Origin of the sequence: Diplocloster hominis (assembly GCF_032380655.1) — a bacterium.
GTDB classification, from domain to species: Bacteria; Bacillota; Clostridia; order Lachnospirales; family Lachnospiraceae; genus Diplocloster; species Diplocloster hominis.
On the sequence record NZ_JAWDIY010000006.1, the window covers coordinates 115,343 to 172,569 of the forward strand.

A 57,227-nucleotide genomic window follows, 5' to 3' on the forward strand; every position below is an offset into this window, starting at 1 on the left:
TATGGGAATACCGGACTCAGTAATGAAGATCGGTTTTGCCAAGGAGGAGAATCGGGATATCATACTGGAAATGATCGAGTATGTGAAACCCAGTCAACCTCCAATGGTAAATAACTTGAGAACCATCGGTGCGTCTATGATATCATTTCTGGTTCCCTCGATTTCAGAGATCCTTAAGAAGTGCGTGGGAGAGAAAGAAAAAATAGTCCTGGAGGAATCGGAATACACAGGAGGGCCGTTTCCTGGATGCCGGCACGCCATCCTGTTGTATGATAATTTCTTGTATTTTGAACTTGTGGAAGCAGTTGAAAATCGCTCGAACAGAACACGTGTGTGCAAGATCAGTTATCTGGTGAGAGAAATAGAGCCTCATGTCGAGTTTTATAAGCAATTCGGACTGGAAGATGCGGGCAGTTACAGAAAGGATCTCGGCGGCGGTAGAGCATTAGAGGGCACTGTACTAAAAAATCAGGAGAGCGATTTTTATGTGGAATTGCTGAAAAACCGGACGGATGACCTGCAGCAGATTGAATTCACTACCGGGTCCCTGGGATTAGCCCATGTGTGTTACCACGTAGAAGGTATTTCTGATTTTTATCAGGAGCTAATCGGAAGGGACGTGGAATTCACGGATGCACCGGTTACCCTGCGGGCAGGGCTGAATACCGGGGCGAAGGCAACTTATATGACCGCCCCGGATAATATTAAAATCGAGATATATGAAGGCAGGCTGCTGGAGATTGCATAACTTAGCGTTCGCCGTCGATTTTTTTACGGATGTTCTCTCTTATGACGATCTCACAGGGAACTTCTTTTACCAGGTCAGGATTGATTTGTCCGGCCAGAAGCGAATCAAAGATCGTTTTAATGGTTAAATAGCCTTGTCGGAACGGCTCCTGGCTTAAGGTGACAGAGATATAGCCTTCCTCAAGCCCTTTGGTGATAAAGGATTGGATGTCCAGGGTGATAATATTGATCTTATGGAGCAGCCCTAGTTCTTCCAACGCCCGGATACCACCGTCACTAATAGAGGTGGAATACCACAGGGAGGTTATACCCGGATTTTCCTGAAAGTATTTTTTGACCGTTTTGTAGATCATGATCTCATCGTTCGTGATTTCGCAGATATCGGCAAGTTCAATGTCAGGATAATTCTGCATAATCGAATCTTTTAGACCCAGGATCCTTTGCACATGCCCTGACATCTTCAGAGAGGGTGTGATGACTGCGAGCCTTTGGGGGACTTTAGGGGAGATCAGATGGAACATACCTGCGGCGATGCAGCCGGTCTCATACGCGTTGGTTCCGATAAAAGGATGCCTGTGCCTGGTTTCGATATCATTGATGAAACAAAAAATAGGAAAGCCGGAAGCGATCAGCGCATCCATTTTATCGATTATTCTCTGGTCATTAATAGGGGTGACAGCAATGGCCTTGACGTCCATCGCCAAAAGCTCATCAAAGATCCGGAGTTGGTCATCTACATTAAAATTATTACAGGCACGGATAATGACTTGAACACCGAAATCGATAATTTCCTGCTGTGCCTGCTGAATCCCTTTCATTACCTCGTCGTTGAAGCCTGCGGTTTTCATATGGAATATAACTCCAATCTTAGGCGGATTTTTTTTCATAACTAAGGATTTTGCCATCAAATTCGGAGTATAGTTCATTTCCTTTATGATCAGCCGGATCCGGCTTTCCACTTCAGGACTGACTCTGCCCCGGTTATTGATGACCCGGTCAACCGTACCTATGGAAACACCTGCCATCTCAGCGATTTTTTTTATTGTTACTGCCATATGAAGCCTCCATCTGATTTTCAGCTTGTTATATTTTTAGGTGAAACTCTATGGAATAATTATGGTACATTTGGAGACAATTGTCAATAATGCGTTAACGATATCATTTGGAAAATATGGAGGAAAAAGAAAGAAAAATGGGGCAATATATACTAAAATAATAACTAATTATTTAAAAATAATGTATAATTTATATTAAAATCGGTTCTTTTTGATTGATACAGTGGTTTGGAATTCTGATTAGTGTGTTAACGTACACACGGAAAAGGAGAATGTATATGAAAAAGTCGATAAGTGTAGCTGTTTGTGTGTTGTGTGTTGCTTTCATCGTCTGTTCCATGGGGGGATGTGCTGGGAAATCAAGTAAGATCAAAGTCGCAACAAAAGCGACGACAGAGGGGGTCGCAGTACAATATGCATATGATAAGGGCTATTTTAAGGATGAGGGGCTCGATGTTGAAGTCATGATGTTTGCTACCGGAGCCCCGATTAATGAGGCAATGGCGGCAAAAGAGGCTGATATCGCAGCCAGCGGAAATGCGACGATCTTTTCCCTGGCTACAGGGGAGACTACTCTGCTGGCAGAGCTTACATCGGCAGCCGGAGGGATGGGTCTGTTTGCCAGGCCGGATTCCGATATCCTGACCCAAAAGGGGCTTGTGGAAGAGCTGCCTGACATGTATGGGTCTGCGGATACCGTTAAGGGGAAAACATTTCTCGCGGCGCTGGGAACCTCCACACAGCTCAATGTACAGAAATATGCGAACAGATTTGGGTTAAATAAGGAAGATGTGGAAATCATACATATGGACTTTGGACCGGCTTACCAGGCGTTCGTCAACGGGGAAGGCGATGTGATCGCCACGATTCCGCCCTATTCCTTTGACCTGATGCGGGATGGAAATGTGCAGATCGCTTCCTATGTGGATGCCACAGGTTTCGACGCCTGCGATGCCCTATTTGTGAGAAATGAGTTCCTGGCCGGTAACCGGGAGGATGTGGTGAAATTCGTAAAGGCCATGATGCGGGCAAATTCTGATCTGCAGGATGATAAGCTGCGTGCGGAATATTCGATCGATTTCTTCAATAATAATGGCAAGAGTTATGACAACGAAATGATGCAACAGGAAATAAAAGTCCGGAGCTACCTTGCAAAAGACCAATATACCGCCGGAGATTACGTGTTTGGCAAGAGTTTTTATGAGCAGGGGGATTTCTTTGTAGAAAACGGCAACATTGAACAGGACAAAGTGCCAAATATTAAAAAAGCCTGTGATCCGGCCGTGTTAAATGAGGCGCTGGGAATCTCAGTTGAAAAGCCGGAATAAGGGGAAAGCAATTAAGGAGCTAATGACAATATTCAAATAGGTTAAGTGCCGTTGCAAAGCGGCAGAATGGAGCCATCCATGAAGAAAAGAAAATTTACGAAGTATACCATTATTTCTGCGGCGGCAGTGATTCTGTTTTTGCTTCTGTGGCATCTGTGTACGGATGGAGCGGGGGCCGGAAATAGAAATATGCTCTTGCCAAGCCCTACTGCCGTGGTCAAGGCACTGGTTGAAAAATGTTATGACCCCAATCCGGAAGGGGCCACCCTGCTTGTACATATCGCCGCCTCTTTGAAAGTGGCACTGAGCGGCTATCTGATCGGTCTGCTGATCGGAATCCCATTGGGAATCTGTATGGCCTGGTATAAGGGGATCGACTATTTTGTGAGACCCGTATTTGATCTCATCCGTCCGGTACCGGGGATTGCGTGGATCCCGCTTATGATTATCTTCTTCGGTATCGGTCTGTTATCCAAAGCCATGGTTATCTTCCTGTCGTCCTTCACAGCCTGCGTGATCAACTCTTATTCAGGTATTAAACAGACCAGGACGGTCCACCTGTGGGTGGGGAAGACTTTTGGATTCAGCAATACGAGGCTATTATTCAAAGTGGCGATTCCAACTTCGATGCCAATGATACTGACGGGGATGAAGGGGGCGCTGGCTACCTCCTGGGGTGCCCTGATCGCTGCAGAGCTGTTGGCTTCCACAGCCGGGGTAGGTTTCATGATCCAGCAGGCCAGGGCAGTGATCCGGCCGGATATTATTATCGCAGGTATGGTAGTGATCGGAGCCATTGGAGCCTTATTGTCCATGCTGTTAACGCAACTTGAGAAACAGCTGCTGAAAGGGGGAAGATGGTGATGAAAAAAAGCTGGAATAAAGAGGGGATAGGAAAGACACTGGCAGCAATTGTCTCCATCACCTGCTTTTTGTTGATCTGGCATGCGGTGACCAGCCTGACGGCGTTGGGGAATATCCTGCCGGGGCCTATCGCCACCCTGGAGGCATTTTTCCGTTCCTTCGTTCAGCCGATCGGACGGTATACCATCTGGGGGCATATCTTTTGGAGCCTGTCCCGGGTTCTGGTGGGATTTTTGGCTGCGGCTGTATGTGGGATTATTCTTGGTATCGCTATGTCGCGTTACCGCCTGGTGGAAGCAATTGCCTCCCCCTTTTATGAAATGATCCGGCCGATACCGCCGATTGCCTGGATTTCCCTTGCTATTTTATGGTTTGGGTTGGGTGAGCCAATGAAATATTTTATCATTTTTATCGGTGCGTTTAACAATATCACCATTAACGTCTATATGGGAGGTAAATCCGTGGATCAGGAGTTGGTCGGGGTGGCCAGGATGCTGGGCGCCAATGAAAAACAAGTCTTTACCACGGTGGTTATACCGGCGACAGTCCCTTATATCTTTGCCGGCCTCCATATTGGTCTGTCTATCAGCTGGGCGACCGTGGTCGCGGCAGAGATGGTGAGGTCCTCAGAAGGCCTGGGATGGATTGTGGTGAGCGGGATGGATTTTAATGATATCGGACAGATACTGGTAGGGATTATGGCGATCGGGATTATGGGCTTTCTTTTGATTACAGCGATGCGTGCTCTGGAAGCAAAAATCTGTGAATGGAATGTGAGGGGAGTATGATGGAGGACAACATTGTAAGCTGCAAAAATATCTGTATGACCTATCCATCTGCAGATGGTGGAGCAAACGTCCTGAAAGATATCAATTTTGAAGTCAGGGAAAATGAATTCGTGGTACTGTTTGGACCGGGCCAATGTGGGAAAACGACCATGGTAAATATTATTGCTGGCCTTCTTGCGCCAACTTCCGGTACGACCACTGTGGATGGAAAGGAAGTGGAGGGACCGGGGGCGGACCGGGGCGTCGTATTTCAGACGATCGCGTTGTTCCCCTGGCTTACCGTTATGCAGAATGTGGAGTATGGGCCCAAAGTGCGCGGGATCGATCGGGAGGAGCGCAGGAAACGCGCACAGTATTTTATCGATCTGGTAGGGCTGTCCGGCTTTGAGAATACTTATCCGGTAAAATTGTCGGGAGGTATGAAGCAGCGTGTTGGTATCGCCAGGGCATACTGCAACGACCCAAGGGTCCTTCTGATGGATGAACCTTTTGGCGCACTGGATGCCCAGACCCGGTACCTCATGGAGGAAGAATTGGAAAAAATATGGGAAAAGGAGAAAAAAACGATAATATTTATCACCAATAACATTGAGGAGGCCCTTTATCTGGCGGACAAGGTTGTGGTGTTCAGCAATTGCCCCGCCCATATCAAAAAAGAATATCTGGTGGATATGCCCCGTCCTAGGGACTATGTCTCTGCGCGTTTTCTTGAACTACGGAAAGAGATCAACAGTGTTGTTGATATTACGAGGTGATGCTATGCAGGAGAACGGAAAGGCAAAAGTGAAAGTAAATAATTTAACAAAACGTTTTGGGGATCTGCTGGTATTGGATGATATATCCTTTGAAGTGCCAGAGGAAGAGTTCCTGTGTATCGTGGGACCGACAGGATGTGGGAAAACGACGTTTCTGAATAGTCTTACGAACCTATATCAGGCCACATCAGGCGAAATATTGGTAGACGGGGAACCGGTGAACCCGAAAAAACATAGTATCGCTTATATTTTCCAGGAAAATTCTGTAATGCAGTGGCTGACAGTTGAAAAGAATATCGCCTTTGGACTGCAGACAAAAAAGATCTCAGCTGCAGACAAAAAAGTCAACGTGGAAGAATTTATGGAAATTGTAGGGTTGACGCCATACCGGAATTATTATCCGAACCAGTTGTCTGCCAGCATGCTTCAAAGGGTGTCCATCGCACGGGCCTTTGCATCGAAACCGGAGCTTCTGTTGATGGATGAGCCCTATGGGCAGTTAGACCTGATTTTGAAATACAAACTGGAAGATGAATTGATCAAGCTGTGGAAGAGGACGAAGACTACGGTATTATTCATTACACATAATATTGAGGAAGCGGTTTATCTGGGCCAGAAGATATTGGTACTAACGAATAAGCCGACAAAAGTCAAGAAGTTTATCGATGTCGATTTGCCTTATCCCAGAGATATCAGCTGCGAGAAATTTGTCCATTTGAGAAATAAAGTTACAGACTTAATAAAATGGTGGTAAAGGATGATAAAATATGAGTGGATTTCCAAATGTTCTATTATTGTATAGTGACCAGCACAGTGCCAGAGCGCTTGGCTGTTATGGAAACAAAGAAGTGAGAACGCCGAACCTGGACCGCCTCTCCAGAGAAGGGGTGACGTTTGACAACGCGTTCTGTAACAATCCGTTGTGTACTCCCAGCAGGATGTGTATGCTCAGCGGCCAGTATGCCCATAATTTCGGATACTATGGGTTAATGGGGAAAAAACCAGAGCATCTTCCGAATCTGTTTGGGTACATGAAACGTTTTGGCTACCAGACGGCGGCTATCGGTAAACTCCACACACCTGCTGGATGGGTATCGGAACAATGTGATTTTGTGGCGGACGGATACGGTTTTGAAACACCTGTCACAAAAGAAAATGTTTCAATGGAAGAAGGCTGCCAAGGCTTAAAGCAGGATGCCTATTCCCGATATCTAGAAACAGTGGGGCTGGCTGGTCAAAGGGATGACAAGATTTTTCAAGAATGGTATGAGGCCCATGGCTACGCGCAGGGGCAGTGTGTGGACGCTAGAGTCTCCAGAATCCCGAAAGAACATTCCTTCGAGGCGTGGTGCGGAAAAAATGCAAAAGAATTTATCGGTAAGACCAATCAATCAGGGAATCCTTTTTGCCTATGGCTGTCTATGCCCAGACCCCATCAGACCTACGGACCATCCAGGGAATTCTGGGACCTCTATGAGGGCGAGGAATTAGAGTTTCCGCCTAACAGCGGAGACGATATGTCGGGGAGAAGCATTGCCGCCCGGGATACGCAGAAGAGCTTTCAGGTAGACAAGGACTGGATCGCATTTGGCCCTAAAGATTTCGAATCGGCTAAAAAGCGAGTGCTCCACGGCTATTATGCATGTGTGACACAGATGGATTCCGTTGTGGGGGAGATACTGGATTATCTGGACGACCTGAAGCTGACGGACGAAACCATCATTGTTTACATGACTGACCATGGTGAATTTGCGGGAGAGCACGGAATGATTGAGAAAGCCCCCGGTATTGGGTTTTCCTGTGTGACCAAAATCCCTATGATTTGGAAATATAAAGGTTGTCACGCCGGGGAGAGGCGGGAATCTATTATTGAGAGTGTGGATGTGTTCCCCACGATCTGTGAGTTGGCCGGAATAAAACTACCAAACTGGCTGGATGGAAAAAGTGCTGTCAGCATTCTGAAGAACGACACCCCTATAAAAGGAATGGCCGTCACAGAAAATGCTACGACAAAGACCATCACGACCTCCCGCTATAAGCTGACCCAGTATCTTCCGGCATTTCATAAAGGTGAGGATTTTGGTGAACTTTTTGACAGGGAAAAGGACCCATGGGAATTACATAACCTGTATTTTGAAAAGGAGTACCGGAAGGTAGTAGAGGAATTGCGTTTCCAGCTGTACAGCTGGCTTGTCCTTACCACCAGAAATGTAACAGTTCATCCCAAGATCCCGGTGATGGACAAAGGGATGGATGTGGCTTCAGGCGTCTCCTGGGACCTGGCGGAAGCTACCGGGATCTGTGGGGAAGATGGGAAGATCGGAGCCTCCTTTTACGAGGGGATGATAGACTCTGGACATTTGAACTACTTATAGATTCTGCAGCAGATAGATAAAAGGTTGGAATCCATTGAATTTATGTATTCCAGCCTTTTTGTGACTAGTCTGCTACAAGTTTCTTTTCAGGTTTTGAAAGACGTTTGGAAATTAACGCGCAGATGAAATTTAGGCCCGGAATAGAAAAGGAATCTTGACTTTTGGGTTGGAAAAGTATATATTTAAGATAAATGAAAACGTTTTAATAAAGGCCGGACCGGGGCTTTCATTTAGCTGGGGTTCGTCCGGGGATAACGGATCAGATGACGCGCACAGGGGATACGGAAAAGATGGCTAAGACAGGGAGACGGACTACAATTAAAGAAGTGGCTGTGAGGGCAGGCGTTACGATCGGGACGGTATCCCATGTGATAAACGGTACGGCACCCATATCACCGGAGACTACGGAACGGGTGCGGGAGGCTGTACGGGAGCTGGATTATAAACCAAATCCGATGGCCAGATATATGAGATCCAAGAAGAGCAGGATGATTGGGCTGATGATACCGAACCTGAATAACAGCTTTTATTCGCAGGTGGCCAGTACTTTTATGGAGATGGCGGATGCGGATGGCTATACGGTTCTGATTCTGGGCTATGAATACTCTACGGAACGGGAGAAAAAAGAGCTGGAGAGCCTGGTGCAGAATAATGTGGACGCCGTAGTGGTTGTGAATGGGCACGATGATGAAGAGGCGATCGGCAGACTGACCCGGCAGGGAATATCTGTGATTCTGGCGGACCGGCGGATGGAGGAGTGTAAGATTCCTTATATTCAGTATGATAACAGAGAGATATTAGATCAGGTTATAGCGATGCTGAAGGAGAAGGGATACCGGTCGATAGGTTTTATTTCGGAAAAACTGGATTTGACGAACCTGCAGGACCGCTTTGAAGGATACAAAGAAGCGCTGGGGACTCATGGATATGAATTCCGGCAGGAGCACGTATTTATATCGGAAAAGCTTTGCCTGGACAATATGCGGGCCGGATATCAGTTTACAAAAGATTTACTGCAGGAATACAAGAAAGAGGAACTGCCGGAGGTTTTCCTGGCTTCCTCTGATCTGCTGGCGATCGGGATGCTGCGAGCATTTTTGGATGCAGGTTATCAGGTGCCGGGAGACTTTGGGGTGGTGGGCTATGATAATCTGCCGATAGCGGGTTTTGTGCGTCCCAGACTGACGACCGTGAATCAGGACAGAGAGCTGCTGGGGAAAGAACTTTGGCGGATGACCAGAGCCCGGATCGAGGACGGCATTGTGGAGAATGTTACTCTGCAGCAGGAGCTTATTATCAGGGAATCCTGCTAGAGTTATTATAATAGGCATTAAAACGTTTGAACGATGAGAAAAGTATAAAGGATTGGAGGGAAAAGGGAAGAGAAGGTATCCTGGTCGTTAAAACGTTTGAATGAGAGCTAAATAAATGTAAAAAGGAGAGAATGAGAATGAAAACAGTAAAAGACAAGTATGTATTGGTAGGCGCGGATTTTGCAGGATTTCCCCTGAAAGAGGCGGTCGTGGAGTATTTAAAAAGCAAAGGCTGGAAAGTCACTGATATCGGCGTAAAATCGGCGGACGAGGAGGACCCGGAAATGTTCCACCGGATCGGTCTCAAAGTCGGAGCTAAGATTACGGAGGGTGAATATGAGCGTGCGCTGCTCTTCTGCGGTACGGGTATGGGGATTCATATCGCAGCCAGCAAATGCCCGGGTGTATTCTCCGGTGTGGTGGAGAGCGTACCGGCCGCTTTGCGGGCGATTACCGGTAACGGTGTCAATGTCCTGGCTATGGGAGCCTTTTACGTGGCACCTCAGATGGGGAAAGAGATCGCGGAGGCATTTTTGACCCATAATCTGGGGGACGGCTATGAGTGGTGGCCGAATTTCTATGAATTCCATAAACTGGCTTGTGATGAACTGGATGCGTTCGATTATGAAGAGTTTAAGAAAAATGGTTTCGAAGTGAAGAGAATGGGGGATGTGGAGCTCTCTTTGATGGATAAACCGGAATAAAGGCAGCGGGCCGGGCCTATACAGACCGGCAGTGATCGCTCCGTTTTAAGATCAGGTGACAGTCAGGAATCAGGCCGGATCATAGGTTTTGACGAGATTAGATATAGAAGGTTAAAAAAGAATACAGCGGCGTCGCCAGGATATGAGATATACGAAAAACTCATACCCGGCGGCCCGCTGTTTTTTTGTTTCATAGGAAAGTGCTCCTATGAAATAAAAAACGCTCCGCGGGGATCGCACTACGGCGGAAAGGAAGATGCCGCTTACGCGGCCCGCCGTAGGCGGAGAGTTTCGCAAGCGAAACTCTTTTTCATTTTATAAGCTGAGGATTATGCAGGCGAAGCTCTTTTTCCATTGGTATTGTGTCTGCACAGCGAAGCGTCCGCTTAATTATCAAAGCCTCTTTTTTTATAAATAAAGCGGAATAATAAGGAACCGCCTATCACCCAGACCACGATGATACACAGCCGGACCGCTGATTTTCCGGAAAACAGCTCACCTTTCACCGCGTTATAGTAGAGCTGCAGCGAAGCGTCTATTGGCGATATGTAAGAAATGTAGCGGAACAGTTTGAACGCCCCGGAGAACATGGAGGGAATCAGCAGAATCAGCATAAGAGGTACCTGTAGAATACTGGTACTCATCTGGTCCCTGCATACAGATCCGATGACCGCGCTTAGCATGACCAGACAAAGGGTCCCCAGGAAGGTGAACAGCAGATAAGCCGGCAGATATACAAGCTCTGTTTTGGATAACAGGAAAACCAGGAGGTTCCCCGCCATCGTAATGACGATTCCCATGCAGATCTTCGATAAGAAGAACTCGGCTGCGCTTACATTGGAGAGAATCAGGGTGCGCAGTGTAAATTTTTCCTTTTCCTCCGCAATCGACGTGGAGGGGACCACGATGGCGCACATACAGGAATTCAGCAGCATACCGATGGCCAATAAGAATATGGACTTGTCCCCGCTGATATCAAGGGGCAGGAAATTATACAATACGACGAACATTAACGGGATCAGGTTACAGATAAACATCGCCGGGTTTTTCAGGTAATCACAGAGATCCTTTTTAAATAAAGCTTTCCATTTGCGTAGTGAGATATTCATCAGAGTCCCCTCCCTGTCAATTGTAAAAAGATTTCTTCCAGATTCGGCTCCTGGGAATGGATCGTCAGGCATTGGCCGGATGAAATAATTTCCATAATTTTTTGGGCTCCTTCCCTGTCCTTGGAAAAGGTAAGCCGTTCTTTCTCTTTCGTGAGAACCTGGATTTGATCCTGGGCGAACTTAAGCTTCAGTTCTTCGGGTGAGCCGGTGAGGATCAATCGGCCTTCATTCAGGATACCGATCCGATTACAGAGTTTGTCAGCTTCTTCCATATTATGGGTAGTCAAAAAGATAGTGGTACCGCTTTTATTCAACTCCTGAAGCATCATATGAACCTCATGTATATTGGCCGGGTCCAGACCGTTAGTGGGCTCATCCAGGAACAGCAGCGTGGGCTTATGTATAATGGCGGCAGCCAGGACAGTCCGCTGACGCATCCCTTTGGAACATTTCTTGATCAGGGTCTTTCGGGTTTCGGACAGATTCATCCTTTTTAAGATGGTCTCCACATCCTGTCTGGAGATATTTCGGATTCTGGCAAAAAACAGCAGATTTTCTTCAATCGACATCCGCTCGTAGAGCCCGTTGGTATCGGACAGGATACCGATCCGGTCATAATCATCCCGGGTAACCGAGCTGATGTCTTTGCCCAGGACGCGGATCGTGCCTTCCTCTTTCTGCAGTTGCCGTGTCAATAATTTGATGGTGGTAGTTTTTCCGGCGCCGCTTGGACCAAGGAATCCGAACACCTCACCGGGCTTCACACAGAAGCTGATATGATCCAGAGAAAATGTGGTGCCAAAATGAAGACTGACATTTTCCAGAAAAATCATTTCTTCCATAACTTCAGGTCTCCTTTGTTGAGTTTTTTACCATTATGTCATATCCGAAAATGATTTCAAGTATTTCAGACCGGTCAGCGCTTTTATTAGACCGAAAGAGCCTGCAACCCGACGAATGGAGCATGCAAATGGATGAATGGAGAAGAAATGGGACAGACAGCTACCATTGGAAGGTTTCTTTTAATTCGGCCAACCGGCCTTTGGATAGCGGGATCTGGCTTTTGTCCTGATTGTTTAAAACCAGGACATAACTGTTCTTTGTCCATTTCTCAAACCGTTCCACCTTCTGCAGATTTACCAGATATGAACGATGACAGCGGAAAAAACCGGATTTTTTCAGATTTTCCTCCAGCTGGTCCATCGTGCTCTGCACCGGGAAAAGCTCTCCCCGGACAGATATGTAATTATTTTTATTCGAACTTTCCACATAATCAATGTCTTTTGGATCAAATAACAGAACACGGCTCCCGGATTTTGCCGGAATTTTTAATATTTCGAAGGTGTCCTCCTCACAGTTACTGGAATCCTCCTCCTCGTGCTCTGCCCGGTGAAATGTTCCGTTTTCGTAATAATAAGCGGTTCCTGGCATCAGAAGGGTATGACGAAGAGAGGAATGCACGGTAATAAAATGAACGCCATTGTCACACTGTTCATCCACCCAGTGCAGAACTTTCTTCGTTCCGTCCTCGTCCAGATTCAGCAGCGGCTCTTCCAGAAAACAAAACTCAGCCCGCTGCATACTGATACGGGCCAGGTGGGTCTTCATACATTCCCCCGGCTTTAAGTCCCTCATCCGCCGGCGGGATAAGCCCAGCAGGCCGAAGTCTGCCATCACCGCATCCAGATCCCGGGTTTCTCCGAAAAGCTCATGAAAAAAACGCAGATAACTGCGAACCGTATCCCTTTCATATCCCTTCTCCTGAAGAGTGATGTAAGCCGCGTTTTTGCCGCGCATGTGTTCCTTTATATATAGAAATAATTCATTCATAATCTCCTGGTTACATTCTATATGCAGACAGCCGCAGGTGTCCGAATGGTTCAGGAGATCTTCGATCGCTTCCTGTATAGCAGGGGTCATTCTGATACCTTCTTTATCATTTGATTAAGAGAAGCAATCCCTATGTAGCAGCGAAATGCTGCGATTCTGTCCGCAGGACATGTATTAAGGGATGCTGTAAAGTATACCTTATGGAGCAGCGAATGCTGCGACCCAGTCCGCAGGACATGTATTATGGGATGCTGTAAAGTATACTATAAGATGCAGGCCTTGTACAGAGCGGAACAAAGATTTTATTTGACAGTAAGTGGAAAAATAGTTCCTTTCATGGCCGGATGGGAGGGGACTGGCACGTTCCGTCAGAAGGGCCGGCCAGTTGGTTACGGATGGCGGAAGGGGCCTGTCCCAGTATGCCGGTCTATTAGAAGAAAACTAAGCCTGCCTTTACTTATCTGGAACTACTCCAGCCGGCATCCTGGGACAGGCCCCTTTCTCCACGCAGTTACTGGAAGATCCATCTCTACTGCCGAAAGGTGCCAGTCCCCTCCCATCCGGCCGAAAAAATGTGATAGGAGGGTTGACAAATAAATAGTTCGGGCGTAGAATTAAAATAGTTCGAATAAAGAAGTAAATGGTGGCGGCGATGGGAAAGAATGAGACAGAACTGGAAATAGAACAGAATATAGCGGCATTCGTGGATGAGGTGAAGGATCTGCTGTCCCCGGAGATCTGGCAGAATATCCTGATGGATTGTTCCAAAAATGAGCTGTTTCTGCTGTGGCTGCTGTATCGGGAGAAGGAAGTGAACATGACCAGGGCGGCGGAGTATATGAATGTACCGCTGAACACCGCTACGGGCATCGTGGGCAGGATGGAGAAACGGGGAATCGTTCTGCGGGTCCGCAGTGAGGAAGATAAAAGGGTAGTGACGATTCGGCTGAGCGCAAAAGGGATGGAGCAGATACTGGCCATCATAAACGAGCTTATGTATTATGGTACAAAAGTGCTGGAAAACTTCAGCCAGGAAGAGCTGAAACTTTTTTTCCGCATGATGGATAAGTTAAAGATGGTTATGAGGGAAGAAAAAGAAAAACAGACACAAAAACGTAAAGTGAGGAAAATACCAATCAGTTAAAGGGTCTATGAATCAGGACCCTTTTGCTGGAACATATACTTCGAGAACCGAAATATTCAATTGCAGAACTAGTTAGTTAGAGCACAACGACGAACGGAATCTGAATTTTTCTTTCAATGATATCAGGAGGTGCAGGATGAGCAGAATTTATATTTTTACAGGAAAGGGCGGCGTAGGAAAAACCAGTGTGGCGGCTGCCCACGCGGTGTTAAGCGCGCAGGAGGGAAAGCGCACGCTGCTGGTCAGTACGGATATGGCGCATAATCTGGGAGATGTATTTGAGAGGAAGCTGGGCAAAGAACCGGTATGCCAGACAAAGAACCTGGATCTCTATGAGATTGATCCGAATTATGTAATGGAACAGGATTTCCGGGATATCTTGGAATGCATCGGTAAAATGCTGCCGGACAGCAGCGGCAAGAGTATGGAAGACTTCGGAATGCTTCCCGGAATGGAAGAACTGTTTTCCCTTTTAAAGATCGCGGATATCCGGGATACAGGTGCCTATGAGCGGATTATAGTAGACTGTGCACCGACCGGAGAGACCTTGTCGCTGCTAAAATTTCCCGAGCTGCTTTCCTGGTACATGGAGAAACTGTTTCCGATCGGGAAAGTGGCGGTGCGGGTATTGTCGCCGGTCTCAAAGCGGCTGTTTGAGCTGGAGCTTCCGAACCGGCAGGCGATGACCGATATCGAACGCATGTATCTCAAATTGATCCGGCTCCAGGAACTCTTAAAAGACCGGAATACGACAAGCATACGGCTGGTGGCCATGCCCGAAAAAATGGTAGTGGAGGAGACAGAGCGAAACTATATGTATATGAACCTGTATAATTTTAACGTGGATGGGCTGTATATCAACCGGGTTATTCCGGCGGACATCGGCAATCCGTTCTTTGACGAATGGCTGGAAATCCAGACAAAATATATCACCCGGCTGGAAGAGAGCTTTAAAGAGCTGCCCCTGTGTTACATTCCATGGTATGAAGAGGAAGTAAGGGGGACGAAGGCGGTGGAGAGGATCTGCAAAGACGTGCTGTCAGGAAAGGAAGTGTTTGAATCTTCCGTACAGGTTAAACGGGAACAGTTCGAGCAGGTGGACGACGGATATATTCTGACCGTTTTCATACCGAATGCCCGGAAAGAAGACCTGGATGTCTATCAGACAGAGACGGAAGCCGTGATACGTCTGGGAAACTATAAGAGGAACATTCCTCTGCCAAACGCGCTAAAGACCTATCAGATCACCTCGGCCAAGCTGGAAAACGGGAAGCTCCGGCTTAGATTTCAACTGGAATGCGCACATTAACGCGCGTCATGGAGGGAAATTATGAATAAAAGCAGATCCGATCGTATAAAAGAAGCAAAACACTATGAATGGCTGGCAATTAAGGCGCTCTTGCCGGAAGAGGTATCTCCCCGCCTGGAAACCATAGGAAAAGAACTGGAAGCGCTGGTGTCCGAAGGTCTGGCCTCATGCAAGACAGAGCTTATGAACATCATTATAAAAGAAACGAACGGACAGGGGGAAGGGGAGCCGCTATCTGGTGTAAGGAAGATCCATATAGAAGAATAGCCGGTCAATGACTAAAACGAATAGAGAACGAGGAGGTTCCGGAGATGAGGATTATCATCTATACAGGAAAAGGCGGAGTTGGAAAGACCACAGTGGCCGCCGCCACAGCACTGAGGCTTTCAGAGTCGGGGAAAAGGGTACTGATCATGAGTACGGACCAGGCGCATAGTCTGGGAGACGCATTTGACAAAAAAGTAGGCAGAGAAATAATCAAAATACAGGAAAATCTGGATGCCCTGGAAATCGACACCCTGTTCGAAAACGAAAAAAGCTGGGGGCATCTGAGAAGCTACCTGAAGAGGATGCTGACCATAAAAGGGGAAGGAGGGATCGAGGTAGAAGAACTGTTGGTATTTCCGGGGCTGGAAGAGCTGTTGTCCATGTTCCGCATCCTGGATATTTATGAAGAAAATACCTACGATGTCCTGATCGTAGATTGCGCGCCCACCGGAGAGACACTTTCCCTTCTGAAATATCCGGAGATGCTGTCCGGTTTTATGGAAAAAATTCTTCCCTTTAAGCGCAAGAGCGCCAAAATCGCAGGGCCGGCCATAGAAAAAATCACAAAAATACCAATGCCTGAGGACAGCGTATTCGATGACATTGAGTACCTGATGGACAAAATGCAGCGTCTTCAAACGCTGCTGCTGGACAAAGAAACGCTGAGCATCCGCCTGGTAACCACTCCTGAAAAAATAGTTATTCAGGAGACCAGGCGGACCTTCACCTGTCTGTACCTGTTCAACTATAATGTTGATGCCATCGTGATTAACAGAATCTATCCCGCGCAGGCCATGGAAGGCTACTTCAGCAAGTGGATCGAACACCAGGAAGAAGGCCTCCGGGAAATCCGGCAAAGCTTCTCGGAAATTCCCCGTTTCCAACTGGAGCTTAAGCCAAAGGAGGCGCGCACCATTCCGGAACTTCTGGTACTTGGCCGCCAGTTATTCCAGGATGCCGATCCCTCGGCCATTTTTTTCCGGAAAGAGATCTTTCACCTTCAAAAAGAACCTGGCTGTATAACCATAAGGATCTTCCTGCCTTTTGCGGACAAAGGGGACCTGGATCTGAAACAAAACGAGGAAGAACTTATCTTAAGCGTAAGGAACGAGACCCGAAGATTTCCGCTTCCGTTGGAGTGCCGGAATCAGCCGATCCATTCTGCCCGGTATAGAGAAGAGTATCTGGTGATAAAATTTGAGGCTGTTTGTTCATAAGCTTGCCGGCAGGGCCGTTAGGAAGGGATGGGAGGAAGGACTGGGAGAGGCCTGGGATTATTTTTTTGGTGCGTTTTATAGGAGAATGATGTATAATGTTAAATGGTTGTGGAGCCGGAATGGCTTTCCACCCTGCTTTTTGGAAAATAAACGTTTTTTAACGTGTTGAAGGAGGATATGTTTTTATGGTAAAACTTTATGACAGCGGTGTTTATCTGGTAAATGGGACCGAACTGGTTGAGGATGGCCCGCAGGCCGCAGCGGTTTTGCAGAATAAGTATGGACACTCAGTGACCAGGGAAGAGGCGGCTGCCGGAACGATGGCTTATGGGATTCTGAAGGATCATAATACTTCGGGAAATATGGAAAAGCTGCAGGTTAAGTTTGACAAGCTGACTTCGCATGATATTACTTTTGTGGGAATCATCCAGACGGCGAGAGCTTCCGGGCTTGAGAAATTTCCGGTGCCTTATGTGCTGACCAACTGCCATAACAGCCTGTGCGCGGTGGGCGGTACGATTAATGAGGATGACCACATGTTTGGTCTGACCTGCGCTAAGAAATATGGCGGCGTTTATGTACCCCCTCACCAGGCGGTTATCCATCAGTATGCCCGGGAGATGCTTTCCGGCGGCGGAAAGATGATTCTGGGGTCCGACAGCCATACCCGTTATGGGGCCCTTGGCACCATGGCTATGGGAGAAGGCGGACCGGAGCTGGTGAAACAGCTTTTGAATAAGACTTATGATATTAATATGCCGGGAGTCGTAGCGGTGTATCTGACGGGGACACCGAATAAAGGGGTTGGCCCCCAGGATGTGGCGCTGGCTATTATCGGAGAAGTGTTCGGCAACGGCTATGTGAATAACAAGGTTATGGAATTCGTAGGACCCGGCGTGGATCAGCTGAGTGTGGATTTCCGGATCGGTATCGATGTTATGACGACGGAAACTACCTGCCTGTCCTCGATCTGGAAGACGGATGAGAAGGTAAAAGAGTATTATGATATCCATGGACGGGTGGAGGAATATAAGGAGCTGAATCCCGGAGCCGTGACTTACTATGATGGGTGCGTCTATGTGGATCTGAGCCAGGTGAAGCCCATGATCGCCATGCCGTTCCATCCCAGCAATACCTACACGATAGAGGAATTAAATGCCAACCTGCTGGACATCCTGGAAGAATGCGAGAAGAAGGCGCTGGTAAGTCTGGACGGAGCCGTGGAGTTTAAATTAAGAGATAAAGTACGGAACGGAAAGTTATATGTGGATCAGGGAATCATTGCGGGATGCGCCGGCGGCGGCTTTGAAAATATCTGTGACGCGGCGGATATTGTCCGCGGCAGAAGCACCGGGGCCGATGAATTCACCCTGAGCGTATATCCGGCCAGCACGCCGATCTATATGGAGCTGGTTCGCAACGGCTGCATTGCCGACCTGATGGAGACCGGCGCCATTGTGAAAACCGCGTTCTGCGGTCCCTGCTTCGGAGCGGGTGACACGCCCTGCAACAACGGATTTTCCATTCGTCATACCACCCGTAATTTCCCTAACAGGGAGGGGTCCAAGCTGCAGAGCGGACAGATCTCTTCCGTAGCGTTGATGGATGCCCGTTCCATCGCGGCGACGGCGGCCAATCAGGGATACCTGACGGCAGCCACAGATCTGGATGTGGAATACCGCGGCCCGAAATATCATTTTGACAAGACGATCTATAAAAACAGAATCTTTGACAGCCATGGAGTGGCAGATCCTTCCGTCGAGATCAAGTTCGGCCCTAACATCAAGGACTGGCCGGCCATGTCCGCGCTTCCTGAGAATATGGTGTTAAAAGTGGTTTCCGAAATCCATGATCCGGTCACTACCACCGATGAACTGATCCCCTCCGGAGAGACCTCATCCTACCGTTCCAACCCTCTGGGCCTGGCTGAGTTTACCCTTTCCAGAAAAGATCCCGCCTATGTGGGGCGCGCCAAGGAAGTCCAGAAGGCGCAAAAAGCCATCGAAGCCGGTACCTGCCCGCTGGACGCGCTGGAGGAACTAAAACCCGTATTCGAAGCGATCCACACCCGGTATCCTGAAGTGGGCGAGGGAAATGTCGGTGTGGGAAGTACTATCTTTGCCGTAAAACCCGGTGACGGCTCCGCCAGAGAGCAGGCGGCATCCTGCCAGAAAGTACTGGGCGGCTGGGCCAATATCGCCAATGAATACGCCACCAAGAGATACCGTTCCAACCTGATCAACTGGGGCATGCTGCCCTTCCTGATCGAAAAAGGGGATCTCCCCTTCAAGAACGGAGACTATCTCTTCATCCCTGGTATCCGTGAAGTGATAGAGCAGAAGAAAGGTCAGTTAAAAGCCTACGTGGTAAGCGACGGCCTGAAAGAATTCGAATTAAAGTTAGGTGAGCTTACCGACGACGAGAGGAGCATCATTCTCAAAGGCTGCCTGATCAATTATTACAGGGGCTGACTATTTATCATACATCGCACGTAAGCGGCTAAAAAAATTATTTGTCAAATTAATCTACTAGAAAAGAGCTGGTAAAACAGCCCGGGAGAGTAAAAAAAGATGACTGAAAAGGGACAGGCACAAATCGATGCAAAGCTGCGGAAACCCCGTAATCTATAGGGATTTTATAAATGGGGAATTGAATTTGCCTGTCCCTGCTGTTGGTAAAAAGAAAATCAGGAATAATTCCTGAGATTCCTGCGTATAATAAGATATAATCCGTCAATAAGATATAAACTTGACATTACCAATGAAACGTACTATACTAATAAAGCATCAAGTGACGCGGGGTGGAGCAGTCTGGAAGCTCGTCGGGCTCATAACCCGAAGGTCGTAGGTTCAAATCCTACCCCCGCTACTTAAAACAGCCTATCCACGGGCTGTTTTTTATTTTTTCATAGGAAAGTGCTCCTATGAAATAAAAAACGCTCCGCGGGGATCGCACTACGGCGGAAAGGAAGATGCCGCTTACGCGGCCCGCCGTAGGCGGAGAGTTTCGCAAGCGAAACTCTTTTTCATCATAAGAAAGTGTTCCTATGAAATAAAAACGCTTTGCAGGAGGAGAGTTTTGCCCATATCCCGGCCTTTTTTGCATCCTCCGCCTAAGATTCCTTCCCTCTGGAAAATTCTAGATTGTAGTCCATAACCTATTTTAATATGGAAGAAGATGTGGTATATTTGATAAGAAATGATTTACCATGGCTGCATAGAAACTAATGAGTAACGGCAGGAAAGGAGAGCCTTATGGACATTCTGGATCTTGATGATGATATAAAGGAAGAAAAAGAAAAACGCGAAGAGGAGCATAAATCTCAAAAACCTTCTCCCAAAAAGAAGGGAGGCAAAGGGTGGTCGGCCGCCAGCAAGGTAGTGCTTGCGATCTCTGTGCTGGTATTTTTGTTTGCCGCCTGGCAGCTGGTCTCCATATTTGTAGGGTACAAACAGGGCAGCGACGAGTACAAAGACCTGGAGCAGTTTGTTGCGGAGGAAGAACCAGAACCCAAACCCATTGAAGCTTCCGGGGGAATCGCCGCGGATGTGGAGGAAGAGAAGCCTCTGACCGAGACTATTTCAAGAGCCAGCTTTGACGAGCTGAAGGCCATCAATTCAGACATCGTGGGCTGGATTGAATTTGAAAATATTGATATTAATTATCCGGTGGTCCAGACCGGAGACAATGATTATTACCTGACCCATACGGTGAAAAACACCAGGAACAGTGTGGGCGCCATTTTTGTGGAATACACAAATAACGCGGATTTCCAGGATGATAACACCTTTATCTATGGACATAACATGAAGAACGGTTCCATGTTCGGGCTGCTGAAAAAATATAAGGACCCGTCATACTATCAGGCGAACCAATTCTTCTGGATCTACACGCCGCAGGGGGATTACATGTATCAGATCTTCTCCTGCCATGAGGCGGAGCCGGAGTCTGAGACCTACACCAACGGGTTTGGTTCCAAAGAAAGCTACGCTTCGTACCTTCAGACGATCAAAGATTTATCCCTGTATGATACCGGTGTGGCTGTGACTTCCGATGACAAAATTGTCAGCCTGTCCACCTGTACAAAAGACAAGGGTGTACGTTTTGTGGTTCACGCCAAAAGGCTGTAGCAGGGATACCTGTTTGTGCGGAAAAACCGCAGGTGGGAGGGAATCATGGATACTATCGAAACATTGCAGAAGTGGATCGACAGCAGTGACAATATCGTATTTTTCGGAGGTGCCGGTGTCTCAACCGAAAGCGGTATTCCCGACTTCAGGAGTGTGGACGGACTGTATCATCAGGAGTATGATTATCCGCCTGAGACGATGTTAAGCCGCACCTTTTATGAGAGAAAGCCGGAAGAATTCTATCGTTTCTACCGGAACAAGATGCTCTATCTGGATGCCATGCCAAATGAGGCCCACAGGAAGCTGGCCGAACTGGAGCAGGCGGGCAGATTACGGGCGGTGATTACCCAGAATATAGACGGCCTTCACCAGAAGGCCGGCAGCAAAGAGGTACTGGAGCTGCACGGCAGTGTGCTGCGCAATTACTGTTCCCGCTGCAAACGGTTCTATCCGGTGGAGGCGGTTACGCGGTCTTCGGGGGTACCTCATTGCGAGTGCGGCGGTAAGATTAAGCCGGATGTTGTATTATATGAAGAGGGTCTGGATCAGAAGATCCTTTCGAAAGCAGTGAAATATATAGAAAATGCGGATATTCTGATCATCGGCGGTACGTCTCTGGTCGTATACCCGGCGGCCGGACTGATCGATTATTACAGAGGCGATAAGCTGGTCCTGATCAACAAAGCGCCCACCGGTATGGACTACAAGGCAGATCTGCTGGTACAGGGCAGCATCGGAGAGATTTTGGGTCAGATACAGGTGCATGGAGGCAGATAGATGGACTATGAAGTGGGAGATATCGTAAAACTGAAAAAGCAGCATCCCTGCGGCAGCCAGGAGTGGGAAATACTCCGGGTAGGTGCGGATTTCAGGCTGAAATGTATGGGATGCGGACATCAGATCATGATTGCCAGGAAAATGGTGGAAAAAAACACGAAAGATCTTCGCAAAAAACCTTGAAATCACGGACAATCTGTGCTATTATAGTAGCTCGTGATATATTATTCGTTCCGTAAGGAACTGATGATTTAATCCTTGTTCCCTGCGCTGACAGGGGGCCAAAGACCATAAGGAGGTGTAAGAACACATGAACAAGTACGAATTGGCAGTCGTCTTAACTGCAAAGATTGAAGACGAAGAGAGAGTCGCTACCATCGAAAAGATCAAAGGTTACGTGGAACGCTTCGGCGGCACCATCACCAAAGTGGATGAATGGGGCAAAAAGAGACTGGCCTATGAGATCCAGAAGATGAGAGAAGGCTTTTATTACTTTATCCAGTTTGAGGCGGATTCAGATGCTCCGGCAGAGATCGAGAGACGTATCCGGATCATGGAAAATGTAATCCGCTATTTGTGCGTAAAACAGGGTGAGTAAGACGACTGTGCACATATAGGAGGAGTCAGTATGAACAAAGTTATTTTAATGGGGAATTTGACCAGAGATCCTGAAGTCCGGTATTCCGGCGGAGAAAACTCCATGGCGATCGCCAGATTTTCACTGGCTGTCAGCCGCCGGTTCAGCCGTAACAGCGATACCGATACGGATTTCTTTAACTGTACTGCATTCGGCAAACAGGCCGAGTTTGTTGAGCGTTATTTCCACAAAGGAATGCGTATGCTGTTAAGCGGCCGGGTTCAGAATGACAATTATACGAACAGAAACGGTGAAAAAGTCTACTCCGTGCAGATCATTGCGGATGACATTGAATTCGCCGAGAGCAAAAACTCCAGTGCGGGTAATGCAGGGGGCTTTAATGCAGGTGGATTTCAGGATGCGGGCAGACCCGAACCCAGCCAGGCGGTTGGTGACGGCTTCATGAACATTCCGGATGGAATTGATGAAGAGCTGCCGTTTAACTGATGATATTGAGCGGTTTTTAATCTGATAGGAGGTAATGAACAATGGCATATAACAGACCTGATGGCCAGGGTGGTCCGATGAAGAGACGCGGCGGCCGCAGAAGAAAAAAAGTCTGTGTGTTCTGTGGTAAAGAGAACAACGAGATCGATTACAAGGATGTAAACAAATTAAAAAGATATGTCTCTGAAAGAGGTAAAATTCTTCCCAGAAGAATTACCGGCAACTGTGCAAAACATCAGCGTGCGCTGACAGTTGCGATTAAGAGAGCGAGACATATCGCTCTGATGCCGTATACGGTTGATTAAAAATAAAGGGCTGCCCGCTGGGCGGCCCTTTTTTGAGCCGGCCTTATGGAAGGGGACTGGCACTTTTCGGAAGCAAGCCGAAGCCTTCAGGCGACTACGTGGAGAAAAGGGCCTGTCCCCTCTTAACCTTAAGGCGGCTAAAGAAAATCTTAAGGGTTCCATAATCTTTCAAAAAATGATATAATACAATTTATCAGAATTCGCATTGTGCAGACTGATGAATATTATATATATGGATGGCGGGGGTTATTCGAAGATCCGCCTGTGGTTTATAGGAGAAACAGCATGAACGAGAAAATCCGATTAAAGGGACAATTGAAATCCTATATGCGATGGCCGTTACTGCTGACGATTCTGCTTGTACTGATGAATATATGGATCTATGTGATCGATCTGCGGGCCGGCGCGTTGATGACGGCTTTTGTTATCGTCTATGTTCTGGTCGTATTCATCCTTTATATATACAACAAGCCGCTGATCGTCAATGAACTTATTTCATTTGCCACCCAGTACGGACAGGTTCAGAAGAAACTATTGAAAGAGCTGGCGATTCCCTATGCGCTTCTGGATGAGAAGGGTAAGGTCATCTGGATGAATCACGCCTTCAGCGAAGTGACAGAGAGGGAGCGGACCTACCGGCGGTCTGTGACGAATATTTTTTCGGAGATTACCCAGCAGCAGCTTCCGTTGCAGGATGAGATGAAAACCATGCACGTGCACCTGGAAGAAAGGGATTTCCGGGCGGATTTGAAATACGTGGGAATGGAAGAGATGGCGGAGTCCAATACGCTGGTGGATGCGCCGGATTATGAGGGCTACCTGGTCGCCCTGTATCTCTATGACGAGACCGAGATCAACCGCTATATTCAGGAAAATGAGGAACAGAGGCTGGTGTGCGGCCTGATTTACATTGATAATTTTGAGGAAGCGCTGGAGAGCGTGGAGGAAGTCAGAAGATCCTTGCTGATCGCGTTGGTGGACCGGCGGGTGAATAAATATTTCTCCGGCTATGACGGACTGGTGAAAAAGCTGGAAAAGGATAAATATTTCGTGGTTTTCAAACACAAATATGTGGCCCAGCTCCAGGAGAATAAGTTTGATCTGCTGGATGAAGTGAAGACGGTAAATATAGGAAATGAAATGGCCATTACGCTGAGTATCGGTCTTGGTATGGATGGCGAGAGCTACAATAAAAATTATGAGTATGCCCGTATTGCCATAGATCTGGCCCTGGGCCGCGGCGGAGATCAGGCCGTGGTGAAAAAGGGCGAGAAGTTAGAGTACTACGGAGGAAAGACCAAGCAGGTGGAGAAGAGCACCCGCGTCAAGGCCAGAGTGAAAGCCCATGCCCTCCGGGAGGTTATGGAGAGCAAGGATAAGGTGGTCATTATGGGCCATCAGATCACGGATGTGGATTCCTTCGGCGCCGCTGTGGGCATCTATCGCGCGGCCAGGGTGCTGAACAAGCGAGCTTACATTGTCATCAATGAAGTGACCACTTCCATCCGTCCCATGATGGAAGGATTCATTGTAAATCCCACGGAGTATGAAGAGGATATGTTCATCCCCGGCGAGCGAGCCGAGGAACTGGTTGACAATAATACGGTGTTAGTGGTGGTGGACACGAATAAACCCAGCTTTACGGAATGCCCGCGCCTGCTGAATATGACCAAGACCATAGCCGTACTGGATCACCACCGGCAGGGGGCTGAGGTGATATCCAATGCAATCTTATCGTACATCGAACCGTATGCTTCCTCTACCTGTGAGATGGTAGCTGAGATTCTTCAGTATTTTGAAGAGGGAATTAAGATTAAGAACCTGGAAGCGGACTGCATATATGCGGGTATTATCATAGATACGAATAATTTTATGAGCAAGACCGGAGTGCGTACCTTTGAGGCGGCAGCCTTCTTAAGGCGCTGCGGCGCGGATGTCACCAGAGTGCGTAAGCTGTTCCGGAATGATATGGGAGCTTATAAGGCCCGGGCGGAAGCGGTGCGTCATTCCCAGGTTTACCGGGATGCCTTTGCCATCGCCGTATGCCCCAATGAAAACATAGAAAGCCCTACCATCGTGGGAGCCCAGGCGGCCAATGAGCTGCTGAACATTATAGGAATCAAGGCGTCCTTTGTGCTGACGGAATATAACAACAAGATTTACTTAAGTGCCCGGTCCATAGATGAAGTGAATGTCCAGCTGATCATGGAGAGGCTTGGCGGCGGCGGACATATGAACATCGCAGGCGCACAGCTTACGGGCTATACGATGGAGCAGGCCATCGAATATCTGAAAAATACACTGGATCAAATGATAGAAGAAGGAGCGTTATAGATGAAAGTAATTTTATTGCAGGATGTAAAGTCACTGGGAAAGAAAGGCGACACGGTCAATGTCAATGACGGTTACGCCCGGAATTTTATTCTGCCGAAGAAACTGGGTGTGGAAGCCACTACTAAAAATATGAATGATCTGAAGTTACAGAAAGCCCACGAGGAGAAACAGGCGCAGGAGATATATGACGAAGCGCTGCTGCTGAAGGCTCAGATCGAAAAAGCACAGATAAAGCTCTCCGTTAAGACAGGAGAAGGCGGAAAGACTTTTGGAAGCGTCTCCTCCAAAGAGATCGCGCAGGCCGCCAAAGAACAGATCGGACTGGATATCGACAAGAAAAAGATGCAGCTGCCGAATCCGATCAAGACCATCGGCACCCATGGAGTGCCCGTCAAGCTGCATCCGAAAGTAACCGCTGAGTTGAAAGTGATCGTGGAAGAAGCTTAGGAGGAATCCTTTTATGGATGAAGCGCTCATAAAAAGAGTACCGCCCCACAGCATCGAGGCAGAGCAGTCGGTTATCGGCTCTATGATTATGGACAAAGAAGCTATCGTCATCGCATCGGAATTGATATGCGGTGACGATTTCTATCAGAGCCAATACGGAATCCTCTTTGAGACGATGGTGGAGCTGTACAATGAGGGAAAACCGGTGGACCTGGTCACCTTACAGGACCGCTTAAAAGCCAAGGATGTGCCGCCGGAGGTCAGCAGCCTGGAATTTGTCAGGGATCTGATCACGGCAGTGCCCACTTCGGCCAATGTGAAATACTATGCCAATATCGTCAGTGAAAAATCTCTGCTCCGCCGGATGATCAAGACCACGGAAGAGATCACCAATGCCTGTTTCCTGGCCAAAGATAAAGTGGAAGACATTATGGAGGACACGGAAAAGAAGATCTTTGAGCTTCTTCAGACCCGGAATTCCGGAGATTTTGTCCCGATCCGCCAGGTGGTACTGGACGCGCTGGAGAAGATCAATCTGGCCTCCAAGACAAAGGGAACCGTAACCGGTATTCCCACCGGATTCCTGGATCTGGATTACAAGATGTCCGGCCTTCAGAACTCCGACCTGATTCTGGTGGCGGCCCGTCCCTCCATGGGAAAGACCGCCTTCGTCCTGAACATTGCCCAGCACGTGGCTTTCCGGGCCAACGTACCCACTGCGATCTTCAGCCTGGAGATGTCCCGGGAACAGCTGGTGAACCGTCTGTTCGCCCTGGAATCCAGGGTGGATTCCCAGTCGATCCGTACCGGTAATCTGTCCGACGCGGACTGGGAAAAATTAATCGAAGGCGTGGATGTGATCGGAAAGTCAAAACTGATGATCGATGACACCCCCGGTATCACAATCGCCGAGCTGCGAAGCAAATGCCGGAAATTTAAACTGGAACAGGACTTAGGACTGATAATCATCGATTACCTGCAGTTGATGTCCGGAAGCGGCCGCGGCACCGATTCCCGCCAGCAGGAGATCTCCGATATTTCCCGTTCCTTAAAGAAACTGGCCAGGGAACTGAACGTTCCTCTCATCGCCCTTTCCCAGTTAAGCCGTGCCGTAGAACAGCGGCCCGACCACAGGCCGATGCTCTCCGACCTGCGTGAGTCCGGAGCCATCGAGCAGGACGCCGACGTCGTCATGTTCATCTACCGCGATGACTACTATAACAAAGACACCGAAACTCCCAATATGGCGGAGATTATCATAGCCAAACAAAGAAACGGCCCCATCGGCACGGTAAATCTGGCCTGGCTGCCCCAGTACACGAAGTTTGCGAATATGGCCAAGTAACAGCCCCAATATCCGCCGGATAAAAGGGGACTGGCTCCTTTCGGCTGTAACGTCAGAGCGTAAGAAACTGCGTAGAGAAAGGTGCCTGTCCCCGGAAGTTGACTCGTAAAGGTCCGCATCCGGGTACCGTTATAACAAAACCCAAAAAAAACCAAAAAAATTATTTTTTTTAAAAAAAGGGCTTGAAATTCAAAAAAGGATCATGTATAATACACGTTGTTGAGCATTAATGGGCTATCGCCAAATGGTAAGGCAACGGACTCTGACTCCGTCATTTCAAGGTTCGAATCCTTGTAGCCCAGGTTAAGAAAAGGTTGTCTTAATCAATTAGGACAATCTTTTTTCTATATTGAAAAACTTTCGCGGACAGATTTTTTGCAAAAGTATCAAAGCCCAATCAATAAGAACCCTGCCTGTTTAAGGGACTAACAGACTGAAAGATTAACAGGCGGAAAGATTAACAAGCGGAAAGATTAACAAGCGGAATGATTAACAAGCGGAACGCTTAACAGGCTGAATGACCATAGGAATTAGATGAAAAGAGGGCGTGAGAATGTATCAGTTTGAGAGCAGAGTGCGTTACAGCGAAGTAGGAGCCGACGGGCTGCTGACATTAAATGGAGTACTGAACTATTTTCAGGACTGCAGTACCTTTCACTCCGAAGATGTAGGGCTTGGAGTGGAGCACTTGAAGGAAAAGCACAGGGCGTGGCTGCTGAGCTCCTGGCAGGTGGTAGTTGACCGGTATCCGGGCCTGGGAGAAAAGATCGTGGTGGCGACCTGGCCTTATGATTTTAAGTTATTCTATGGGTATCGTAATTTCGCGCTGTTCGGCCAGGATGGGGAGAGGCTTGCGTATGCCAATTCGATCTGGGCGTTTATCGATACGCTGACCGGGCACCCCACGAAGATCAAAGAGGCAGATGTGGCGGCCTACGGAGAGGACCCGAAGCTTGAGATGGATTATGCTCCGAGGAAGGTGGCCGTGCCGGAGGAATGTGTGCCGGCAGCGGAATTCCCGGTGCGCAAGTACCATATCGATACCAACCAGCATGTAAATAACGCGCAGTACATCCAGATGGCCAGAGAGTGCATTCCGCAGATCTATCCGATTCATGAAATGCGCGCGGAGTACCGCAGAGCTGCGGTCCTGGGTGATATGATATTCCCGGAGATCCACAGGGGGGACGGAAGCGATACGGTCCTGCTGTGTGATGGACAGAAGAACCCGTATGCGGTGGTTCAGCTGATGAGATAGACAAGGAACGTGATGTGGCCGCGATGTGCCAATGGGCCCATGGGCGGATAGTTTTGTGCATAAGATGCACTGGACGGAGGAAGACGATGTTTGAATTGGGTAAGAGGCAGACACTGAAGATGGTGAAAAGAGTGGAGTTCGGTGCCTACCTGGGAGAACAGGAAAATGCGGAAGACCGGGTGCTGCTGCCGATACGTCAGGTGCCGGAAGGCCTGGAACATGGGGATGCGATTGAAGTATTTCTCTATAAGGATTCCAAGGACAGGCTGATCGCAACCACCAGCCGGCCATTGCTGCAGATCGGAGAGATAGCCAGGCTTAAGGTGGCTGAGACCGGTAAGATCGGCGCTTTTTTGGACTGGGGGCTGGAAAAGGATCTGCTGCTGCCGTTTAAGGAGCAGACAGCGAAGGTCGGCGAGGGTGACGAGGTGCTGGTTTCCCTGTATGAGGATAAGAGCAGTCGTCTGTGCGCCACGATGAAAATCTATGAATATTTGTCCAAGCAGACGCCCTATACGATCGGGGATAAGGTGGAGGGAACGGTCTATGAGCTCAGCGACAGGTTTGGCGCATTTGTGGCTGTGGACGATCATTATTCCGCGCTGATACCGGCGAAAGAATGCTTTGGGGAATTTCATGTGGGTGACCGGGTCAGCGCCCGTGTGACCGCGGTGAAGGAAGACGGTAAGATGGACTTAAGCGTGCGCCGGAAGGCTTATCTGCAGATGGACGCGGATGTGGAAGCCGTTCTGAAAGTGATGGAGAGTTACGGCGGAAAGCTCCCGTTTAATGACAAAGTGTCGCCGGAAGTCATCAAAAAAGAATTCCATTTAAGTAAAAATGCCTTTAAACGGGCAGTGGGCAGACTTTTAAAAGCCGGGAAAGTAGAAATAACCGATAACGGGATTCTGTTAAAGTAACAAATATCAACAAAGATTCACAAAGTTTCAAAAAATAGTTGCATTCCGACGGATTTCAGCTATACTGTAGGTAGAATATAAAGAGAGGAGGAGAATTGAATGAAAGTCCAAAACATAACAGATATTGATAAATTCTTCCAGGTAGTGGATGGCTGTAAAGGTAAAGTGGAGTTAGTAACAGGCGAAGGTGACAGACTGAACCTGAAATCCAAGCTTTCCCAGTATGTATCGATGGCGAATATTTTTTCTAACGGAGAGATCCCTGAGTTAGAGATCATCGCTTACGAAAAGGAAGACATTGATAAATTGGTAGCATTCATGATCAATGGTTGATAAAATGCCGTGACCCCATATGCAGAAATAGGGATCACGGCATTTTTTATTCAAAAAAGAGTTTCGCTTGCGAAACTCTTTTTCATTTATAATTTAGTTTCGGCCAAAATCAGTTCGATTTCGTCTAAATGGGAATTTAATCCATCCGGCAGAGTACCCAGCCGGATCTTCTCTCGGTGCTGAATAAAATACAGCAGCGCATCACTGACCGCGATCTCACAAAGCGGGGAATCCGGCCCCTTAGAACCAAACAGGCTGTTTTCCGCCGTGGAAAGCAGGACATAATCAGCATCCTTTGACAACAGGGAATGTTCTTCCGCTGTTATGGCGATGATCTTCATTCCCATCTTTGTAGCCACATTCACTGCCTGCAGAACCTGCTTCGATATCCCTGACCGGGATATGGCGATCAACACGTCATCAGGCTTTCCCAGGCTGATGTGGTTTAGAAAATGTTCCGCTATTGAGGTGCAGTAGGAAGCGATTCCAAAACGCTCCAGCCGGAAGCTCAGATCCAGGGCGATCGGGATCGTATTGCCGACAGCTACCACATAGACGAGCCTGCTTTGGCTGATGATGGATGCGCACTCTAATAATAATCCGGACTCCAGCCGGGGGATCATGGCACTGATATTACGGGAGCTCTGTTCAAATACCTGCTTGACCGAATCCATATCAGGATTCGAACTGCTGGCTTCGAACCGGCCGTCCCGCCCCAGATCACCAGACAGGATCAGACGCATCTGGTAATATCCCTGATAGCCGATATGTTTACACATCCGGATAACAGTCGCCTCGCTGGCGCCGCTTTCATTGGCCATGCCGGTTACATTCAGCATAACAGCCTTCTGCGGATTCTTTCGGATACAGTCTGCCACTTTTTTTTCTGCAATAAAAAGCTGGTCATAGTAGAGATCGATATTCTCCAGTACTGTTTTATGTTCTTCCATGCAGCCTCCATCGGCCCGGTATCCGCAGTTATCTGTACAGCTAAACCTACAGCGTATAATACTTCATCTTATCATCATCGTTAAATAGTTCGATTTTCTGATAAATGATTTTCTCCATAGCGGCAACACTATCCGGATAAAGTTCAAAAGGCTCTCTGATTTTTTCGTCATTGTTAAGTGTTATCCTAAGCTGCTGATAGAAAGCATCTTTTATGTCGGAAGATATGTTGATTTTGTTTATTCCGCGTTTTACCGACTCTGCGATTTCAGAATCTTTATTTGCGGAGCCGCCGTGAAGAACGAGCGGTACCGAAACCTTACTCTTTATTTCGGATAATAATTCCTGTTTTAGTTCAGGCTTGAAGCCAGGAGGGTAGATGCCATGGGCTGTTCCGATCGCAACAGCTAATGTATCACATCCTGTCCTCTCCACGAATTGCACCGCGTCAGCCGGATTGGTGTAGATAATATGGTCCGTACCGCCTTCTGTATCACCCAGGGTGGTGCCGATGGTCCCTAATTCAGCTTCCACAGATACGCCGAGAGGATGTGCGATAGCAACCACTTTTTTGGTGATTTCGATATTTTCTTCAAAAGGCAAGTGGGAAGCATCTATCATAACAGAAGTAAATCCATCCCGAATCGCGCGTTGAATCTGTTCGATCGTGCTCCCGTGGTCCAGATGGATCACCATGGGGACATGGGATTTGTTGGCCCGGTCGATACACATCGCAAGAAAGCTGTCGCCCTGAAAGGACAGCTCGTCGGGATGTATGGCTAATATTACAGGTGCTTTCTTCTTCTCACAACATTCTACAACAGCATTTAGTATTTGTCCAGTACCGATATTAAAGGCCGGAACTGCAAAGTTATGCTGGTTTGCCACTGCTAAAAGCTCTTTCATGTTCATTAACATAGTTACTTCTTCCTCCTGAAATAAATTTTCAATGAAATATTTTTTCTTAGAAATCCCCATTTCTAAATATAAGTGACCTTTTGCTGCGCTTATAGCTATATATTAGCGGATATTCTCTGGTCTTGTCAATGTTTTCGTGAAAAAAATTTTTATATTTATTTACTTTTACTACATATCATGCTAATATCAAAGCAGAAATCCCTATTTCATGAAATTTTATTTTTTCTATCACAAGAAAACACAAGAGAAAAAAATGAGAGCAGGATATTACGCTATTTTAATTAGGAGGGAATTTGAAATGTCCGATATCAGAACGGTATTTAATAACGGCGGTGGAATATTACAATTGACACCTACCTGGGTGCCCAGGGGATTCAATGAGCCGGGCCACCGGCTTAGGCTGCATCCGGATGACTGCTATGCATTTGGAATGGACCGGGGGGGAATCTGTGAACGCTGGCTGGGAAGCGTTACCGTAGCGCTGAACGGCCCCAAGACCGGGCCTACGGAAGGGATGAGCTTTGTGCTGGCGGATAAAGCTTCCGGATCAAAGATATTGTTCGCCGACTGTGTCAGTGAGCTGGGAGCCGATCTGATCGGAGCAGATCTCCAGAAGGAATACGGAACGTGGCCTACTTTTGCGAAGCTTTACGATTATGATAAGCCTCTGTTCCACCACCTTCATCTGAAAGAAGAGCAGGCCAACCGGATCGGTATGCACGGAAAACCGGAGGCTTATTATTTCCCGGTGCAGTATAACGCCTATCTGGGCCGGTTCCCGCTGACCTATTTCGGATTCGATCCTTCTACCACAAAGGAGGAGGTTATGGAATGCCTGAGAAACTATGATATCTGCGACAACCGGATCACAGAGTTATCCAGAGCTTACCGTATCCAGCTGGGAACCGGGTGGTATACACCGGCAGGCGTAATTCATGCACCGGCATCTCTGGTCACCTATGAACCCCAGTGGAACAGTGATGTGAATACGATCATGGAAAATGTGACCATGGGGGAGGTGAATCCCCATAACCTTCTGACAGACTGCGCGCCGGAGGAAGAAAAAGATGACCTTGACGCGATCTTCGGACAGATCGACTGGGAAGAAAGTACCCGGCCGGATTATAAAGAAACGTATTTCCGGGCTCCAAAGGTAAAATGCGAATCTGCCGCAGGGGCGGAAAAATGGGTCGCATACGCCAATGAGTGGATAGCGGCAAAGGAAACCACGGTGCTCCCAGGACAGACCTATACGCTTAGGGACAAGGCATGTTACTGCGCGCTGGTCGCCCAGGGACATGGCACCTTTGGAAGCTTCGAGTGCGAGGCGCCCGGGCTTCTTCGCTTCGGGGATATCTCGGGGGATGAATTTTTTGTGTCGGCCCAGACGGCAGAAAAAGGGGTTGTAATTGTCAACACCAGCAGTTATGAACCTTTGGTGATCCTGCAGAATTTCGCAAATAATAATCCCGAGGTTCCCGCTTGCGTTTAATCCGGGGCAGGCGTTTGTGAAGATAACGCGGGTGTTATTTCCTATTATATAAAGAGGCGTAAAAAGAACGGAGGATCTGTTATGTATTTTAAATTTGGTGTAGACAGCTTTATATGGGCCGAGAACTTCAGCGAAAAAGATCTGTGGATCATCCGGAAGGCAAAGGAACTGGGCTTCGAGGTGGTTGATTTTGCGATTGCTGATCCCTTTGCCTTTCCGGTTGATGCCGTAGAAAAAGAATTAAAGCGGGTTGGGATCGACTGCGTATGCACCACGACCCTGACTCTGGGGACCAATCCGATCTCGCCGGACCAGACGGTCAGGGAGAAGGCGCTGGAAGCGATGAAGAAGGCGGTGGATATCTGTAACCAGCTGTCCGCCCCGATCCTTGGAGGCGTCAACTATGCCGGATGGGGATATCTGACGAAGAAGCCCCGGACACAGCAGGAATGGGACTGGGGTGTGGAAAATATGCGTCAGGCAGCCGCCTACGCGAAGGAAACCGGGAATGTGACGATCTGTGTAGAGTGCGTGAACCGGTTTGAAACCCATTTCCTCAACATCGCAAAGGATGCTGTGCGCTTCTGCAAAGAGGTGGGGACAGGCAATGTCAAAGTCCATCTGGACTGCTTCCATATGATCCGGGAGGAGAAAAGCTTTGCCGGCGCCGTGCGCACATGCGGGAAGGAGTATCTCGGTTATATCCATGTAAATGAAAATGACCGGGGGATTCCCGGAACCGGTTTGGTACCCTTCCGGGAATTCTTCCTGGCCTTGAAAGAGACAGGGTATGAGGGGCCGCTGGTCATCGAATCCTTTGATCCAAGCTTCGAGGAACTGGCTGGCAACTGCGCGATCTGGCGGAAATTCGCGGATACCGGTGAGGAGCTTGCCGTGAAAGGCCTTTCCAATTTAAAAGCCATTGCCGCTGAGCTGTAGGCGCTGTATAAAGAATATTTGTATTACATAGTCAGGAGGCTGTCATGAATATTGCAATCGGCTGCGATGAAGCGGCCTATCAGTTAAAGATGGTGATGATCCGCCATTTAAAAGCACAACCCGGAGTAGATGTGACGGATTTTGGAGCGCAGGCAGGGGAAACCGTACTCTATCCGGATGTGGCTAAAGCGGTGGCAGAGGCGGTAGCCCGGGGGGATTATGACCGGGGTATCCTGTTCTGCGGCACAGGCATCGGTATGTGTATTACCGCGAATAAGGTTCCGGGAATCCGGGCGGCTGTCTGCCATGACCCTTTCAGCACGGAGCGCGCGAGAAAAAGCAACGATGCTCAGATCCTCTGCATGGGGGAACGGGTGATCGGCCAGGAGCTGGCCGAATACCTGGTGGATATCTGGCTTCAATGCGATTTTTCAGGGGGAGGCAGTGCCCCAAAGGTAGAACGGATTAAGGAGATTGAACGCTCCTATTATGAAAAAATATAAATGTTTAAAGGATGTGATGACTCGAATGAATCGGATATTTAACAAGGCTGATTATATGGTGGAGGACATGCTGAAAGGGTTCCGGGAGGCGAATAAGGATATCGTGGCTCCCACAGAGAATCCCAGGGTACTCAAATATAAGCAGGCGCCAATTCCGGGCAAAACCGGCATCGTTACCGGCGGGGGCTCCGGCCACAAGCCGGCCTTCATCGGATATATCGGCATGAACCTCTGTGACGCGGCTGCCGCAGGGGAAATTTTCTCTTCCCCCACAGCAGCAGCTTTTTTGGATGCCTTCAAAGCGGCAGACGGGGGGAAAGGAGTCGCCTGCCTGTATGGGAATTATGCCGGTGATAATATGAACGTCAGGATGGCTGTCCGTAAAGCAAAAGCACTTGGTATTACAGTGAAAACGGTAGTGGCAAACGACGACTGCGCATCGGCTCCCAAAGACCAGCCGGAGAAGCGCCGCGGTGTCGCAGGGGAAATCCTGATGTGGAAGGTGGGAGGCGCCAAAGCCGCTATGGGGGCAGACCTGGATCAGGTCATAGCCGCTGCCCAAAAAGCCATGGACAACACCCGCTCTGTGGGGATCGGAACCGCTCCCTGTACGATTCCTGCTGTAGGACATCCGAATTTTATCATTGAGGAAGGAACTATGGAAGTGGGGATCGGACATCACGGGGAACCCGGTATCAGGATAGAACCGCTCAAATCCGCTGACGGGATCGCGGCGGAGATGCTGGATCTGATTCTGCCCGACCTTCCGTATGCCGCGGGGGACGAAGTGGCAGTGCTGCTGTCGGGTTTGGGCGCGACTCCGGTTATGGAACAGTATATAGTATATAAGAAGGTGGCGGAGATTCTGGCCGACCGGGGCATCACGGTCTACAAATCGTATGTGGGGAATTATTTTACCTCTCTGGACATGATGGGGGTTACGTTGACCCTGATGAAGCTGGATGAAGAATTAAAGGAATGTATTGATCTGCCGGTAAACTCGGTCGGTTTGAAACAACTTTAGAGGAGGTGTGACATGGCATTTCGCAATGAGACTGCAGGGACTGTCATCCTGGACCTGATCTCCACCATACAGTCCAATAAGGATTATTTAAGCGAGGTTGACGGGAAGATCGGTGATGGCGATCACGGCATTAATATGAACAAAGGGTTTAGCATCACCGAAGAGAAGCTGGCGGGACGTGACTTCTCCATGTCAGAAGGCTTCCAGGTGCTGGGGGAGACCCTGATGGAGGAGATCGGCGGGTCGATGGGCCCGCTCTACGGCGTATTTTTTGAAACGCTTTCACAGACCTGCGCTGGTATGGAAAAGATCGATGAAAAGGTCTTTGGTGATATGCTTCAGAATGCTGCAGAGGCCGTCCAGGAGATCGGTGATGCCCATGTGGGGGATAAAACCCTGATGGATACTTTGCTGCCTGCCCTTGACGCTTATAACGCGGCCTGCGCGGAAGGGAAGAGCTTCACGGAAGCGCTGGATGATATGCAGCAGGCGGCAGCGGACGGCTGGAGGTCCACAGAGGATATGGTTGCCCGAATCGGGCGTGCCAGCCGGTTGGGGGAGCGCAGCCGCGGGGTTCTGGACGCCGGGGCTACCAGCTGCTATCTGATCCTGGATTCCATGGCCCGGTCTATAAAAATGTTATTTCTGAATTAGGAGGGGCCTGTCCCCTCTCAGCGTATGCAGAACAGCCGTAAGTGCGTATAACACTTACGGCTGTTTTCAGATATACTTTTGATTGATATGGACTGGAATTTACTTCTTTCCTATTTCAGATATTGGTCTACATTGTCCTTGGTTACCAGTACGAACGGAACGATATTTTCTTTCTCGAAGGGCTGACCTGCGATGATCGCATCGATAACGCTGACTGCCGCTTTTACCTGTCCGACGCCATCCTGGAGAACGGTTGCGCCCATTTCACCGGCTTTTACCATTTCCAAAGGTTTCTGGTTGCCGTCGACGCCAACGCATACGATATCTTTTCTGCCGGCATCGTTGCAGGCTCTTTGAGCTGCGGAGGACATATCATCATTGTCACAGATGATGGCTTTGAGGTCGTCGCCGTATTTGTTCATCATATCTGTAGCCACGTTGGCCGCTTTGTCAGCTGCCCAGTCACAGGGGAAATCACCGACGGATTCGAATTCCGGATGATCTTTCATCGTATTGGCAAGGCCCTCTCCACGCTGGATCTGTGCGGAGTTGCCGATGATACCCTGGCAGTGTGCATATTTTCCGCCGTCGGGAACCTGCTCGATTACCCATTTCGCCAGAAGCTCGCCTGCATATACGTCGTCGGAACCGCAGTAGGATACCGCAGCTTTATCCGTGCTGTCTGTCTTGGAGTTTACAACGATTACATGGATGCCTGCATCCGCCATCTTGGTTACGGCCGGATCGGAAGCGGTTGCTTCTGCCGGAAGAATAATGACCATATCACAGTTCTTCGTGATACATTCATCGGCACGGTCGATCTGCTTGTTGGGATCGGTCTCGCCGTCCAGGATGCCTGTCCAGTCGTCGATCTTGCCGTCTTTTTTCATCTGGTCAAAGATTTCCTGAGCTGCGGCATTGATGGGGGCATGGAACGGGTCAACCAGGTTCTTGGAGATGTAGCCGATGGTTATTTTGCCGTCCCCGTTGACATCTGCCACAACGTCTGATGACGAGTCGGCGGGTGCCGCTGCGTCGGTTGCTGCAGGTGCGGGTGTCTCCGCTTTGGCCGGAGCCTCTGTCTTAGCCGGTTCCGGTGCGGCAGCGTCTGCCGGGGCCTCTTCCTTCGCGCCGCAAGCAGTCATACCAAGTACCATAACGCCTGCTAACAACAGTGCCAAACCCTTTTTCATGTTTTTCATTTCTTTTCCTCCTTTTGGAATGGTTTTATCGTAAATCCCCGATCCCGGGGCCTTTACTTCTCATATCTGACGGTCATCTTAACGGTCATCTAAATGGTCATCTAACCCTTTTTCCGGTTCAGAACCATATCCAGTAATACCGCGCCGATAATAACCGCGCCTTTGGTCATGGACTGGTAATAGGACTCGATGCCGATCAGGTTCATGCCGTTGTAAATAAAGCCGATGATAAAAATACCCATGACAACGCCGGGGATAGTGGCAACACCGCCGGCAAAGGATGTACCGCCCAACACGCAGGCTGCAACCGCATCTGTCTCATAGCCGATACCGATGTTGGACTGGGCGGATGACGTTTTGGCGGTAAAGATAATGCCTGCGATACCGGCCAGCAGGCCGCTTATGGTGTAGGCTCCAACCTTTGTCCAGAATTCGCTGACACCGGATGCGATAGCCGCGTGGACATTTCCGCCCACCGCGAATATATAGCGGCCGAACTTGGTCCAGTGAAGCATAATATATACCACGACGGTTACGACAAATAAAATTACAATGGGCAGCGGTATCGGTCCCACTTTGGACGAATAAATATGCTGAAAGGTCTCGCTGGTCAGCGGTATTGCATTACCGCCGCTGATTACCTGCGCCAGGCCCCGGATAATCAACTGGGTGGACAGCGTAACCACGAACGGGAACATATTAAACCTGGCTACAAAAAAGCCATTCAGGAATCCAAATGCGGTCGAAGCCAGCAGGGCGATCAGACAGGCCAGGAACGGATTTACGCCGAAGTTCGTAATAAACTGGCCGAGAATACAGCTGACCAGAGCTAACTGAGCGCCTACGGACAAATCGATCCCTCCTGTGGTGATGACCAGACACATACCATAGGAGATCATACCGTTGATGGATACCTGAGTAGCCACGTTGATAAAGTTCTTCGCGCTGCGGAAGGCCGGCTCCATAATTGAAATAACGATAATCATAATGAACAGGACTACGCCGATTCCGTATTTCCCCATAAACATACGGAACTTATCCCTGTCGATACCCAACACTTTCTTTTCTTCTTTAACCGCCATTATTTTCTCCTCCTATTTACCGCCAAACTCCTTGGCCAGAATTTTTTCCTGTCCCATGACACCGCTTACGATCTCCTGCCTTAAAACTTCCCCGTTTAATTTACCCTCATGATAAATGAGGATCCGGTCACTCATTCCCATAACTTCGGGAAGCTCTGAAGAAATCATGATTACCGCCATGCCCTTTGCCGCGAATTCGCACATGAGGGAGTGGATCTCTGCTTTCGCTCCCACATCCACGCCCCGGGTCGGCTCATCCAGGATCAGAACCTTGGGATTTGCCATAAACCATTTGGCAATGACTACCTTCTGCTGGTTCCCGCCGCTTAAGGAAAAACCGTCATGCTCGATACTGGCGGCCTTGACCGTAAGCATTTTTGCCACATCATTGCACTCTTTTTTTTCGCGCTTCTGATTGATCAGAAGACCTCTCTGCCTGGCCGGCAGATTGGGCAGGGAGATATTTTCCCGTATAGACCGGAACAGGCAGAGGCCATATTCCTTTCTGTCCTCGTTCACCATACAGATCCCTTTTTTGATAGCCGCCCTGGGACTTTTGTTAACGATTTTTCTGCCCTCTAAATACATCGAGCCGCTCTTGATCTTATCAAGCCCGAAGATAGCCCGCATAGTCTCGCTCCGACCGGAACCGACCAGGCCGGAGATGCCCAGGATCTCCCCTTTATGTACCTCAAAACTGATGTTTTCAAAACCATTTCCGGTCAGATTTTCAACCTTGAACACCGTCTCCCCTATTTCGCAGTCCGTTTTCGGAAATACGTTTGCCACATTGCGGCCGACCATCATGGAGATCAGTTCATCTTTTGTCACGTCTCCCAGGTCGCAGCTGTTTACATAGGTACCGTCCCGGAATACGGACACCCGGTCGCAGATCTCAAAGATCTCATCCATCCGGTGGGAGATATAGATAACGGCCACCCCTTTGTCTTTTAATTCCCGAATGGTCCGGAAGAGATGTTCCGTCTCTTCACTGTCCAGGGAGGAGGTGGGCTCATCCATTATGATCAGTTTCGCATCGCAGGAAACTGCCTTGATAATCTCGATCATCTGTACCTGGGCCAGGGTCAATTCCTGCATAAGAGTTTTGGGACCGAAGGGGAAATCAAATTTCTCCAGGATTTCCGCGGCTCTGCGGTTCTGCTCCTTTTTGTTCAGGAGGATACCGCCCAAGGTATTTTCCCTTTTCAGGAAGATGCTTTCGGCAATGCTGAGATATGGTTCAGGATTCAGTTCCTGATGGATCATTGATATGCCTGCCGCAATCGCTTCCACGGGCCCTTTTACCGAATAGGGCTGGCCCTCAAACGTAATGGAACCGGAATCTGCTTTATACAGGCCGATAATTGTTTTCATCAGTGTGGATTTACCCGCCCCGTTTTCGCCCAGGAGCGCGTGGACCTCGCCCCTGCGTACGTGCAGCTGTACGTTGGAAAGTGCCTGGGTACCGCCGAATGCCTTCGATATTCCCTCACATTCCAGAATGTAGTCCTCTTTTTTCTCCATACCTGCTCACTCCTATATATTATTCGCTAATTCGGGTTCCTTCCTAATAACGTCACTTGTTCGATCGTGCTCCTGCTATCCCGGTAGGCTTCTTTGAACAGCCGGTAATAATCCTCATAGATGCGGTGATTCCTTTCGCTGGGAGTGACCGTCAGATCCCGGTACCTTACGGCCTGCCTGCAGCCTTCTTCTATGCTTTGATATATCCCGGCCCCTGTTCCCGCCGCGATTGCCGCGCCCAGACATGCCTGTTCTTCCGTGTCCGCGACCTTCAGGGGTACCCCGTAGATATCAGACTGTATCTGAAGCCATGGAAGGCTTCTGGCCCCTCCGCCGGATGCGATCACACGATCCGCCTGAAGCCCCAGCCCCCGGCAGACCTCCATGCATTCCCGAAGGGCAAATGCCACCCCTTCCATAACGGCTCTGGTCATCTCGGCCCTTCCGGTGTTCAGGCTTAACCCAACGAACATCCCGGTCAGATTAGGGTTGATATGAGGGGTCCTCTCGCCGGTCAGATAAGGGAGGAACAACAGCCCGCCGCTCCCCGGGGGAGCCGAAGCTGCCTCTTTGTTAACCTGACGGTAATCCGCCTGCCGGAGCACTCCGTTGATCCATTTCAGGGACAGACCTGCGCTCATGATTGCGCCCATGGTGATCCAACGGTCCCTGGAGTAGCCGCAGAAGGTATTTGTATTTAATGCAGGATTGGCTACCGGTGAAGCGCTCTGGAAGCAGACCTGTCCGCTGCTTCCCACATTTACCGTGGCAGAACCCGGTTGTATGCTTCCATTTCCGATCGCCTGCATGACCTGGTCGCCGCCTCCGGCGATGACGCATGTGCCGGCCCGCAGACCGGTCTCTTTGGCCGCCTGTTCTGTTACTGCTCCTGCGATATCCGCCGTACCACAGCATTTGGGAAAATAGTCAGCCGGGATACCCAGGGTTTCCAGGATCTTCCCGGACCAGCAGCCCCTTTTGATGTCAAAGGCCAGGGTCGCGGAGGCGTCGGAATAATCGGAGGCGATGGTCCCTGTCATCCGGAACCGGATATAGTCCTTTGGAAGCATGACATAGCGGATTTTTTCATAATTATATGGCTCTTCCTCTCTTACCCACATCAGAGAGGGGAGCAGGAATCCCGTATAGACCGGATTCATGAAATATTCCCGGATCATCTCGATTCCCAGTTGAGCTTTTATGTATTCCACCTGCCTGGAGGACCGGGCATCACAGTGGAGGATCGCCGGCCGTACCGGCCGGTAAGAGCTGTCAAGCATGACAGCGCCGTGCATCTGGCCGGAAAAACTGATTCCCCGGATCTCATGTGAAGGGATTCCGGCTGTTCTAAGCGCCTCGGCCGTGGTTTCGCAGCAGGCCTGCCACCATTGGCCGGGTTCCTGTTCTGCGTATCCGTTCAGGGGAGAATCAAACTGATAGGACCTGGCGCTGATAGATTTTACATGACCTGTTTCATCCATGATGAGTGTCTTTAAGCTGGATGTTCCAAGATCGATTCCCATTAGATAAGACATGGAAGGCACCTCCTTTGTTTATTTCAGAAAGCTGGTATGTACCCCTGCTACAAAGGTATCCCCCAACCCTATCGTATACTTCGGCTTTTCCAGATACCGTGACGGCACGAGACAGATATACTCATCGGCCTGCGTCTGTGCCAGCTCTTCGAAGAACCGGAGGCCTGTCGGGCTTAAATCCATCTTCAGGCTTTCCGTACACATCTCAATGGTTCCGTATCTTCCAAGACGCGCCCTGGTCGCCGACATCAGGTTCCCAATGGTCAACCCTTTTTCTATATCGACACCCGGTAGCCGGGCACCGAAATACATGGCGTAATCTTTGGTATGGAGGACGATTCCGCGTACCGGAAAGCTCTGCAGCATCACCCGGAGCCCATCCAGTACGTTTGGCAGGCTCCCCTTGTCCAGGTCCTTCCCGAACCTCTTAAGCTGGGTGCCAAGCTCTTCTTCGTTCATTCCCAGGATGTCCGCATATCTGCTGACCGAACGGTACAGCAGTTCCTTCACGTCTAAGTTGATATAATCCGCGCCTTCGAAATAGAGAATGAAGCCGGGGTTGGCTTTTTTAAGTCTCTCGTAATGGGGGCACAATATGTCCAGCCGTTCCTGCATAATCTGTTTGTCAACTACCGCGTCAAAACCGGCAATCAGATAAGCGCTGATATCACAGGGATGTCTTTCCCAATAGCTGAGAAAAGGATCGGGGATCGGAACTGCTTTATGTACCGAATCACAGAAGAGGATCAGCCGGTTTGAGACCGGAATGTCATATTCCTTTCCGCGGATCTGTAATTTGTCGCCTTTGGTAAACTGGAGAATCATATGGTATAGCGGCGGTTCCTTCCGCGCATGTCCTTTCATGGGTACCAGGTGTCCCTCTTCATCCACGAACCGGATATCTCCATGTTCCAGTTTTTTACAAACTTCAGGGGAATGGTCTGTCATCTGGACGACTACCGGAATCCCCAGTGTCCCCAGGGCTGCCGCTCCCTGCGCCCCGTTGCCTCCCAGGCCGTATTCCAGGTCAAAGGTCTTCTCCAGATATTCGCAGACGCCGATATCGGCAACCTCGACGCTTCCGCCCATCCCTTTTATCAGAAATTCACTGGTAATGCGCGCGAAGTCTTCCATATTGCGGATGACTTCTTCGCTTTCCCATGAGGGTTCCTCCAGCAGAAATTCGTCTAAGATCCGGTTAAATTTATGGATATCCCATTTAAAAATCACATCCAGATTGCTGGTGTAACCGAATACCAGATGCTTTTGCAGATTTTTGGCATTGGCAATGTCATCTTTGAGTTGTCCCAGATACTTTTCATATGCATCAAGATAAGCCATTTTCTTCTCCGTTTTTGCTTATTTAATTCATTTCTGAATTTATTGTATATAAAAAGTATATTCACGCAAAAGCCATCTGTCAACAAAATTATGAAATATTTTTTTTATAGCAACTCTGGATTTCGTTAAATTAAATAGTATATTTCTATATTTGCAAAGCGATTTTTGTCTAATTTACCCATTAAATATAAAATTTTATTTCTTACAGACGTTTTCACGCACTAATTCATGAAACTATTAGGGACATGGTGACGGACCTTGGAAGGAGGATTAACGGGGGAGCCGGTACTATGAGGTTCTAAGATTATTACAGTGGACTATAAGGTAAAAAAGGAATACAATAAACTTATAAATATAAAAAAGGGGGGGAATCTTATGTATTGTGTGAAGTGCGGCGCTGAGATTTCGGAGGGCAGCGGTGTCTGTACAAATTGTGGCGCAGACACACCCTATGCAAGTTCGGAGGCTGGTCAGGAAGTACCTCTGCAGGATGTTCGGGAACCGGAAGGTTTAGCGGGTGGAAATCCGGGACCGGTCCCGTCTAAAAATAAGAAGAAGCTGGGTCTTATATTGGGAGCGGCGGGAGTTGCGGCTGTTATTCTGATCATCCTAGTAATTTCGTTGATATCCGGAAATAAAAGTGACGGATATTATAATGGAGTTAAATGGGGAACATCCATGGATGATGTTATGGATAAAATAGAAGGGAAATATGAGATCGGTAAAGACGGCACTACCGTAGTTGAATATTTTACAGGATTTGGAGAATTGAAAACAATGGAAGGCGGCGCGCAATACATTTTTCAAAATGACAGGCTCGTTGCAGTTTATGTTCTTCTAAATGTCGGCGGTTCTGATGTGGATTATGATGATGCCATGCGTATCACGCGCCAGGATTTGGAAAAATTGTATGGAGATTCAACTCTGGATGATGAATATAGCGCCATCGATGTGGAATTATACCAATGGAAGACCAAAAAGAGCGATATTGCTCTAACGGGAATGGAGAATGAAATATTGGCTGTTATGTATAAAGACATTCGTGTAGAGAATGTGGATATGTAATAATAGTCCGTTTGCCTTGCTGGATTAAAGCCGCTTCATGGGACCTGAAAAGGTGTTATTATGAAGCGGCATTTTTGATTTTCTGGCTCTACACTAATTAGGATTCTGGTTTTGGGATTCTGGTTTTAGGATTCTGGTTTTGGGTTTTTGGTTTAGGGTTTCTGGTTTTGTTTTTGGTTTTGTTTTCTCCCTTTGTTTTCAGCTTTGTTTTCAGCCTTACACTCCCTTTGTTTTCAGCCTTGCGATAGCGATTGCATTTTTATAACAGGCTTGTTATAATAATTCTATCTAAGTATTTTCTGTTATAGCATATAAAGGAAGGGTGTAGGAGATTACATTGGATTCAATTGATTATTACAATAAGTACGCTGCGGCCTATTACGAAAGTACGGTTGATCTTGACATGTCGGAGGCGCTGGAACGTTTCGTCAAGTATCTCCCTGAAAACGCGGAAGTGATGGATCTGGGATGCGGATCGGGAAGGGACTCTTTGTATCTGGAGGAAGCAGGCTTTTACGTAACCGCGGTCGACGGATCGGAAGAAATGTGCAAGCTGGCGGAGATCAATCTTGGTAAAGAAGTCCTGAATATACGGTTTGAGGAACTGGATTTTGACGGTGTATTTGACGGGATCTGGGCTTGTGCTTCCCTGGTGCATGTGGAAAAGGACAAAATGGAGGGCGTGCTGAACCGGGTGTTCCGGGCGCTGAAGCCGGATGGGGTATTATATATGTCCTTCCGCTTCGGGGATTCCCATGGGTTTGACAACGGCAGATATTATTATGACTATACGATCGCCTCACTGGCGAAGGTGCTTCAGAAATCCGACGATGTGGAGACGCTGGAGATCTGGAAGTCCAATGATGTACGCAGCGAGAGAAATACAAAGTGGGTAAATGTAATCGTAAAAAGGATTATAGAATAAAAGCGGAAAGGGGACATGTCCAAATCGATTTGGGACATGTCCCTTTTGTGTTCTTTTTGATTGATTGAAATGGACATGTCCCAAACCGAAATGGACATGTCCCCCGCTGTCTGTCCCCCGCTGTCCCCCGCCATATCTGCTAGAAGAAGGAGAGGAAGGTTTCGTAAAAGGCTTCCGGGCCTGGCTGTTCCCTCAATTCATTCATCATATCATCTTCATTGGTGATGTCTACAAAAATCGAAAAAAAATCATCCATCTTAATATTATTTCTTTCTAAATCCTCTAAATTAAAGGCATAGACAAAGATCAGATCAACTTCTGCGTCGTCCCAGGAAATCGGGGAAGCGAGCCGGGCGATGGATAACGCGGACCTGTGGACCTGCTCACTGTCTCCGTGGGTGAATACCAGGCCATTTCCGATGTAGGTGCTGCATATGGATTCCCGGGAGAGTACCGTATCATAAAAAGCTTCCGTGACTTTTCCGGATGTTTCCAGAAGAGTGCAGAGCTTTTTCAGTATTTCATTTTTGTGACTGGGGTGTACACCTGTAAGAATGCCGGAAGGATGCAGCAGGTAATGCATAGCCGCTCTGGTTCTGGTGTTCTGATTCTCGCGTTCTGTAATTTCCAGCATGACCTTCTGGACGGTGTCGATGTCGTCGGGGGTCAGGATAGAATTCACCTGTATCACGGTTTTACCGGAATGGGTAACCGGGCAATTGGAGATGACAAAGTCATAAGCGCTGCGGTGGTAAGGCTTCATGTCCAGCTGGTGAAGGGGCAGGACATCGATCAGGGAGAGATTCGGTATATTCTTTTCGATGACAGCGTTTAAGAGTGCGATTTCGCCCAGGCCGGTATCGCTTTTCCATGCGGCTATGGCCCTGAGGTGGTTGGCGGTCCGTTCAAGAGCGGCGGCGAAAAATAGGACCAGGCAGCAGCTCTCTTCCTTGTTCAATTCCACGTGAAAGTAGTGGTTGAACAGAAGGTTCGTGGACCAGATAATGGCGAACAGTCTGGAATACTGCTTTCTAATGGTATCATAAGGACCTTTGCAGGAGCTGAATCTGTACCGCAGACGGCCTACTGCAGAGGGGATGTAGTGTACCAGGTCGTCGTACAGTTTCCGGTCACTGGCGATACGCCTGTTCAGCATATTGCTGGTCCTCTCCAGCAGCTCATCCAGAAAATCCCGCAGCAATGGAGTGACGATGCTGTAACGGTAATCTGCATTCAGATATTCCAGGTTGCTGCACAAAAATAAGGATGAGATAAAGTGGGATTCCTGAGGCGGTAGTTTTATATGGAAATTGTCCTCCAGAAGTTCGATAAATTCCTGGCTCAATGCATAAGCCGGAGTGGGTTCGAAACCGGACTCAGAAAAAGACTCCGGGTATTCCACAAGGTGATGCTGCCGTACCCGGTACATGGATATGGCCAGGTAGACACACACTCGTTCAAAGGAATAATCGATAAGGCGGACTCCCTGCTCTTTCTCAAAACGAAGAAGCATATTTTTAATTTTGCAGATGTCTAGACCCGGGAACAGTCCCTCCAGGATCTCGACGGAGACTACATCCATAGAAGACACGGGACTGGCTTTGATCCGGGAAGAGCTGATCTGGTATCCGTGCTTTTTTAATTGCTGATATAAAGTGGCCGCTGCGGTTCTCCACGCGTACTCCCTGCAGGTCAGAGCAAGACCGTTGGGCGATCCTTTCTGAATCGTTATCTGATATTCTGCCAGTACATTTTCCGCCGTATTTAACAGATGATAGGCGGTGGGACGGCTGATAAAAAGAAGATCCGCCAGTCTCTGCATGCTTAAGGTCTGCGGGGGAGAAAAGAGCAGATGGTAAATGAGCAGGAGAAGGCGGGACTTTATATTGGGATCTGTGGATAAACTGAAGGGCAGATGCGCTTTCAATAATGTGCGGATGTCCTCTTTTTCCAGAAAAAACCGGTTGGAGGAGTCCCTGTGAAAGCTGATCTGATACTGATCGTCCAGATAATTGCTGATAAAACGCATATCATTGCGCGCAGTACTGATAGAGATACTGTAGGCGTTGGCGATTTCCGGATAGGATAAAGCTGTTTGCCGGGAAACGAAATGTTTTAAAAGCCTCTGTTGGCGTGTTGTCAGATTCATGAGCAAAAGCCCCCATTTCTGTTCAGACTGTTTCTATTATGCGGGTTACAGGCGTGCAGATTCTATGGATAGGGTAGTTGATAATCCAATCATAACCTGTTTATATCAGGAATTCAATCGTCTGGCTGCATGGAAAATTGAAAAAAACACGGAAAAGCATACGCAAATTGAGAATTTTGACGTCAAAATGCTCGATATGAATGCTGAAATTACAGGAATGAAAGAAGTAATGTAAATATATTTGAAAAATATTGCATTATATTTAGAAACTATGCACAATCCCAGATGATATGATCTTAATGCAACCGCAAAACAGAACCACTCTGAAAGGAGGATGCTACATGAAACATATTAAAATTTCAGCCGGTATCGCCCATTTTGACTACTCAAGACTAGGGGCAAATATGAAGGAAGCTATGGATGCCGGCGCGGACATTGTCCACGCCGATGCGGCCGATATGGTGGAGCTCCCCATTAATCTTCAACTGATGGGCGGTCCTCAGATCATTGAGGGATTCCGCAAGGTGACGGATAAACCCATCGAATGTCACTTCTACACTTCGGAATGTGATAAGATATTCATAGACAGAATCGCGGAAGTGGGATGTAATATGCTGATTCTTCCGGCGGAGCGGTTTATCGGAGCCACCCTGGCTTATCGGATGGAATGGTGCAAACGGCTGGGAATGAAGATCGGCCTTACCATCGGCTGTTATACTCCTCTTTGTTTTCTGGATGAAGCCATCTATGATATTGACCGTCTTCATATCGTCACGCATGGGACATCGAATACCGACGGGAAAGATAACTGGTACTGGAGAGAATCCGTACTGGATCTGGTACAGCGGGCGAGAAAGATGATCGATGAGAAAAATCCGAAGTGTGAACTGGCGATAGACGGCGGTATCCGAACGGATAATGTGGAACCTCTGATCGAGTGTAACCCGGACGTGGTGATACTATCCACTGCGATTTTCAGAAATGACAAGGGAATCACCTATGCAGTGAAGGAATTCCGGGATATCCTGGACCGTCTCTCTGAAAAATATAACCTGCAATAAAGGCAGGGCCGGCTGAACCGAAGCACATAAGGAGGACTTCTATGAAAATTCGTGAGGTGATCAATAAAAACACGGTAAATCTGGAACTGGAAGCCGGTGACAGAGACAGTGTAATCCGGGAGCTGGCTAAAATGCTCTATGATAACGGATTGGTTCAAGACCTGGAATGCTTTATACAAAGTGTGCTGGAACGGGAAAAGATCTGTTCCACCTACAGCACGTCGGAGCTGGCGGTGCCTCACGGGATCAGTACATCGGTAACTAAGGCCGGACTGTGCTTCGGCCGCTTGACTTCTGCTATCGACTGGGACGGGGATCAGGAGACACCGGTAAGGTTTGTCTTTCTGATAGCTATACCAAAAGTGGAAGAGGAAGCGGTTATTAACCGGCATCTGGAAATGATTTCCTCCATAGCGGTCTCGGCATTGCGGGAAGATAATTTGGAAATATGGGGTAAAGTGAAGGACACAGAAGAGTTTCTGGCCACGCTGGAAACAGCGGATGGGAGGGAAAATCAGTATGGCAGGCAATGATCTTACGTTTGAATTTGAAAATGTGGAAAAAACGAAAAAGCAGATTGTGAAAGATATATTTTCCAAGCCTTTTGACCATTTGCGCTCCGGGATATCGTATATGCTCCCGTTTATACTGATCGGAGGAATTATTACCGCGGTCAGCTCGATCAGCAATATCTCAGATGCTCCTATATGGCTGACGGTTGCGTCGGTCGGACAGGTGGGCATGACCTTTTTTATACCAATCTTTGGAGCTTACATAGCATTTTCCATTGCGGATAAGGCGGGTATCGCGCCCGGATTTATCTGCGCTTATTTGGCCAATACCAACGGATCGGGTTACTTAGGAGCGCTGCTGGCCGGATTCCTGGTGGGATATGTGGTGGCGTTACTGAAAAAGCTGATCAAACCCAATAAGATTCTGCAGGGGGTATGGGATTATTTTGTCCCTGCGTTCTCGACCCTGGTCGTGGGCCTGTTCATTGTTTATGTCATTAACACGCCGGTGGCCCGTTTTACGGACTATATGGTAGCGAAGCTCTCCGGTATGGATGCCGCGCAGGGAGGGATAGCCGGACTGGTTCTGGGCGCGCTGGGCGGAGTGGATTATGGCGGCCCCATCAGTAAGATCGGGACAGCGATCATGTTCGCGGGATTTGACAAGGGAATCTATCTGTTCGTAGGCATTGCGATCGCCATCGCCATGGTGCCGCCGTTTGGTTTTACGGTGGCGGCGTTCATCGCTCCGAAACTATTTACCAAGTCTGAGAGGAGATATGCCAGAACATCCTGGCCCATCGTTTTGATCGGTGGTTTTACGGAACTGGCGCTTCCGCTGGTGATCAATGATATTATCCGGTGCACCATTGCCAGCTTCCTGGGCTGCCTGGCCAGCGGTTTTCTGGCCGGCTTCTTGGGCCTGGAATTAAGCGTCCCGGCACTGGGACTGGCTTCCTGGTTCTTTATCAGCTCGGTCCCGGTATATGCACTCTGCGTGGCGGCCGGCGCTGCGGTGACGGCGGGATCGCTGATCTTTCTTCGGAAAATCTGGCCCAGGAAGAATTTCGATCCGGACAGCGACGATGAGGTTATGAGCCTGTAGTTTCGGTGCTTTGCCAGCAGGGCTGTAGGGAAATAAATAAGTTATACCGGAAATTCTATTTCCCGGAAGCCCCAAAAGGAGGTAGTATGTATGAAACTGGTTATTATCACTTCCTGCGTGGCAGGAGTAGCACACAGCGAAATGTGTGCAGCTGCGTTGAAGAAAGAAGCGATCGCCCGCGGTCATTCGGTACGTGTGGAAATGCAGGGAGGGTCTAATCTCTCGGATATGCTTCCAAAGGAGATCTGTCAGTCGGCAGATGTGATCCTGATCGCTTATGCCATAGCTGTGGCTAAGAAAGAACGGTTTGAAGGGAAACCGGTGGTAAAGGTTCCGATCGGTCAGGCCATTCGGCATATTAAGCAGGTTATGGATAAAGCGGAAGAAGTGTATGAGCAGACCATAGAAAAAGATATGGGTGATTGAACTTGGAGGTAAATATGGTTAGCGCAACGATTGAAGTTAAAAATAAATCAGGTCTGCATATGAGGCCGGCTTCGGAACTGTCTAAGATAGCGAGAAAGTGCGGGTCCAATATTATTATCCGGTCTGGGGAAAAGCTGGTGAATCCCAAAAGCATCCTGGTTCTGATGAGCGCGGCAATCAAAAAGGGTACGGTTGTGACCGTGGAGTGTACCGGCGAGACAGAGGAGCAGGATTTGGAGATAATACTTCGGGCCATTGCTTCCGGCCTGGGCGAAGGGATGGATGAGACGGCGTGAAGATATGGAATTGCGGTAAAATCGCTTCAGAAGGTTATGCGTTGGGACCAGCATTCCTCGTTCGCCGGGAAGAGAGGGCGGTTCGAAAGGATAAGATCAGGGCAGATGAGATCGAGGGTGAAATCCGGTGTTTTGAACAGGCGGTGGAAACGGGCAGGGAGCAGCTGCAGAAACTGCTGGAAGAAGCGCAAAATGCGGTCTCTGATCAGGCAGGCAATTCTGATATTTTTGCCGGACATCTGGATATACTGACGGATTGTGCACTCTATGAAGAAGTTACGGGAAGAATTCGTCAGGATCTGGAAAATGCCCAGAGAGCGCTGCAGCTTTCAGCAGACCACTACGCGGGCTTATTTGAAACAATGGATGATGCGTATATGCGGGAACGGGCGGATGACGTCAGGGATGTGACACGCCGACTGATGCTGATACTTCAGGGAACGGAAGAAACCGCCTTTGATGCCTTGCGGGAGATATCCGTGGTGGTGGCCAAAGACCTGACACCGTCGGATACCATTCGGATGAACCTGGAGCTGGTGGCCGGCATCATAACTGAAAACGGCGGTATCACAAGCCATGTGGGGATCATAGCCAGGAACAGAGGAATTCCTTGTCTGGTATGTGCCGGACCTGACATCCGGGAAATCAGAGATCGGGATCTGATCCTTTTAGACGCGCAGCGGGGAAGGATCATAACCTCGCCGGATCAGAAGGAGAAGGAGGTGTTCCTGCAAAACGAGGCCGAATACCGGGAAATGCGTAAGAAAGCAGAAGAAAATGCAGCGCTGCCCTGTATTACCATGGATGGAAGAATAATCTCCATCTGCGCGAATGTCGGCAGCCGGGAAGAAGCCGAGCAGGCAGCGGCTTACGATGTGGATGGGATCGGCTTGTTCCGCAGTGAATTTCTCTATATGCGGCAAAGACGATTTCCAACCGAAGACGAGCAGTTTGAAGCCTATCAAAGCGCGGTACACTGCATGAAAGGCAGAGAAGTAACGATACGGACGCTGGATATCGGTGGAGATAAAGAAGTCGATTATTTTCAGATACCGGAGGAAGATAACCCATATCTTGGCTGCCGCGCTATCCGGATCTGTTTAAACAGGCCGGATATCTTTAAAACACAGCTTCGGGCCATACTAAGGGCCAGCGCATATGGACGGGTAAGAATCCTGTTCCCGATGATCACATCGCTGGAAGAGCTGGAAAAAGCCCAGGCAATCCTGGGCGACTGTAAAGCTGAATTGACAAAGGAGGGGCAGCCTTTTGATGAAGGGCTGGAGACAGGAATTATGATTGAGACGCCCGCGGCCGTATTGCTGGCCCAGGAGCTGGCCTCGCGGGTGGACTTTTTCAGTATCGGTACCAATGATCTGACTCAGTATATGCTGGCCGCAGACCGAGGTAACCCGGCGGTGGCTGCACTATATAACCCCTTTCACCCTGCTGTGCTTAGAAGTATACAGCATGTAATCCGTGCAGGCCATGCGCAACATATTCCGGTGGGCATGTGCGGCGAGCTGGCCGGCAATGCTGGGGCGGTCCGCTTATTGTTGGGGATGGGGCTGGATGAATTCAGCATGTCGGCTTCCGGCTCACCCCGCATCAAGCAGGAACTCCGGGCGGCCAGTTACGAGAGCGCGAAGGCTGAGGCTGCGGAAGTGCTGGAAAGTCCTTACACTATATCAGGCTGAGTTGGACTGATATAGTGTAAGGACTGATAGGGACATGTCCAAATCGGAAGGGGACATGTCCAGATCGGAAATTGACATGTCCAAATCATAAGAGAAATGTCCAGATCAGAAGGGGACATATGCAGATCAGAATGGACATATCTAAATCAGAATGGACATATCTAAATCAGAATGGACATGTCCCAAATCAGAATGGACATGTCCCAGATCGGAATGGACATGTCCCAAATCAAAATGGACATGTCCCCGTTAATGTCCCCCTTAATATCAAGGCGTCTTAAATCCTTTTACAAAATCCATAAGCTCCCCTTTTTCTATAGCCGAACTCTCAATATAATAAGACAGCTGGTTATATGTCTCCTCAAAGGGTTCCCGGCTATCCTTAATCCCTGCCGCCGCATTGCGCTCCGACCGGCCCAGATCCATGAGGTTCACTGCGGTGACAACTGGAATGTCCCTGGTCATCCCCAGAGAATAATAAGAACCATTCTTCCGGCTTTCGTCACAGATTAACAGGGCCTGATTATAGCCGTCCAATTTCAGCTTTTCGCTGTAGGCAGTGTCGGGAGCTCCAAAAGAAACATTCCAATCGGCAGCGGCCAGACTAATTGTCATTCGTATAAATTCCCCGGAGCTGTTGACATAACCAACATAGATATCCTGAATATTTTTCTGGTATCCGTCCGGCAGCTTCAGTGTCTGACGGATGGTTTTATCGTGTTCCCCTTCTATGGACAGACTTTCAGAGGGAATATCCAGCATGCCCGGATCCACATAGAACTGGATGACAGCCTCTTCAAACTGATAACCGTCCGGCAGCCGGGTGGGAATGGAGTAGGGAATAGCGCATGGAAGCAGCAGATCCAGAAGCGTCTGTTCGCTATCCGTTCGAAATACACCACAGGCCGCATTGGAGCTGCTCTGTCCATCCTGCAGATGGGTAACAATACTCACTTCCCCCGGGGCCAGCGCAGACGGCGTAAGAGACATTTCCTGGGAGACAACGCTGCTGAATTCCGAATCTTCGCCGTCCGCGGTACTCTCAAGTGAGGAAGAAGCTCCATCATTCACGGAACCATCGAACCGGAAAGACTTCCATTCGTAATAAGTCCCGGCGCCAATCAGACCGAATAATCCAAGCAGGACAGCCGCCAGGATAATAAATGACTTTCCGGCAAAGCGGCGGGGGGGTCGGATGCGATCCGCCAGGGCAAGTGAAAGATCATACTCCGGAGTGCATACCTTACTTAACTGTTCTTTTATCAATCGTTCATCCTGATCAAATTTCATGTTGACTCCTCCAATCTGCGATACTGCTTTCTTCCTGCCGGTTATCCTTCCTGAGCAGTCCGGCCAGCTTTTTCCTGGCGCGTTCATACCGTTTTCGGGCAGCGGACTCTGTTATTTGATGGATTTTGGCCAGCTCCCGGTAACTTCTCTCTTCCATAACCCGCCCATAGATCAGAGAACGCTCCATGGCCGATAACCGGCTGAGCGCTTCGAACAGCTCGTCGCTGATCCCGGTATGCGGTTTATGCGAATCGGCAGCGGGGGTAAAGAAAAATAGTGTTTTCCGGCGGATAGTATCGATACAGGTGTGATATGCGATCCGATACAGCCATGCCGACAGCGATGTACCGTTCCTGTACTTCCGGCGGTTTTCATATGCTTTAAGAAAGGTTATCTGCACAGTGTCCTGCGCCTCGTGATAATCACACAGGATATTGTGGCAGTAGCGTAAAAGCGCCTGACCATAGACTTCTATAGCGAGACTTAATTCCGCTTCGCCGCCGTCGGCAAACGTTTGATCCAATAAATCTTTTTCCTGCAGTAATTCCATAGTTACACATCCTTTATTTGCGGTACCGCTGATTCGTTACACCTTAATAACGCAGAGAAAACGGAATTTGTGACATAAGAAATGAAAAGTAAGAGAGATTTCCGCCTATTTCAAAATTCCAATTCCGCCGCTGCGCACCCGCCTGGAGGTTTTTTATTAAATAGGAGCGATTCCCATTGTATAAAAAAATCCGTCTATTCCCTATGTAATAAACGGATTTTAAAATCGCAGCAGTCAGCCATTCCAATTCCCTTATGGCCAGCCGGCTCACGCTGTCTTTACTTCAAAAACTGATAAGTCAGTGTTGGATCAAAAATATAATCATCGATCGTTTCCTTTAAAACAATACGTGGCTGAAGCATCAGGTGCTTTTTGCCGGGCAGGATACCCTGCAGCAGATAATCCGCCAGCAGCATCAGACTGTGGTAGGCCTGGGCGGAAGGATTCTGATATATAACAAAGGTACACAGATCTTTTTTTGTCAGTGTACTAAGCTGCGGGGTCACGTCAAAACCGCTGACGACGGGCCGCGGGATATCCGGATGTTTGTCCAGATACCAACCCACTCCGATCGCACCGGGAGAACTGGTTGTATAGACACCGCTGATTTCCGGATTCTCACGGAACATTTTTTCTGAAATCTCCTCTGCCAGCTGGTCGCTGTCCAGATACTCAAATTCCCCTGCAACCGTAATTCCAGGATAATCTTCTGAGATTTTATCAATAAATCCCCGCATACGTTCTGTGTGGGCATCCACCGAATGAAAGCCAGACAGACAGCATACCGATCCCTTATCTCCCATGATTTTCCCCATCAATTCGCCGGAAATCCTGCCGGCCAGATAAGGGTCCACCCCAACATGAAATAGCCTTTTGCTCCCTCTTACATCAGAATTGAAAGTGGCCACGGTTACACCGGCATCCGCCAGACGATTGATATATGGAATCAGAGCACTGCCCCCGGCATTTAAAACAAACCCGTCATAGTCCTCGGGTTTTAATTCATCCAAAAGCGGCAGCTGACTCTCTGGATTCAAATAATCACATCGAAAGGCCCGGATATCCACATTATAATCTGTCAGAGCATGAGTAGCCTGTTCCACACCTGCCGTCATCTCATCGAAAAAATAGGTTGGATATTTTGGATACAAGATTCCCAAATGGAGCTGTTTGTTCCTGCTCAGATTACTGGCCAGTTTATTGGGCCGATAACCCAGCTCATCTGCGATCTGCAGGATCTTCTGCTTTGTCACCTCGTTAATTCTGCCCCGGCCATTCAACGCACGGTCCACCGTGCCGATCGAAGTGTCTGCCAATTCCGCAATCTGTTTTAAAGTTACTTTTTTCATAACCCAATTCCTCTGCTCGTTTCTCTATAGATTGTAATATGCCCCGGGAGGGTTGGCAAGCGGTAAATTTGGAGAAATTTCAACGGGGCAGCGGGATGGGGGGCTGGGGGAAGGGCCGGGATGCCAGGGGAGGCAGGCAGACTTTTAGAACCGGGGGATAATCTCGCGGGGACAAATCACTTCGGCCAGACCTAAGAACCGTTCCAGGCCCTGCGGGGTTCTCCCGCCTTCTGCGTAAGCCGTTCTAAGGTCTGGTCTCAAGTGATTTGTCCCCGTGAGATTATCCCCCGGTTCTAAAAGTCTGCCTGTCTCCCCTGGCATCCCGGCTTTGCTGCAGGCCCCATGGGGGTTAAGGGAGGTCTACAGTGTCTTGAGAAGGGAGAACATAGCCTCTGTAGCGGCGGCGGGATCATTCAGGTAACTGTACTTCTGAGGATTTTTGAGGAAGGAACGGTAGATGGGGACGTTCTTTTCCAGGCCGCATACCGCGGAATCCGTGGGTACTGTCAGGCGGGGTTCACAGACAAATTCATAGCGGGGATTTTTCTCGATCCGGAATCCGCCGTCGGGAGTCCGAAAGGCGTAACAGCACATGCCCGCGTGGCGTTTTACACTGTCGTAGTAGTTGGTGCTGTGACAGGATACCAGGTTTATGAATACCATGGTTTCTGCTCCTATGTTAATCGTGCAGTGTCCGTAATCAGGGGGGATTACTACGGACTCGCCGGCCTCGACTTTGGTCAGGATGACATCCTGTACCTGCATGCTGCCGTCTTCTTTCCGGCAATCGTCTACTTTCTGCATGACGAACAACGCGGTGCCTTTTATTACCTGGTATAGCTCCGGATAGCTGATGGACTGTCCGGGAATCGGCATGTGGAAATGTCCGGCAGTTTTCTTGTATTCTCCTCCGGCGGTTCCTTCGATGATCACCGTGCTGTCATAGCGCAGGTCTGTGGACTGGAATATTTCTTTGGTGCTGTCTTCCACAATCGCTTTGTAAAAATCGTAATAGGGATTGTCTTCGACCTTGTATGTAGCGTCGGCTAAAAGTCCGAACATTCCTTTTGAGTATTTACGGGAATAGTCCTCGTAGTGGATGGTATCGCTGGCCGGAACCAGTTTCTTGCTTTCCTCGCAGAATTGGATGGGCATGCCGAACATTTTCAACTCTTTCATGGATTAGTGTCCCCCTTCTATAAGTTCTGATATTTTGAGATTACTTCGGGATACTCGGACGGATCGTGACAGAACAGCCCGGAGGATCCGAGAACCAGTACATTGGCGCCGGCTGCCACCAGCTTGGGAGCGGTCTCTTCTTTTACCTGACCGTCCACCATGATGTCCACATCGTAACCTGCCTCTGTGAACATGCTGCGTATAGCCGAGATCTTCTCGTAGCTGGTGGGGATCAGGGTCTGGCCGGCGAAACCAGGATCTACGGTCATGACACAGACCAGATCGATAAATTCCAGCATATATTTGAGCTGACTGATATCGGTGGCGGGATTGATGGCGATACCTGCTTTTTTGCCCAGAGCGCGGATCTGCTTCAGGGCCCGGATCGGATGCTCCAGTGTCTCGATGTGCAGGGTAATAATGTCCGCGCCGTGGTCCGCGCAGTACTGAATGAATTCAGTCGGATTGGTGACCATGAGATGTACATCCATGGGGGTGTCGGATACTTTGCGGATGGCGGCCATCAGATCACCGTTCAGGCAATAATTCGGAACGAAATGGCCATCCATAATGTCAATGTGATAAAGATCCACATGCGCCTGGTCCAGCGCTTCCAGCTGGTGCTTTAAGTCCATCATGTCAATGCACATAACGGAGGGAGATACTTTGTTCATAAAAAACAGTCCTTTCTGAGAGAGTTCATTTATTACTGGAAATTTCCAC

Annotated in this window: 57 protein-coding genes and 2 tRNA genes (1 of these 59 cut by a window edge); 42 read left to right on the top strand and 17 right to left on the bottom strand. The window is 48.7% G+C overall.

The features are described from left to right. A protein-coding gene (locus ABC831_RS07620) for a VOC family protein (protein WP_343247620.1) crosses the window boundary here: on the top strand, nt 1–748 show its 3' portion. It extends 140 nt beyond the left edge of the window; 748 of the gene's 888 nt are visible here — the last part of the coding sequence; the start codon falls outside the window, past its left edge; its stop codon occupies nt 746–748. 1 nt (nt 749) lies between these two features. On the opposite strand, the gene ABC831_RS07625 is transcribed toward ABC831_RS07620, so the two are convergent. Beyond that, nucleotides 750–1,802, bottom strand: a complete 1,053-nt coding sequence (locus ABC831_RS07625) for a LacI family DNA-binding transcriptional regulator (protein WP_343247621.1) — start codon at nt 1,800–1,802, stop codon at nt 750–752. Between the two features lie 278 nt (nt 1,803–2,080). Between ABC831_RS07625 and ABC831_RS07630 the strand changes: the two genes are divergently transcribed. The 8 genes from ABC831_RS07630 to ABC831_RS07665 all read left to right on the top strand — a co-directional run bounded on the left by ABC831_RS07630 (nt 2,081) and on the right by ABC831_RS07665 (nt 9,929). After that, nucleotides 2,081–3,130 (top strand): ABC transporter substrate-binding protein, encoded by a 1,050-nt coding sequence (locus tag ABC831_RS07630; protein WP_343247622.1) that lies wholly within the window; start codon nt 2,081–2,083, stop codon nt 3,128–3,130. Nucleotides 3,131–3,208: 78 nt separating this feature from the next. Then, complete coding sequence (locus ABC831_RS07635; RefSeq protein ID WP_343247623.1) at nt 3,209–3,994, top strand: ABC transporter permease; 786 nt, start codon at nt 3,209–3,211, stop codon at nt 3,992–3,994. Continuing rightward, a complete protein-coding gene (locus ABC831_RS07640) occupies nt 3,994–4,782 on the top strand; it encodes an ABC transporter permease (protein WP_343247624.1) in 789 nt (262 codons plus the stop codon). Before ABC831_RS07635 ends, ABC831_RS07640 begins: the two co-directional genes overlap by 1 nt. After that, nucleotides 4,779–5,537, top strand: coding sequence for an ABC transporter ATP-binding protein (locus tag ABC831_RS07645; protein ID WP_343247625.1), 759 nt, complete (start codon nt 4,779–4,781; stop codon nt 5,535–5,537). The genes ABC831_RS07640 and ABC831_RS07645 overlap by 4 nt, the downstream gene beginning before the upstream one ends. Before the next feature lie 4 nt (nt 5,538–5,541). After that, nucleotides 5,542–6,291 carry an ABC transporter ATP-binding protein gene (locus ABC831_RS07650; RefSeq protein ID WP_343247626.1) on the top strand — a complete coding sequence of 250 codons (750 nt, stop codon included), beginning with the start codon at nt 5,542–5,544 and terminating at the stop codon, nt 6,289–6,291. Nucleotides 6,292–6,304: 13 nt separating this feature from the next. After that, nucleotides 6,305–7,912, top strand: coding sequence for a sulfatase family protein (locus ABC831_RS07655; protein ID WP_343247627.1), 1,608 nt, complete (start codon nt 6,305–6,307; stop codon nt 7,910–7,912). 290 nt (nt 7,913–8,202) lie between these two features. After that, the gene (locus tag ABC831_RS07660) at nt 8,203–9,225 is read left to right on the top strand and encodes a LacI family DNA-binding transcriptional regulator (RefSeq protein ID WP_343247628.1); all 1,023 of its coding nucleotides are present in this window, start codon (nt 8,203–8,205) and stop codon (nt 9,223–9,225) included. Between the two features lie 137 nt (nt 9,226–9,362). Further along, nucleotides 9,363–9,929: an RpiB/LacA/LacB family sugar-phosphate isomerase gene (locus ABC831_RS07665; RefSeq protein ID WP_343247629.1), complete on the top strand. Its 567-nt coding sequence runs from the start codon at nt 9,363–9,365 to the stop codon at nt 9,927–9,929. 386 nt (nt 9,930–10,315) lie between these two features. Here ABC831_RS07665 and ABC831_RS07670 read toward each other — a convergent pair whose 3' ends face one another. The 3 genes from ABC831_RS07670 to ABC831_RS07680 form a co-directional block, all read right to left on the bottom strand. Then, entirely contained in the window at nt 10,316–11,038 is a 723-nt protein-coding gene (locus tag ABC831_RS07670; RefSeq protein WP_343247630.1) for an ABC transporter permease, read from the bottom strand. Beyond that, complete coding sequence (locus ABC831_RS07675) at nt 11,038–11,880, bottom strand: ABC transporter ATP-binding protein (protein ID WP_343247631.1); 843 nt, start codon at nt 11,878–11,880, stop codon at nt 11,038–11,040. Before ABC831_RS07675 ends, ABC831_RS07670 begins: the two co-directional genes overlap by 1 nt. Nucleotides 11,881–12,040: 160 nt before the next feature. Next, nucleotides 12,041–12,958 carry a LytTR family transcriptional regulator DNA-binding domain-containing protein gene (locus ABC831_RS07680; RefSeq protein ID WP_343247632.1) on the bottom strand — a complete coding sequence of 306 codons (918 nt, stop codon included), beginning with the start codon at nt 12,956–12,958 and terminating at the stop codon, nt 12,041–12,043. 562 nt (nt 12,959–13,520) lie between these two features. On the opposite strand from ABC831_RS07680, the gene ABC831_RS07685 reads away from it, so the two are divergent. From ABC831_RS07685 to ABC831_RS07775, 19 genes are all read left to right on the top strand, one after another. Beyond that, complete coding sequence (locus tag ABC831_RS07685; protein ID WP_343247633.1) at nt 13,521–14,012, top strand: MarR family winged helix-turn-helix transcriptional regulator; 492 nt, start codon at nt 13,521–13,523, stop codon at nt 14,010–14,012. A 136-nt stretch (nt 14,013–14,148) separates the two neighbouring features. Next, nucleotides 14,149–15,321, top strand: coding sequence for an ArsA family ATPase (locus ABC831_RS07690; RefSeq protein WP_343247634.1), 1,173 nt, complete (start codon nt 14,149–14,151; stop codon nt 15,319–15,321). 21 nt (nt 15,322–15,342) lie between these two features. After that, nucleotides 15,343–15,588, top strand: a complete 246-nt coding sequence (locus ABC831_RS07695) for a hypothetical protein (protein WP_343247635.1) — start codon at nt 15,343–15,345, stop codon at nt 15,586–15,588. Between the two features lie 44 nt (nt 15,589–15,632). Beyond that, on the top strand, nt 15,633–16,805 hold the full coding sequence (locus ABC831_RS07700; RefSeq protein WP_343247636.1) for an ArsA family ATPase: 1,173 nt from the start codon (nt 15,633–15,635) through the stop codon (nt 16,803–16,805). Nucleotides 16,806–16,990: 185 nt separating this feature from the next. Then, on the top strand, nt 16,991–19,276 hold the full coding sequence (locus ABC831_RS07705) for a hydratase (protein WP_343247637.1): 2,286 nt from the start codon (nt 16,991–16,993) through the stop codon (nt 19,274–19,276). A gap of 323 nt (nt 19,277–19,599) precedes the next feature. Next, a tRNA-Met gene (locus ABC831_RS07710) sits at nt 19,600–19,673 on the top strand. Between the two features lie 386 nt (nt 19,674–20,059). Beyond that, complete coding sequence (gene srtB, locus ABC831_RS07715) at nt 20,060–20,935, top strand: class B sortase (RefSeq protein WP_343247638.1); 876 nt, start codon at nt 20,060–20,062, stop codon at nt 20,933–20,935. Between the two features lie 45 nt (nt 20,936–20,980). Beyond that, nucleotides 20,981–21,712 carry an NAD-dependent protein deacylase gene (locus ABC831_RS07720; protein ID WP_343247639.1) on the top strand — a complete coding sequence of 244 codons (732 nt, stop codon included), beginning with the start codon at nt 20,981–20,983 and terminating at the stop codon, nt 21,710–21,712. Next, the gene (locus ABC831_RS07725) at nt 21,713–21,895 is read left to right on the top strand and encodes a DUF951 domain-containing protein (RefSeq protein ID WP_343247640.1); all 183 of its coding nucleotides are present in this window, start codon (nt 21,713–21,715) and stop codon (nt 21,893–21,895) included. Nucleotides 21,896–22,022: 127 nt separating this feature from the next. Then, nucleotides 22,023–22,310 carry a 30S ribosomal protein S6 gene (gene rpsF / locus ABC831_RS07730; protein ID WP_158345649.1) on the top strand — a complete coding sequence of 96 codons (288 nt, stop codon included), beginning with the start codon at nt 22,023–22,025 and terminating at the stop codon, nt 22,308–22,310. A gap of 30 nt (nt 22,311–22,340) precedes the next feature. Then, nucleotides 22,341–22,796, top strand: a complete 456-nt coding sequence (locus tag ABC831_RS07735) for a single-stranded DNA-binding protein (RefSeq protein ID WP_343247641.1) — start codon at nt 22,341–22,343, stop codon at nt 22,794–22,796. A 41-nt stretch (nt 22,797–22,837) separates the two neighbouring features. After that, complete coding sequence (rpsR, locus tag ABC831_RS07740) at nt 22,838–23,101, top strand: 30S ribosomal protein S18 (protein ID WP_158345647.1); 264 nt, start codon at nt 22,838–22,840, stop codon at nt 23,099–23,101. A 285-nt stretch (nt 23,102–23,386) separates the two neighbouring features. Further along, entirely contained in the window at nt 23,387–25,435 is a 2,049-nt protein-coding gene (locus ABC831_RS07745) for a DHH family phosphoesterase (protein ID WP_343247642.1), read from the top strand. Then, nucleotides 25,436–25,882: a 50S ribosomal protein L9 gene (rplI, locus tag ABC831_RS07750; protein WP_343247643.1), complete on the top strand. Its 447-nt coding sequence runs from the start codon at nt 25,436–25,438 to the stop codon at nt 25,880–25,882. 13 nt (nt 25,883–25,895) lie between these two features. Continuing rightward, entirely contained in the window at nt 25,896–27,227 is a 1,332-nt protein-coding gene (gene dnaB, locus ABC831_RS07755; protein ID WP_158345644.1) for a replicative DNA helicase, read from the top strand. 230 nt (nt 27,228–27,457) lie between these two features. Continuing rightward, nucleotides 27,458–27,529 (top strand) — tRNA-Gln (locus ABC831_RS07760). Nucleotides 27,530–27,780: 251 nt separating this feature from the next. Further along, nucleotides 27,781–28,485 (top strand): acyl-[acyl-carrier-protein] thioesterase, encoded by a 705-nt coding sequence (locus ABC831_RS07765; protein ID WP_343247644.1) that lies wholly within the window; start codon nt 27,781–27,783, stop codon nt 28,483–28,485. A gap of 86 nt (nt 28,486–28,571) precedes the next feature. After that, nucleotides 28,572–29,405, top strand: coding sequence for a CvfB family protein (locus ABC831_RS07770; protein WP_343247645.1), 834 nt, complete (start codon nt 28,572–28,574; stop codon nt 29,403–29,405). Nucleotides 29,406–29,504: 99 nt separating this feature from the next. Continuing rightward, the gene (locus ABC831_RS07775; protein WP_343247646.1) at nt 29,505–29,738 is read left to right on the top strand and encodes a polya polymerase; all 234 of its coding nucleotides are present in this window, start codon (nt 29,505–29,507) and stop codon (nt 29,736–29,738) included. A gap of 86 nt (nt 29,739–29,824) precedes the next feature. On the opposite strand, the gene ABC831_RS07780 is transcribed toward ABC831_RS07775, so the two are convergent. Together ABC831_RS07780 and ABC831_RS07785 are read right to left on the bottom strand one after the other, a co-directional pair. After that, nucleotides 29,825–30,688 carry a MurR/RpiR family transcriptional regulator gene (locus ABC831_RS07780; protein WP_343247647.1) on the bottom strand — a complete coding sequence of 288 codons (864 nt, stop codon included), beginning with the start codon at nt 30,686–30,688 and terminating at the stop codon, nt 29,825–29,827. Nucleotides 30,689–30,734: 46 nt separating this feature from the next. Then, a complete protein-coding gene (locus tag ABC831_RS07785; RefSeq protein WP_343247718.1) occupies nt 30,735–31,604 on the bottom strand; it encodes a ketose-bisphosphate aldolase in 870 nt (289 codons plus the stop codon). Nucleotides 31,605–31,902: 298 nt separating this feature from the next. Between ABC831_RS07785 and ABC831_RS07790 the strand changes: the two genes are divergently transcribed. From ABC831_RS07790 to dhaL, 5 genes are all read left to right on the top strand, one after another. Continuing rightward, nucleotides 31,903–33,096: a hypothetical protein gene (locus ABC831_RS07790; RefSeq protein WP_343247648.1), complete on the top strand. Its 1,194-nt coding sequence runs from the start codon at nt 31,903–31,905 to the stop codon at nt 33,094–33,096. A gap of 81 nt (nt 33,097–33,177) precedes the next feature. Further along, the gene (locus ABC831_RS07795) at nt 33,178–34,035 is read left to right on the top strand and encodes a sugar phosphate isomerase/epimerase family protein (RefSeq protein WP_343247649.1); all 858 of its coding nucleotides are present in this window, start codon (nt 33,178–33,180) and stop codon (nt 34,033–34,035) included. A gap of 44 nt (nt 34,036–34,079) precedes the next feature. Continuing rightward, nucleotides 34,080–34,538, top strand: a complete 459-nt coding sequence (rpiB, locus tag ABC831_RS07800; RefSeq protein WP_343247650.1) for a ribose 5-phosphate isomerase B — start codon at nt 34,080–34,082, stop codon at nt 34,536–34,538. A gap of 25 nt (nt 34,539–34,563) precedes the next feature. Beyond that, nucleotides 34,564–35,562, top strand: coding sequence for a dihydroxyacetone kinase subunit DhaK (locus tag ABC831_RS07805; RefSeq protein WP_343247651.1), 999 nt, complete (start codon nt 34,564–34,566; stop codon nt 35,560–35,562). 12 nt (nt 35,563–35,574) lie between these two features. Next, nucleotides 35,575–36,216, top strand: a complete 642-nt coding sequence (dhaL, locus tag ABC831_RS07810; protein WP_343247652.1) for a dihydroxyacetone kinase subunit DhaL — start codon at nt 35,575–35,577, stop codon at nt 36,214–36,216. Nucleotides 36,217–36,326: 110 nt separating this feature from the next. On the opposite strand, the gene ABC831_RS07815 is transcribed toward dhaL, so the two are convergent. From ABC831_RS07815 to ABC831_RS07835, 5 genes are all read right to left on the bottom strand, one after another. Next, on the bottom strand, nt 36,327–37,418 hold the full coding sequence (locus tag ABC831_RS07815; protein WP_343247653.1) for a substrate-binding domain-containing protein: 1,092 nt from the start codon (nt 37,416–37,418) through the stop codon (nt 36,327–36,329). Between the two features lie 101 nt (nt 37,419–37,519). Next, nucleotides 37,520–38,500, bottom strand: coding sequence for an ABC transporter permease (locus ABC831_RS07820; protein ID WP_343247654.1), 981 nt, complete (start codon nt 38,498–38,500; stop codon nt 37,520–37,522). Nucleotides 38,501–38,512: 12 nt separating this feature from the next. Further along, the gene (locus ABC831_RS07825) at nt 38,513–40,024 is read right to left on the bottom strand and encodes a sugar ABC transporter ATP-binding protein (RefSeq protein WP_343247655.1); all 1,512 of its coding nucleotides are present in this window, start codon (nt 40,022–40,024) and stop codon (nt 38,513–38,515) included. A 26-nt stretch (nt 40,025–40,050) separates the two neighbouring features. Beyond that, nucleotides 40,051–41,559, bottom strand: coding sequence for a xylulokinase (gene xylB, locus ABC831_RS07830; protein WP_343247656.1), 1,509 nt, complete (start codon nt 41,557–41,559; stop codon nt 40,051–40,053). 18 nt (nt 41,560–41,577) lie between these two features. Further along, the gene (locus ABC831_RS07835) at nt 41,578–42,900 is read right to left on the bottom strand and encodes an ADP-dependent glucokinase/phosphofructokinase (protein WP_343247657.1); all 1,323 of its coding nucleotides are present in this window, start codon (nt 42,898–42,900) and stop codon (nt 41,578–41,580) included. 375 nt (nt 42,901–43,275) lie between these two features. Here ABC831_RS07835 and ABC831_RS07840 point away from each other — a divergent pair, with 375 nt between their 5' ends. Then, a complete protein-coding gene (locus ABC831_RS07840) occupies nt 43,276–43,965 on the top strand; it encodes a zinc ribbon domain-containing protein (protein WP_343247658.1) in 690 nt (229 codons plus the stop codon). A gap of 337 nt (nt 43,966–44,302) precedes the next feature. Next, on the top strand, nt 44,303–44,890 hold the full coding sequence (locus tag ABC831_RS07845) for a class I SAM-dependent methyltransferase (protein ID WP_158351237.1): 588 nt from the start codon (nt 44,303–44,305) through the stop codon (nt 44,888–44,890). A gap of 139 nt (nt 44,891–45,029) precedes the next feature. On the opposite strand, the gene ABC831_RS07850 is transcribed toward ABC831_RS07845, so the two are convergent. Beyond that, on the bottom strand, nt 45,030–47,039 hold the full coding sequence (locus ABC831_RS07850; protein ID WP_343247659.1) for a BglG family transcription antiterminator: 2,010 nt from the start codon (nt 47,037–47,039) through the stop codon (nt 45,030–45,032). A gap of 64 nt (nt 47,040–47,103) precedes the next feature. Here ABC831_RS07850 and ABC831_RS07855 point away from each other — a divergent pair, with 64 nt between their 5' ends. From ABC831_RS07855 to ptsP, 7 genes are all read left to right on the top strand, one after another. After that, nucleotides 47,104–47,274, top strand: coding sequence for a hypothetical protein (locus tag ABC831_RS07855; protein WP_343247660.1), 171 nt, complete (start codon nt 47,104–47,106; stop codon nt 47,272–47,274). A gap of 106 nt (nt 47,275–47,380) precedes the next feature. After that, the gene (locus tag ABC831_RS07860) at nt 47,381–48,100 is read left to right on the top strand and encodes a ribulose-phosphate 3-epimerase (RefSeq protein ID WP_343247661.1); all 720 of its coding nucleotides are present in this window, start codon (nt 47,381–47,383) and stop codon (nt 48,098–48,100) included. Nucleotides 48,101–48,141: 41 nt separating this feature from the next. After that, entirely contained in the window at nt 48,142–48,633 is a 492-nt protein-coding gene (locus ABC831_RS07865) for a PTS sugar transporter subunit IIA (protein WP_343247662.1), read from the top strand. Next, a complete protein-coding gene (locus ABC831_RS07870; RefSeq protein ID WP_343247663.1) occupies nt 48,620–49,717 on the top strand; it encodes a fructose-specific PTS transporter subunit EIIC in 1,098 nt (365 codons plus the stop codon). The genes ABC831_RS07865 and ABC831_RS07870 overlap by 14 nt, the downstream gene beginning before the upstream one ends. Before the next feature lie 90 nt (nt 49,718–49,807). Further along, complete coding sequence (locus ABC831_RS07875; RefSeq protein ID WP_343247664.1) at nt 49,808–50,143, top strand: PTS fructose transporter subunit IIB; 336 nt, start codon at nt 49,808–49,810, stop codon at nt 50,141–50,143. 14 nt (nt 50,144–50,157) lie between these two features. Next, nucleotides 50,158–50,439 carry an HPr family phosphocarrier protein gene (locus tag ABC831_RS07880; RefSeq protein ID WP_343247665.1) on the top strand — a complete coding sequence of 94 codons (282 nt, stop codon included), beginning with the start codon at nt 50,158–50,160 and terminating at the stop codon, nt 50,437–50,439. After that, nucleotides 50,436–52,136: a phosphoenolpyruvate--protein phosphotransferase gene (gene ptsP / locus ABC831_RS07885; RefSeq protein WP_343247666.1), complete on the top strand. Its 1,701-nt coding sequence runs from the start codon at nt 50,436–50,438 to the stop codon at nt 52,134–52,136. The genes ABC831_RS07880 and ptsP overlap by 4 nt, the downstream gene beginning before the upstream one ends. Before the next feature lie 267 nt (nt 52,137–52,403). Here the strand turns inward: ptsP and ABC831_RS07890 are convergent, their stop codons facing one another. From ABC831_RS07890 to rpe, 5 genes are all read right to left on the bottom strand, one after another. Further along, complete coding sequence (locus tag ABC831_RS07890) at nt 52,404–53,426, bottom strand: hypothetical protein (protein WP_343247667.1); 1,023 nt, start codon at nt 53,424–53,426, stop codon at nt 52,404–52,406. After that, on the bottom strand, nt 53,416–53,976 hold the full coding sequence (locus ABC831_RS07895) for an RNA polymerase sigma factor (RefSeq protein WP_343247668.1): 561 nt from the start codon (nt 53,974–53,976) through the stop codon (nt 53,416–53,418). Before ABC831_RS07895 ends, ABC831_RS07890 begins: the two co-directional genes overlap by 11 nt. Nucleotides 53,977–54,254: 278 nt before the next feature. Beyond that, complete coding sequence (locus tag ABC831_RS07900; RefSeq protein ID WP_343247669.1) at nt 54,255–55,325, bottom strand: LacI family DNA-binding transcriptional regulator; 1,071 nt, start codon at nt 55,323–55,325, stop codon at nt 54,255–54,257. 360 nt (nt 55,326–55,685) lie between these two features. Continuing rightward, entirely contained in the window at nt 55,686–56,504 is an 819-nt protein-coding gene (locus ABC831_RS07905) for a glucose-6-phosphate isomerase family protein (protein ID WP_343247670.1), read from the bottom strand. Between the two features lie 17 nt (nt 56,505–56,521). Continuing rightward, entirely contained in the window at nt 56,522–57,178 is a 657-nt protein-coding gene (gene rpe / locus ABC831_RS07910; protein ID WP_343247671.1) for a ribulose-phosphate 3-epimerase, read from the bottom strand. Nucleotides 57,179–57,227 lie beyond the last annotated feature (49 nt).

What these genes read in the sequence shown, in the direction of transcription:
- ABC831_RS07625 (WP_343247621.1), bottom strand. Translation starts at nt 1,802, where the DNA reads ATGGCAGTAACAATAAAAAAAATCGCTGAGATGGCAGGTGTTTCCATA.
- ABC831_RS07630 (WP_343247622.1), top strand. Translation starts at nt 2,081, where the DNA reads ATGAAAAAGTCGATAAGTGTAGCTGTTTGTGTGTTGTGTGTTGCTTTC.
- ABC831_RS07635 (WP_343247623.1), top strand. Translation starts at nt 3,209, where the DNA reads ATGAAGAAAAGAAAATTTACGAAGTATACCATTATTTCTGCGGCGGCA.
- ABC831_RS07640 (WP_343247624.1), top strand. Translation starts at nt 3,994, where the DNA reads ATGAAAAAAAGCTGGAATAAAGAGGGGATAGGAAAGACACTGGCAGCA.
- ABC831_RS07645 (WP_343247625.1), top strand. Translation starts at nt 4,779, where the DNA reads ATGATGGAGGACAACATTGTAAGCTGCAAAAATATCTGTATGACCTAT.
- ABC831_RS07650 (WP_343247626.1), top strand. Translation starts at nt 5,542, where the DNA reads ATGCAGGAGAACGGAAAGGCAAAAGTGAAAGTAAATAATTTAACAAAA.
- ABC831_RS07655 (WP_343247627.1), top strand. Translation starts at nt 6,305, where the DNA reads ATGAGTGGATTTCCAAATGTTCTATTATTGTATAGTGACCAGCACAGT.
- ABC831_RS07660 (WP_343247628.1), top strand. Translation starts at nt 8,203, where the DNA reads ATGGCTAAGACAGGGAGACGGACTACAATTAAAGAAGTGGCTGTGAGG.
- ABC831_RS07665 (WP_343247629.1), top strand. Translation starts at nt 9,363, where the DNA reads ATGAAAACAGTAAAAGACAAGTATGTATTGGTAGGCGCGGATTTTGCA.
- ABC831_RS07670 (WP_343247630.1), bottom strand. Translation starts at nt 11,038, where the DNA reads ATGAATATCTCACTACGCAAATGGAAAGCTTTATTTAAAAAGGATCTC.
- ABC831_RS07675 (WP_343247631.1), bottom strand. Translation starts at nt 11,880, where the DNA reads ATGGAAGAAATGATTTTTCTGGAAAATGTCAGTCTTCATTTTGGCACC.
- ABC831_RS07680 (WP_343247632.1), bottom strand. Translation starts at nt 12,958, where the DNA reads ATGACCCCTGCTATACAGGAAGCGATCGAAGATCTCCTGAACCATTCG.
- ABC831_RS07685 (WP_343247633.1), top strand. Translation starts at nt 13,521, where the DNA reads ATGGGAAAGAATGAGACAGAACTGGAAATAGAACAGAATATAGCGGCA.
- ABC831_RS07690 (WP_343247634.1), top strand. Translation starts at nt 14,149, where the DNA reads ATGAGCAGAATTTATATTTTTACAGGAAAGGGCGGCGTAGGAAAAACC.
- ABC831_RS07695 (WP_343247635.1), top strand. Translation starts at nt 15,343, where the DNA reads ATGAATAAAAGCAGATCCGATCGTATAAAAGAAGCAAAACACTATGAA.
- ABC831_RS07700 (WP_343247636.1), top strand. Translation starts at nt 15,633, where the DNA reads ATGAGGATTATCATCTATACAGGAAAAGGCGGAGTTGGAAAGACCACA.
- ABC831_RS07705 (WP_343247637.1), top strand. Translation starts at nt 16,991, where the DNA reads ATGGTAAAACTTTATGACAGCGGTGTTTATCTGGTAAATGGGACCGAA.
- srtB (WP_343247638.1), top strand. Translation starts at nt 20,060, where the DNA reads ATGGACATTCTGGATCTTGATGATGATATAAAGGAAGAAAAAGAAAAA.
- ABC831_RS07720 (WP_343247639.1), top strand. Translation starts at nt 20,981, where the DNA reads ATGGATACTATCGAAACATTGCAGAAGTGGATCGACAGCAGTGACAAT.
- ABC831_RS07725 (WP_343247640.1), top strand. Translation starts at nt 21,713, where the DNA reads ATGGACTATGAAGTGGGAGATATCGTAAAACTGAAAAAGCAGCATCCC.
- rpsF (WP_158345649.1), top strand. Translation starts at nt 22,023, where the DNA reads ATGAACAAGTACGAATTGGCAGTCGTCTTAACTGCAAAGATTGAAGAC.
- ABC831_RS07735 (WP_343247641.1), top strand. Translation starts at nt 22,341, where the DNA reads ATGAACAAAGTTATTTTAATGGGGAATTTGACCAGAGATCCTGAAGTC.
- rpsR (WP_158345647.1), top strand. Translation starts at nt 22,838, where the DNA reads ATGGCATATAACAGACCTGATGGCCAGGGTGGTCCGATGAAGAGACGC.
- ABC831_RS07745 (WP_343247642.1), top strand. Translation starts at nt 23,387, where the DNA reads ATGAACGAGAAAATCCGATTAAAGGGACAATTGAAATCCTATATGCGA.
- rplI (WP_343247643.1), top strand. Translation starts at nt 25,436, where the DNA reads ATGAAAGTAATTTTATTGCAGGATGTAAAGTCACTGGGAAAGAAAGGC.
- dnaB (WP_158345644.1), top strand. Translation starts at nt 25,896, where the DNA reads ATGGATGAAGCGCTCATAAAAAGAGTACCGCCCCACAGCATCGAGGCA.
- ABC831_RS07765 (WP_343247644.1), top strand. Translation starts at nt 27,781, where the DNA reads ATGTATCAGTTTGAGAGCAGAGTGCGTTACAGCGAAGTAGGAGCCGAC.
- ABC831_RS07770 (WP_343247645.1), top strand. Translation starts at nt 28,572, where the DNA reads ATGTTTGAATTGGGTAAGAGGCAGACACTGAAGATGGTGAAAAGAGTG.
- ABC831_RS07775 (WP_343247646.1), top strand. Translation starts at nt 29,505, where the DNA reads ATGAAAGTCCAAAACATAACAGATATTGATAAATTCTTCCAGGTAGTG.
- ABC831_RS07780 (WP_343247647.1), bottom strand. Translation starts at nt 30,688, where the DNA reads ATGGAAGAACATAAAACAGTACTGGAGAATATCGATCTCTACTATGAC.
- ABC831_RS07785 (WP_343247718.1), bottom strand. Translation starts at nt 31,604, where the DNA reads ATGTTAATGAACATGAAAGAGCTTTTAGCAGTGGCAAACCAGCATAAC.
- ABC831_RS07790 (WP_343247648.1), top strand. Translation starts at nt 31,903, where the DNA reads ATGTCCGATATCAGAACGGTATTTAATAACGGCGGTGGAATATTACAA.
- ABC831_RS07795 (WP_343247649.1), top strand. Translation starts at nt 33,178, where the DNA reads ATGTATTTTAAATTTGGTGTAGACAGCTTTATATGGGCCGAGAACTTC.
- rpiB (WP_343247650.1), top strand. Translation starts at nt 34,080, where the DNA reads ATGAATATTGCAATCGGCTGCGATGAAGCGGCCTATCAGTTAAAGATG.
- ABC831_RS07805 (WP_343247651.1), top strand. Translation starts at nt 34,564, where the DNA reads ATGAATCGGATATTTAACAAGGCTGATTATATGGTGGAGGACATGCTG.
- dhaL (WP_343247652.1), top strand. Translation starts at nt 35,575, where the DNA reads ATGGCATTTCGCAATGAGACTGCAGGGACTGTCATCCTGGACCTGATC.
- ABC831_RS07815 (WP_343247653.1), bottom strand. Translation starts at nt 37,418, where the DNA reads ATGAAAAACATGAAAAAGGGTTTGGCACTGTTGTTAGCAGGCGTTATG.
- ABC831_RS07820 (WP_343247654.1), bottom strand. Translation starts at nt 38,500, where the DNA reads ATGGCGGTTAAAGAAGAAAAGAAAGTGTTGGGTATCGACAGGGATAAG.
- ABC831_RS07825 (WP_343247655.1), bottom strand. Translation starts at nt 40,024, where the DNA reads ATGGAGAAAAAAGAGGACTACATTCTGGAATGTGAGGGAATATCGAAG.
- xylB (WP_343247656.1), bottom strand. Translation starts at nt 41,559, where the DNA reads ATGTCTTATCTAATGGGAATCGATCTTGGAACATCCAGCTTAAAGACA.
- ABC831_RS07835 (WP_343247657.1), bottom strand. Translation starts at nt 42,900, where the DNA reads ATGGCTTATCTTGATGCATATGAAAAGTATCTGGGACAACTCAAAGAT.
- ABC831_RS07840 (WP_343247658.1), top strand. Translation starts at nt 43,276, where the DNA reads ATGTATTGTGTGAAGTGCGGCGCTGAGATTTCGGAGGGCAGCGGTGTC.
- ABC831_RS07850 (WP_343247659.1), bottom strand. Translation starts at nt 47,039, where the DNA reads ATGAATCTGACAACACGCCAACAGAGGCTTTTAAAACATTTCGTTTCC.
- ABC831_RS07855 (WP_343247660.1), top strand. Translation starts at nt 47,104, where the DNA reads ATGGATAGGGTAGTTGATAATCCAATCATAACCTGTTTATATCAGGAA.
- ABC831_RS07860 (WP_343247661.1), top strand. Translation starts at nt 47,381, where the DNA reads ATGAAACATATTAAAATTTCAGCCGGTATCGCCCATTTTGACTACTCA.
- ABC831_RS07865 (WP_343247662.1), top strand. Translation starts at nt 48,142, where the DNA reads ATGAAAATTCGTGAGGTGATCAATAAAAACACGGTAAATCTGGAACTG.
- ABC831_RS07870 (WP_343247663.1), top strand. Translation starts at nt 48,620, where the DNA reads ATGGCAGGCAATGATCTTACGTTTGAATTTGAAAATGTGGAAAAAACG.
- ABC831_RS07875 (WP_343247664.1), top strand. Translation starts at nt 49,808, where the DNA reads ATGAAACTGGTTATTATCACTTCCTGCGTGGCAGGAGTAGCACACAGC.
- ABC831_RS07880 (WP_343247665.1), top strand. Translation starts at nt 50,158, where the DNA reads ATGGTTAGCGCAACGATTGAAGTTAAAAATAAATCAGGTCTGCATATG.
- ABC831_RS07890 (WP_343247667.1), bottom strand. Translation starts at nt 53,426, where the DNA reads ATGAAATTTGATCAGGATGAACGATTGATAAAAGAACAGTTAAGTAAG.
- ABC831_RS07895 (WP_343247668.1), bottom strand. Translation starts at nt 53,976, where the DNA reads ATGGAATTACTGCAGGAAAAAGATTTATTGGATCAAACGTTTGCCGAC.
- ABC831_RS07900 (WP_343247669.1), bottom strand. Translation starts at nt 55,325, where the DNA reads ATGAAAAAAGTAACTTTAAAACAGATTGCGGAATTGGCAGACACTTCG.
- ABC831_RS07905 (WP_343247670.1), bottom strand. Translation starts at nt 56,504, where the DNA reads ATGAAAGAGTTGAAAATGTTCGGCATGCCCATCCAATTCTGCGAGGAA.
- rpe (WP_343247671.1), bottom strand. Translation starts at nt 57,178, where the DNA reads ATGAACAAAGTATCTCCCTCCGTTATGTGCATTGACATGATGGACTTA.